Below are 57,671 nucleotides of genomic sequence, written 5' to 3' on the forward strand. Positions count from 1 at the left end.
GGGCGAGCGGGGAGCGAGGGCGCACCGTGCGCCCTCCGCCCGCGACAGCACGTCTTGCCTCAGTGCGTCGCGACCGAATCCATTCCGGTCGATCTGACCGCTGCCTGCGCATCCGGCGAAGCAAGATACTCCAGCAGCGCTTTCGCCTCCCGCGGATGCGGCGCGCCGACAGGAATCCCCGCGGCGTAGCGCGTGACGGATTGCACCGATTCCGGAATCTTGCCGACGAAGGTGGCGCCCGCCACCGGCAGTAACTCGCTGACCTGCTGAAAACCCACTTCATAGTCGCCATTGGCGACGACCGACGCGACCGGGATCTTCGGAATCATTTTCGCCTTGGCCTTCACCTGGTCCTCGATGCCGAGCCGTTTGAAGAGTTCGCGCTCGATATAAACGCCGCTCGCGCTATCCGAATAGGCAATCGACTTTGCGTGCAGAAGCGTCGCTTTCAGCGCCTCGACCGAACCGATATCCGGCTTGGGCGCGCCGTCGCGCACGGCCATGCCGATCCGCGAATCCGCCAGTTCGACACGCGAGCCGGGTATGACTTTGCCTTGCTTGATGAGATCGTCGAGCGCGTAGCCGACCATGATGACCACGTCGGCGGATTCACCGCGAGCGAGGCGGTTGGGAATGGCTTCCGGCGCTTGGCCCATCGACGGTCCGAGGATCGTGTCGAGCGTATTGCCGGTCGATGCGGTGAAGCTGGGACCGAGCAGCTTGTAGGCGGCGGTGAAGCCGCCGGAACTCATGACCTTGAGCTCGGCCGCCTGGACGTCGGCGGCGGCCACGGTGCTGCCCAGCAGCCCGGCGGTCATCACGGCGAGAAAGAAGGGTTTCATCGGCATTGAAGTGGCAGTGTGCGGTGGTGAGGGAGTGACGGGGCGATGCATGTTGTCGCCCCGTCATCCGTACCATACCTGAACGAGCCACTGTCGTGCCGCGCTCGAACACCGTCAATGCGCGTCGAGATACCTGGCGATTACCGGATACACGTCCACTGCGGCATCCTTGCCGAAAATACAGTCGATATGTCCATAGTCAGGAATCAGATGCCGTTCGTAAGGCTGCTCGGGAAACGCACGCGTCAGCATGTCGAACGTGAGTTGCGTACTTTCGGGCAGATAAGTTTCGTTTCGCTCGCCGTGAATGAAACCGAGCGGCAGACGCATCCCCTCCAGTCCCTTCATGCCGTCCGTTCCACGCAGATAAATATCGCGGCCTTCGGCATCGACAACGTGGCCTGCCCGCACCATCGCGGCGAGATGTTTGAATACCTCCATGTCGTGAATGCCGAACAGTTCCTGCAGATTTTCATGCAGCGTCTCGTTCAGTTTCGCGTGTTCGTATAGCAGGCCGTACAGGAACGTCGCGCGATGGCAGATCGGATTGCCGCAGCCTTCGTCGTGATCGAGCGGATAGAAGCGCAGGGCTTCGTCGAGCAGGTTCTTCGGCCACGAACGATGCTGTGTGTACGCGGTGAGGTCGCGTACACCGAGATGCTGCATGATGCTCGGGATATGCAAGCCGGCCTTGATCTTCTGCAACGTGCCCGGCACCGGATGCGTCGACACCTGGGAAATCACCGCCGAGCGCACGCCTTCCAGTCCGTGCAGCAGCGACATGCTCAACGCCAGTCCGCCCATGCAGTGGCCGAGCACCTGTATCTGCCGCGCACCGGTCAGTTCGCGTATCCTGGCCACGGCCGCAGGAATGTCTTCGCGCGCGACCTTGTCGACATTGGTCGGCACCAGCACGCTCGGCAGCTCGATGCTGACGCGCAGATCGACGAGCCACACGTCATAGCCGCAAGCGCACAGATATTCGACGAGGTTGGTCGCGATCAGGTCGGTGGAAAAGATCCGGCTCGAAACACCCGAGCCGTGAATCAGCAGCAACGGGCGCGAGGTTTTATGCGCCGGATCGACATAACGGGTCAGCCGCAAGGTCGTGCCGTCGGGCGTATCGAAGTACATGATTTGCGGCGCGGGCGCGCGCAATGCCCGCTTCAGACGTGGCGCGGCCTGCGTGTCGAAGAAAGCCAGCGGCGCGGCCACGCCGCCGTATTCGGTGAACAGCACGCCCGCAAAAAACTTGCCGAACTTCAGCGTCCATTCGAGGCGCGTTTCGAGGTCGGGCGTGTTGGTGACTTCGAGTGTGCGTTGCTGTTTCAGAAAGTTTTCGGGCGTGATGATCAGCGTCGCCTTGCCGAGCACGGGTCCGGTGGTTTGCGCGTCCGCGCGAATCTCGGCATACAGCGTGTTGGTCTGCGCCCAGAGATTGATCGGCGAGGTGCGTGTGATGATTTTTTGCCCCGTCAGGCCGTACGTCTTGCCTTCGGTGGAGGCGAGGGTCATCCGGTAGTTCATGTTGCGCTCGTCCACGTCGGACTCGTTGACCACGAACAGATTGAACGTACCGTCGACGATCGTCAGCGGCTGCGCGGACAGCGCGGGGCAGGTCAGCGTGCCGGCGGTATGAGCCAGGTGCCGCGGGTTGCTCAGCAGGTCGGCGAGATCGTCGGATTCGACGGTCAGCGTGAATTCGATCGGGCTCGTAGCGGCGTCTTCCGCGACCGCCGGCGTGTACGTGCCGATCATCGTTTCCGTGAAACGCAAGCCGATCTTGGGCGCGGGCGGCGTGGCGGCGGTGCCTTTCGCCGCGTAGTCGATCTGCCGGTCGCGCGACGCGGCGAGCAGCGCGCAGTTGCGCTCGGCCAGCGCGGAGATAGTCAGCAACGGATTGACGCCGAGCGACATCGGCATGACGGCGCCGTCCATCACGTATAAGCCTTCATGCACCGCGGTACCCGCCGCGCCGCTGAAAACGCGGCCCAGGTGATCGACCACGCCGCGCTCCGCGTCCTCGCCCATGCCGCAGCCGCCGAGCGGATGCACGGTGACGGTGCGGTTGCCGACGAGGTCGGTGGAAATCGGATTGCGCAAATATTTGCCGCCGAGCGGCACCGTGGCCTGTTCGAGGGTCTGCTCGACCGTTGCAAAGATCGGCTGCTTGCCGGCGTTTTTCCACACAATGCGCGGCTGGCCCTTGTCGTCGACGTGAATCTGGCCGCTTTCGTCGTCGTGGGCCATCACGAGATAGCTTTGCGTGTGATTCAGCGCGCCACGATACGGGCCGCGCAGAAAGCTTTCGAGCACACGGGCGTCGTACGCGAGCTGTCGTTCGGCGCTCGGCGTGCCGCCCACATCCACGCCTTCGAGCGGCGCGGCGGCGCCGAGCAGGCCGACGAGCGCCGCGCCGACCGGCCCTGCGAGCGACCCTTCCTCGATCACGAAACCGTCTCTCACATTCGCGGTATCGCGGTGATCGATCAAGCCGGTGATGGTCGGCCCGACCGGCGGAATTTGTCCCGGCGCATGCGTGCCCCAGCCGACGCCGTTGATCGTGTCGTCGGTGTTGTACGCGAAGGAAAGCACGTCGCCGTTGCCGGTGAAGTGTTCGCCGAGCATGGCCGACACGCTCAGGCCCGCTTCGCGCGAGCGCAGCAGCAGCGCGGTCGAGCCGATCGTGCCCGCCGACACGATGACGAGATCGGCGCTGACGAACAGATCGGGCGCGCCGTAACTTTCGCGGCCGAGACTGACCAGTTGATAGCGCACCGTCCATTGTTGCGTGGCCGCGTCGCGCAGCACCGAATGCACCGCGGCGCCCGTGAAAATCTGCGCGCCGTGCGCGACGGCATCGGGCAGATAGTTCATATGCGTTGAATTCTTGGCGTCGTAATTGCAGCCCGAATTGCAATCGCCGCAACCCACGCAGGCCTTCTGCTCGACGCCCGCGGCGTTCACGCGATCCTCGAACGTGACGGTGACCGGCGGCCGGCTGAAGCGGTCCGCCATGCCGAGCGCCCGGGCCGATTTTTCGAGCGCCTGCAGTTTCGGCAACGTCGGATAACTGCCGGGCACCGGCGACGGCTGCAGCATCGCGCGCGCGAGCGCATAGCCGCGCGCGCGGCCCGCCGCATCGTCGCGCAGCGCCTTCGGCCAGCGCGGATCGTCCCACAAGCGCGGATCGGCTTCGAGCGCGACGTTCGCGTTGATGAGCGACGTGCCGCCCAGACCGCAACCGACCACCGCGTTGACATCGTCGTTCACGTGTACTTCGAGCAGCGCGAGCGGCGAGCCGACGTGCGCAAGCGCCGTGTTGTATTGCACCTCTTCGGCGCCCTGAAACGGTGTGCGAGGGTACTCGCCCGCCATGAATTCGCGCCCGCGTTCGAGCACGCAAACGCTGAGTCCGGCGCGCGCCATGCGGCTCGCGGCGATCGCGCCGCCGTAGCCCGAACCCACCACCACTACGTCGTAATGCGCTTTCATCGCCGTAACGGCGCTCGATAAGCGATTCATCAAGACCACCTCGTCAGGAACGGAATGCGGGGAAGGGCGGGCAGCGTGCGCGGTCAGGCGGCTGCTTGATTCATTTCGCTGTCGCTCGATTCGGCTGCGAGCAGGTTCAGTGCAAGCAGAATAGCCGAGCGGTTTTCGATCTCGATCTCGATGCCGAGTTGCTCCGTCAACCAGCGGCCGATCTTGGTATTGGAAAATTCGTCGGCGCCGGCCGTCTTTTTCATGGTGACGCCGAGTTTGACGGCGCGATAGTGATACGAGGGCACCCGATGCTGAGCCGCAACCGCCGACAGACCGCCTTTGCCTTCCGAGCACCAGCCGAGACTGCCGGCCAGCACGATCCGCTCGGGCTCGTCGAGCGCTTCGATGAACGCGCGCGCGGCGCTTCGCACGCGTTGCTCGTCAAGGCCGTATTGCAGCAGCACGCTGTCCACCGGGTCTTCCAGCGCCTGCGCGTGCAGATCGATTTCGTGCGCCATGCCTTCGTTTTCCATCGATACGTTGCGCTGATGGCCGGCGCTGCGCAGACAATCGATCAGATAACGGCGGAAATACGCGCACAATGCGTAACCATTGGACGGCGCGCTCTCGGCGCAGGCGTTGGTTTCGGTATGACCCGGCGCGAGCCGCAGCACCTTGGCGTAAATGAACTGGGCGACCAGTTCTTCCTTATCGTCGCCGAGCGCCTGCAACTCCAGCGGATGATAGGTCCGCAAAGCCCGCTTGACCAGTTCGACCATCGACACCATTTCGTCGGCCGACAACCGGGTGCGCCGGCGCCACAGATCGGGCAGGACCGCGTCGTCGAGTGTGCGGACGAACGCGTGGCTCGGAACTACGCCCATAACAACCTCCATAGGGGGTAAGGCAAGGAGCGCGGTGAGCCCTGAAATCAGGCGGAGAAGCGAAAACCGGGAAGGTGAAGCCGCGCTGGAATGTGAAGCCAGTATGGTTTCCGGCGACGGCTTCGCCTATATGGATTAAGTGGTAGCTGATGGGTAAACTGCCGGGTAAACCATCCGGCATAAAAACGCGATTCGGCATGACACGCTTGTCATTCATCTGAAGAAACGGAGACCGCACGATGCGGGCCGACCCTATCCAGCGGGCGATCGACGAAGACCTTGTGCGCGTGCTTTACGCGCAGGATCCGATCGCCTTTTTTACGCACTGGTTTTCGATCGCGGTTCTGGTGGCGGTCTACTGGCCGGCGATTCCGTCGCCGCCGCTGTTCGTCGCGTGTTTCGGGTTTTATGCGGCGGCCAATTGCGGCAGTCTCGCGTTGTGGATCTGTCATCGCCGCTATCCGCAGCTCGTGTCGCCGCGCGGCTGGATCGTGCTGCACGCGGTGCGCGGCATGCTGCTGTACAGCGCGCCGGGTCTCGCGATCTGGTTCGCGTTCCATAGTCCGCAGATGGATTTGCCGCTGCTGCATACGGTGATGCTCGTGACGCTCGCGGCCGGCGTGTTCATGTCGAACGGCTTCGATCTGCTGAACTTCTCCACCGCGATTCCGTTCCTGCTGTTTCCGTCGATCGTGCTGCATTTCGGTACGCATACGTTCGACCGCACCATTCTCGCCATCGTCCTCGCGTTCTTCTTTTGCGCGATCAACGTCTACGCGATGAGTTATCGCAAGCTGTTTCGCCAGGTCGTGCAGGCGCGCGTCGATCAGCAGTATCTGGCGGAGTCGCTCGCCGCGCAGAAGCATGTGGCCGAAGAGGCGAGTCTCGCGAAAACGCGCTTTTTCGCCGCCGCCAGCCACGATTTGCGGCAGCCCCTGCATGCGATCGGTTTGCTTGCGGCGTCGCTCAACGACACGGCGGCGACCCCCGTGCAGCACGCTAAAACCGCCGAACACATCGTCTACAACGTCGAGGCGTTGAATCAGCTGTTCAACCAGGTGCTCGATCTCGCGCGGCTCGAAAGCGGCGTGACGCAGGTGATCCGGCTGCATTTCCGGCTGGGCGAACTGTTCGAGCGGGTCGGCAGCCAGTATCGTCCGCAGGCGGCGGCCAAGGGTCTCGCGCTGCGGATCGCGCCGACCACGATGATCGTGCACGACGATCCGGTGTTGCTGGAGCGCGTGCTGAGCAATCTGCTCTCGAACGCGGTGCGCTATACCGAGGAGGGCGCGATCTGGTTAGGCTTTCGTCGCGCGGGGCGCGAGTCGGGCGGGTTTGTCGAAGTGCGCGATTCGGGCATTGGCATTCCGGCCGAGGAGCACGAGCAGGTCTTCGAGGAGTTCTATCAGGTCGCCAATCCGCAACGCGACGCGCGTCAGGGGCATGGGCTCGGCTTGCCGACGGTGAAGCGGCTGGTCGGGATGCTCGGCGGCGAACTGCGCTTGCGTTCGGCGCCGGGGCGCGGCTCCGTGTTTCGTTTTTCGGTGCATGCGGGTGAGGCGGGCGGAATCGTCGCGAGCCTGAACGAGTCGGTGGCGGGCGGTCCTTCGGCGCAAGGGCGGCGCGTGCTGTGTATCGACGACGATCCGTCGATTCTCGAAGGCCTGGCCAGTCTGCTCGCGCGCTGGGGTTGCGACGTGCGCGGCGCCCGCGACGAGGTCGACGCGCTCGCGGTGCTCGAAACGGGGTTCGTGCCGGATGCAGTGCTGTGCGACTACCAGTTGGCGAACCACCGTACCGGCGCTCAGGCGCTCACGGCCGTGCGCCAGGTGCTGGCGCGCGCGGGGCATGACAACATCGTGACCTTGCTGATTACGGGGGATATGGCGTCGGCGGAACTGGCGGCGTTGGCGCTGCAGGGGATTCCGGTGTTGCATAAGCCGGTGACGCCCGCGCGCTTGCGGCGCACGCTGGAAATGCTGTGGCAGCAGGCGGAACTGGATAAGGGGCGGGCCACCGCGGCGCTGGCGTTGCGCACGGACGGCGTGAATGGGGCGGCGGGAGCCGCCGGTCAAGCAGAGAGCTGGAGCGCAAACGGCGTGATGCGGGAAGCGCTGAAGGTGCCGCCTGGCGAAGCGAGGATGTGAAGGCCACTCACAGCGCTACAAAGTCTTTCCCGCTTCCAGCCAGCCGTTGATCACCGCGATCGCCGTGGACCGGTTATGCACGCCGAGCGCCCGGAAGATCACCGACAGATGCACCTTCACCGTGCCTTCGGCAACGCCCAGATCGCGCGCGATCATCTTGTTGGTCCAGCCGCGATGCACGAGCCGCATGATGTCCTGCTGACGCGGCGACAGGTTTTCCAGCAAATGCTGTTGATGCGGCTGCAGCGACTGGATCTGCGTGAGCGGTTCCGTGACGCCGGCCGCGCCTGACGCCGGCGCGGCAGGCTGGCTGGCCGGCGCGACAGCCGCGCCGTGCAGCGCCGTTTCAGCCGCCGCATCGGCATGCGCGGGGCTCGCCGTGGTCTCGCGCGAGCCGAGCAGGCTGAGCGCTTCCATCGGCACATAGGCACCGCCCGACAGCACCAGCTCGATCGCTTTCAGCATGACGCTGGCGGGCTGCCGCTTCGGCACGAAACCGAGTGCGCCGGCGGCCAGCACCGCGCGCATTTCGTCGGGCGATTCTTCGGCGGATAACACGACCAGGGGCAACGCCGGGTTCGCCTTCAACAGCACTTCGAGCGACGACGCGCCGCTCATGCCCGGCATATGCAGATCGACGATCGCCAGATCGTGATCGGCGTCGGGACGCGCGGCGCTCGCGAGGGTTTCCCAGCTATCGGCTTCGTCGAACTGGGCGTCGGGATCGAGCCCCCGCAGCATGCCTTTGACGCCTTGCCTGATCAGTTCATGGTCGTCGGCCACAAGAAACTTCATGATGTCTCCGCGAGTCGGGCCTGCGCGTGGTGGACTACCGCCGTGGTCGGGTTTCGTTTTACTTCTATTGTCGTGAATCGCATCATTGCCGGCTATCCCGCGATCATAAGCCCGCCGGCGGCGCGCCGCGGGTTCCGCCGCGCCGTGCCGCCAACTTTCTATTTGTACGATCGCCGGGTGCGCCCATGCAGCGCGTTTTGTATGAGGCTGGTCTCCCGCGCATCGGTTCCGGCTTGCTAGGTAGACGAGCAGGTCTCTCCAATTTTTAAGCAAAGCAGCCGGGATGCCGAAGGTTATGCGCTTCGGCTCAAACAGCGCGAACGGGGCGTTTATTTGACCGCGAATAGCGTCGCATTCATCAGAAGCTTGAACGCGAAACCGAGCAACATCGCCGAGCCCACGCCGAAGCACCACAGCGCGACGAACCATAGCCAGCCGGGCAGCTTGCGCGCGGCCGGACGGTGGGTCGTGGCAATGCCGCCGTCGTGGTGGACAGCGCTATCGGCCCGCAACCGCTTAGTGATAGTGATGTTGGTCGCCATGACTCACCTTGCCGCGAAATACCCAGTAACCCAGCGTCGTATAGCCGAGGATGATCGGCAGAATCACCGCCGCGCCGACCAGCGTGAACATCTGGCTCGAACGCGGGGCGGCCGCTTCCCACAACGTCATGCTCGACGGAATCGCATACGGCCACAGGCTCACCAGCAGCCCCACGTAGCCGAGCAGCACCAGCAGCAGCGCCAGCGCGAACGGCGTGGTGTGATGCCGGTCACGCACCGCGCGATACATGAAGAACGCGCACACCGCCACGAGGAACGGCACCGGCAGCAGACGGTAGAACAGGTGGTCGTGGAACCAGCGCTGCGCGATGGTCGGATCCTGCAGCGGCGTCCACAGACTGACCATCGCGATGAAGCCGAGCAGCACCAGCGTGAGCGGCCACACCACGCGATGCAGACGGCGTTGCAGATCGCCTTCGGTCTTCGCCACCAGCCAGCAGCAGCCGAGCAGCGCATAGGTGACCACCAGCCCGAGCCCGGTCAGCAGGCTGAACGGCGTGAGCCAGCCGAAGGCGTCGCCGGCATAGGCGCCGTCGATCACAGGGATGCCCTGCAAAAACGCGCCCAGCGCGATGCCCTGGAAAAAGGTCGCGCCCGCCGAGCCGCCGATGAACGCCAGATCCCACAGGTGCTTGGTGCGATTCGCCTTGGCGCGGATCTCGAACGAGACGCCGCGGAAGATCAGGCATACCAGCATGAAGACGAGCGGCAGATAGAGCGCGGACAGCACGGTCGAATACACCGCCGGAAACACCGCGAACAAACCGGCGCCGCCCAGCACCAGCCAGGTTTCATTGCCGTCCCACACCGGCGCGACGGTGTTCATCATCAGGTCGCGTTCTTTCTCGTCGGGGAAGAACGGGAAGACGATGCCGATCCCCAGATCGAAGCCGTCCAGTACCACGTACATGAACAGGCCCAGCGCGATGATCGCGGCCCACACTACGGTTACGTCCATTGTCTTTCTCGCTTTTGGTGTGGCAAGTGATGCGTGAAGGTCGGGCTCAGGCGGCGTCGATCATCTGATCGGCGGCGGAGAGCGGGCGGCGCGCGGTCTGGTTCGGCGTGGGATGCGGCACGCCGTTCGGCGTCTGGCCCGGCAGCGCCGGACCCGAGCGCATCAGCTTGAGCATGTAGTAGACGCCGGTGCCGAACACCAGGAAGTAGACGACCACGAAGGTCATCAGCGAAATGCCGACCTGCTGGGTGGTCAACGGCGATACGGCCTGCGACGTGCGCATCACGCCGTACACGACCCACGGTTGACGTCCGGCTTCGGTGGTGACCCAGCCGGCGAGCAGCGAAATGAAGCCGGTCGGGCCCATCGCGAGCACGAAGCGCTGGAACCACTTCGACTCGAACAGGCGTTCACGGCGACGCAGCACCCACGCGGCGATCGACATCAGGATCATCAGCGTGCCGAGGCCGGCCATGATCCGGAAGCTCCAGAACACCACCGTCGAGTTCGGCCGGTCTTGCGGCGGGAATTCCTTGAGGCCGCGAATTTCGCCGTCCCAGCTATGCGTGAGAATCAGGCTGCCCAGATGCGGAATCGACACCGCATAGCGGGTGGTTTCGGCCTGCATGTCGGGAATGCCGAACAGGTTCAGCGGCGTGCCGCCTTTTTCGGTTTCCCACAGACCTTCGATCGCCGCGATCTTGGCCGGCTGATACTTGCGCGTATTCAAGCCATGCTGATCGCCGACCACTGCCTGGATCGGTGTGAGGATCAGCAGCAGCCACAGCGCCATCGAGAACATCTTCTTGACGGCCGGATCGCGCCGTCCGCGCAACAGGTGCCACGCACCCACGGCCGCCACCACCAGCCCGGCGACGATGAATGCGGCGAGCGCCATATGCGCGAGCCGGTACGGAAACGACGGATTGAAAATGATCTTGAACCAGTCGAGCGGCACGACGCGGCCGTCGACGACTTCGAAGCCTTGCGGCGTTTGCATCCAGCTATTGGAGGCGAGAATCCAGAACGTCGAGATCAGCGTGCCGACCGCCACCATCAGCGTGGCGCCGAAGTGGGCGCGCGGACTCACGCGCTGCCAGCCGAACAGCATGATGCCGAGGAAGCCCGCTTCGAGGAAGAACGCCGTCATCACTTCGTACATCAGCAGCGGGCCGGTGACGGGGCCGGCGAAACTGGAGAAGCCCGACCAGTTGGTGCCGAACTGATAACTCATCACCACGCCGGAGACGACGCCCATACCGAAGGCGACTGCGAAGATCTTCGACCAGAACAGGCAAAGATCTTTGTAGTACGCCTTGCCGGTTTTGAGCCAGCGCCATTCGAGCACGGCGATGAAGCTGGCGAGGCCGATGCTGAGCGCCGGGAAGACGATGTGAAACGAGACGGTGAACGCAAACTGGATGCGGGCGAGATCGAATGCCGATATTGCGGAGTTCATGAGCGTGAAGGGCGTGAGGCCCGCGGAGGCGGACTACGCGCGTCGACCGTTGTCGGTGCGCACTGCTGGGCAGATGGGCGAAGCGTAGGGGATCGGCAGATTTCGTGCTGCGATGCGACATGCGTCAAAAAACCACCTTGTTTTACGGCGGCGTTCAATTTTGAGACAGCAAGTTGTTGATAAGTATCAAATTTTCATGAGTGCGTTAAGGGGCGCGTTTTGACGCACCGCCACGGAACTGCGGCAATCGACCGCGCCGCAGCACCCGACGGACCCGGCGGCGGGTTGCAGCAGGCGTGTCCAGGTGTTTCCCCGCAACCGGCTTGACTTGGATAATTCCTGAGCATAAAGTTTTATTCACGCACAGGAATTTAACACTAAGCGCTTTAGCGCTCATTCAGGAGACAAGCCTTGCTCAATCTCACGCCGGGTTCGCTCGCGGGACTTCGCGTTATCGATCTGTCACGCGTGCTGGGCGGTCCGTACTGCACGCAGATCCTCGCCGACCACGGCGCCGAGGTCATCAAGGTCGAGCCGCCGGACGGCGACGAAACGCGCACCTGGGGGCCGCCGTTCGACGGCGACACGGCGTCGTATTTCATCGGCGTGAATCGCAACAAGCTGGGCGTGGCGCTCGATCTGCGCCAGCCCGGCGAGCGCGACAAGCTGCTGCAGTTACTCGACGCCGCCGACGTGCTGGTCGAGAACTTCAAGATCGGCACGCTGGAGCGTTGGGGACTCGGTGACGACACGTTGCGCGCGCGCTTTCCGCGGCTCGTGCATTGCCGGGTGTCCGGCTTCGGCGCCGACGGTCCGCTCGGTGCGCTGCCGGGTTACGACGCGGCGGTCCAGGCGCTGACCGGTCTGATGAGCGTGAACGGCGAGGCGGGCGGCGCGCCGTTGCGCGTCGGTGTGCCGATCGTCGATCTCGTCACGGGGCTGAATGCGGCGCTCGGCATTCTGATGGCGCTACGCGAACGCGAGACGAGCGGGCAGGGGCAGTTCGTCGAATCGACCTTGTTCGACAGCGCGCTGTCGATCCTGCATCCGCATACGCCGAACTGGTTCTACTCGGGCAAGGAGCCGCAGCGTACCGGCAACGCGCATCCGAACATCACGCCGTACGACATGTTCCATACGGGCAGCGTCGACATCTTTCTGGCGGTGGGCAATAACGCGCAATTCGCGGGACTGTGTGCGGTGATCGATGCCCAGGTGCTGGTCGACGATTCGCGTTTTGCCAGCAACCGCGAGCGCAGCGCGCATCGGCGTGAATTGCGTGCGGAGTTGGAGCAGCGTTTCGCGGCGTGGGAAGGGGAGTTGCTCGCCGAGACGCTGATCCGGCGCGGCGTGCCGTGTGCGCCGGTGCTCGGACTCGGCGCGGCGCTGGAGCATCCGCACACCGCGCATCGGGCGATGCGGGTGGAGATGGGCTCGTACCGCGGCATCGCGTCGCCGGTCAAGCTGAGCCGCACGCCGGCCACTTATCGCAGTACGCCGCCCGGGTTGAACGAACACGCTGAGCAGGTGTTCGGCAAACAGTCCGCTGACGATTGACGGCGCGCCCTCACACGCGTTTTCCACTCGCGCTTATTCGGCGCCTTATCTGAAGCTATTCCCGTCGCAACCATAAAGAGCGGCCGCGTGCCGCCAAGGAGACAGCATGTGCACGAATCGCGCAGGACGGCGCTCGCCGTCGGTTTTTAACGCCTATCCGATCGCGATTGCCAGCGCGATCCGTGCGCGAGGAGCCGTGTCATGCTCGCGCTGATCGGCACCGTTGCGATCGTCGCGCTGTTCGGTCTCATCATCACGAAGCGTCTGTCGCCGCTCGTCGCGTTGATCGTCGTGCCGGTCGTGGCGGCGCTCGCGGCCGGCTTCGGGCTTTCGACCGGCAAATACATCGTGCACGGCGTGCAGAACATCGGGCCGGTGGCCGGCATGTTCGTGTTCGCGATTCTGTTCTTCGGGATACTGACCGATGCGGGCATGCTCGATCCGATCATCAACGGTGTGTTACGGGTGGTCGGCTGTCATCCCACACGGATCGTGATGGGCTCCGCGTTGCTCGCGCTGCTGATTCACCTCGACGGTTCCGGCGCCGTGACGTTTCTCGTCACGCTGCCCGCGATGCTGCCGCTTTACACGCGGCTTGGCATCGACAAGCGGATTCTGGCGTGCGTGGCCTCGATGGCGGCGGGGGTGAATTTTCTGCCATGGGTGGGTCCGATGCTGCGCGCGTCGGCCGCCCTGCATATTCCCGGCACGGTGATTTTTTATCCGATGCTGCCGGTGCAGATCGTCGGCCTGGCGTTCGTATTCGGCACCGCATACTGGCTCGGCAAACGCGAGGAAAAACGCCTTGGGCTCGACCGCGCGAGCGCCGCCGCCGTGGCGGTGACGCCGCGTGAACTGAGCGCCGAAGAACAGGGGTTGCGCCGTCCGGGCCGCTTCTGGATCAACCTCGCGCTGACGCTGTTCGTGCTGGTCACGCTGGTGTCGGGCATGGTCGATCCGATGGTGATGTTCATGCTCGGCACGGTGGCCGCGCTCATCATTAATTATCCGGATGTCAGGCAGCAGCGCGAGCGCATCGACGCGCATGCCAAGGCCGCGCTGATGATGGCCAGCGTGCTGCTCGCGGCGGGCGCGTTCACCGGCATCATGTCCGGCACCGGCATGCTCACCGCGATGGCGCAGGTGCTCGTGCAGCACGTGCCGGTCGAACACGCGCGCCATATGCCGTTCGTGCTCGGGCTCGTGTCGATGCCGCTCAGTCTGCTGTTCGATCCGGACTCGTTCTATTTCGGCATCCTGCCGGTGCTCGCCGAGAGCGGCAAGTTGCTCGGCGTGCCGCCGGTGCAGATGGCGCAGGCCGCCTTGCTCGGCCAGATGACCACCGGTTTTCCGGTCAGTCCGCTCACGCCGGCGACGTTTCTGATCGTCGGCCTGACCGGTGTCGAACTCGCCGAGCACCAGAAATTCACTATTCCCTTTCTCTTCGCCGCCACGGTCATCATGGTTTTTACCGCGGTGCTGGTCGGCGTGTTTCCGCTTTGAGCCGGTTGCTTTTAAAAGGGCTTTCCACAGGACGTTGATATGAATTTCGATCTCACCGAAGACCAGCTATCGATCCAGGCCGCGATCGAAAAGCTCTGCGAAAAATACGATGACGAGTACTGGCTCGCGCGCGATCGCGACGGCGGCTTCCCGCACGACTTTCATCGCACGCTGGCCGACGCGGGCTGGCTCGGCATCGCGATGTCGCCGGAGTACGGCGGCTCGGGCCTCGGCATGACCGAGGCGGCGCTGATGATGCGCACCATCAGCGGCTCGGGCGCGGGTTTGTCGGGGGCGTCGGCGGTGCACATGAATATCTTCGGGCTGAACCCGGTGCAGGTGTTCGGCAACGACGCGCAGAAACGGCGCTTCCTGCCGCCGCTGATCGACGGCCGCGACAAGGCCTGCTTCGCGGTCACCGAACCGGACGCCGGTCTCGACACCACGCATCTGAAAACCCAGGCCGTGCGCGACGGCGACCACTACGTGCTCACCGGCCGCAAGATCTGGATCTCGACCGCACAGGTGGCGAACAAGATGCTGATCATCGCGCGCACCACGCCGCTTGCGCTATGTGCGAAACCGACCGACGGCCTCACGCTGTTCTATACGGATCTGGATCGTGAACGCGTGGAAGTGCGCGAGATCGAGAAGATGGGCCGCAAGGCGGTCGATTCGAACATGCTGTTCATCGACAATCTGCGGGTGCCGGTGGAAGACCGTATCGGCGACGAAGGCGCGGGCTTTCGCTATCTGCTGCACGGTCTGAACCCGGAGCGGATTCTGATCGCCGCCGAAGCGATCGGCCTGGGCCAGGCCGCGTTGAAGCGCGCCACGCAATATGCGAAGGAGCGTGTGGTATTCGGCCGGCCGATCGGCCAGAACCAGGGGATCCAGCATCCGCTCGCGCAGGCATGGATGCAACTCGAAGCCGCCAATCTGATGGTGTTCAAAGCCGCCGCTTTGTACGACGCGGATCGGCCGTGCGGCGCCGAAGCCAACGCCGCCAAATACCTCGCCGCCGAAGCCGCGTTCCAGTCGTGTCAGACGGCGATCGCCACGCTCGGCGGGATGGGTTATGCGAAGGAATATCACGTCGAACGTTATCTGCGGGAGTGTATGATTCCGAGGCTCGCGCCCGTGAGCCCGCAGATGATTCTATGTTTCATCGCGGAGAAAGTACTGGGCCTGCCGAAGTCGTATTGAAGTCTCTCCCCACCGCCATGGACGTCAAACTCGTTGCCCGCACGCTGGACCTGTTCGAACTGTTTGCCGCCGAGCAAAGGCCGCTGCCGCTCACCGAGCTGGCGCGTTTGCTGAACGTGCCGATGTCGAGCTGCCTCGCGCTGGCTCGCACGCTGGTGAGTCGCGGCTATCTTTACGAAGTCAGAAAACGCGGCGGCTATTATCCGACCCGGCGTCTGCAGATGCTTGCAAGCGCAATCAACGCGGTCGACCCGATCGTCGAAATGCTGCATCCGCGGCTGGTCCAATTGCGCGACGTGAGCGGCGAGACCGCCGTGCTCGGCAAGATTCACGGCGCGGCGGTGGTGTATCTCGACGTGGTGGAATCCACCAGGGCGATCCGCTATACGCGCGCGCCCGGCGAGCTGCGGCCCTTGCATGCGAACTCGATCGGCAAGGCGATTTTCGGCGAACTGGACGCGGCGGCGCAGCAGGCGCTCGGTGCGCGACTGTCGTTCGAGCACTTCACCGCCGCGACGGTCGCCGATCTGCCCGCGCTCGTTGCGCAGGCCGCCGCGGCCAAAGCGCGAGGTTGGTGCGCCAATCTCGGCGAAAGCGCGCCGGAGTTGTCGGCGGTGGCCGTGGCGGTAACGATCGGCGGCGACTTGTACGGGCTCTCGGTGGTGGGGCCGACCGAGCGCATCCAGAAAGATCAGAACGCCCACGCCACGGAATTGATGCGCGTGAAACAGGCGATCGAAGCGCAGGACTCGGAGCAGCCGGAACCCCAGGCCTAGCCCGGTTCGTCTTCAACCGACAATAACGCCACCCGAACCGACTTTCTGCCGGTCCGCGCGGTAGTCAATGCGCCCGTTTGCCTCTACCATGCAAGCAGCCAAACGGCAGCGTTCCTCAGGGGAGCGCACGCTCCCGAATTCATGAGCGTGACGCCGTGGCGATTCCATTATCCATTCCCGTTATTCGCTTCGAATAGTCATGCCGAGGCGCTGGTGAGCTTCATCGGCGCTTCGCGAATCCGTCATAGAACTGTAGGGCGCGGGGCAGACGTTGCCGGTAAGGGCAACGTGTCCGCGTGTCGCGCGAACGGTTTGAACGAGCACGCTTCATCCCCCTGCCGGCAACGGCAGACTTCAACCCAAGGAGTCAGCAGATGAGCACGATCAGGACGAAAGACGGTACCGACATTTTCTACAAAGATTGGGGCAAGGGCCGCCCGGTCGTGTTCTCGCACGGCTGGCCGTTGACGGCGGACGCGTGGGACGCGCAGATGCTGTTTCTCGGTAGCAAAGGCTTCCGCGTGATCGCGCACGACCGTCGCGGTCATGGCCGTTCGGCGCAACCGTGGGACGGCAACGACATGGATACGTACGCCGACGACCTCGCGGCGCTGATCGAGCATCTCGACCTGCAGGACGCCACGCTCGTCGGCCATTCGACCGGCGGTGGGGAAGTGGCGCACTACATCGGCCGGCATGGCACGCAGCGGGTCGCGAAGGCCGTGCTGATCGGCGCGGTGCCGCCGCTGATGCTGAAGACGGAAGCCAATCCCATCGGCCTGCCGATCGATGTGTTCGACGGTATCCGTAAAGGCGTGATGGACGATCGCTCGCAGTTTTTCAAGGATCTGGCGGTGCCGTTCCACGGCTATAACCGGCCGAACGCGAAGGTCTCGCAGGGTGTGATCGATTCGTTCTGGCGCCAGGGCATGGCTGGCTCGATCAAAGGTTTGTACGACTGCATCAAGCAGTTCTCCGAAGTCGATTACACGGAAGACCTGAAGAAGATCGACGTGCCCACTCTGGTGCTGCATGGCGACGACGACCAGATCGTGCCGATCGACGCGGCGGGGCGGCAAACGGCGAAGATCGTGAAGAACGCCACGCTGAAGGTGTATGCAGGCGGGCAACACGGTATGTGTGTCGTCGAGGCCGATAAGGTGAATGCCGATTTGCTGGCGTTTATCGACTCGTAAATGGCGTGAAGCAGGCGCGGGGTTGCAGAACCCGCGCTCGCAATCTGGCTGGTTACGCGGGTTTTGCCGGTTCCAGCGGCCAGCCAGCAAGCGCCGCGCTGCGTAGCGAAGAGCGCACCACTAACTTGTGAAACGGCCCGATCGCGAGAATGTAGAAACGCCCGAGCGCATTGTGGCAATGAACGACGGTCGAGAGGATCAGATAGCGCGATCGCCCGTCGTCAGACTCGCGGGTTTGCTGCAGCACGGACAGCCGGAAATCCAGATGGCTGTCGTTCTCGCCGAGAATGATCTCGCGCGCGCTGCGCGTATAAATCCGGAAAAATTCGATGTGGTCGCGCGAACCCGGCGAGGTTGCCGTGCGCAACTGCCGCGTCGTCTTGAGTCCGAAGCGGCCGACGATCGCATCGCGCAAACTCGTCAACTTGCCCACCCAACCCGCCTGATGCTCGAACAGAAAGCGTGCGAGCAATTCCGGATCGTCGATGGCGTTGTCCGGCAGGCGGACCGCGTAGGCGTCGGCGAGGTCCGGCGCGTGGTACAGACCGCTGACAGCGGATTCCGCCGGCAGGGCAACGGGGAGCACAGAGCTATGGACGTTGGGCATGGTGACGTGCTGCGCTGAAAAGTAGTCGGGCGCGAAAGGGCGCGTTTGCTCCTTGCTTGAGCGCACTCAGTCTACTCGTGGTGTGTGCCGCCGGCTTGAACCGGAACGACATGCGACTGGAGCGGCCGGCTTTTTCCTACGCAAATCGTCGATTTAGTTATATGACGTCACATAAATAGATTAACTGTATGTCTTTGTTTGGCAAGCTAAAATTCTTGTTGTGATCTATGAAATAGGGGTAAATGCCTAATTGAAATCCGGTCTTCATTCGTTAATAGTACGTTATCGTACAACTGTGGCGAATGGTCGCTGGCGAAACCGCCGTGCTTCTACCGCCGCTTGTCATCCAGTCAGATCGCGCGCGGCGCAGTAAAGGAACCTTATGAAGAAGATTGCCCTGAGTGGCGCCGGTGGCCAGCTTGGCGCCGTGGTGCGCGCGGCGTTGGTCGCGCGCGGTACGCCGTTGCGCTCGGCCGCGGGCTCGAAGCCGCTCACGCCGCTGGTGGACGGCGAGGACGTGATGCACGGCGATCTGCGCGATCCGGCGATCGTCGATCGTCTGCTGGATGGCGTGGATGTGCTGATTCATTTCGCGGGCACGAGCGTGGAGCGTCCGCTGCCCGAGATCATCGACAACAATCTGCGCGCCCTGGTCGAAGTCTACGAAGGCGCGCGCCGGCAAGGCGTGCGGCGCATCGTATTCGCCAGTTCGAATCACGCGATCGGCATGTATCCGGTCACCGAGCATCTCGAACTCGACTGCGCGTTGCGCCCGGATGGGTTCTACGGTCTGAGCAAGGTGTGGGGCGAAGCGCTGGCGCGCATGTACTGGGACAAGCACGGTATCGAAAGCATTTGCGTGCGGATAGGCAGTTGCCTTGAACGGCCGACCGAGCCGCGCCATCTGAGCACCTGGTTCGGTCATCGCGATCTGCTGCATTTTCTCGACCGCTGTGTCGACGCGGAAGACGTCGGCTTCCTGACGATCTGGGGCGTGTCCGCGAACACCCGTAGCTGGTGGGACAACAGCGGCGCCGAGCGTCTGGGCTATCAGCCGACGCAGGACGCCGAAGCCTTCGCCGAGGAGATTCTCGCGCGTCCGAATCCGCTCGATGCGTTGGGTCAGCGCTTCCAGGGCGGCAGCTTCGTCGGCATCGACTATTCGCGCAAGGACGAGGGCGCCGGCACAGAGGGTTCCGGTTCGGCCGCTTCCGCAGCCCGGCCCGTTTGAGCGGTCAGAGATTCGAGGAGACGTAGTCATGAAAATCAAGGGCATCCGCTGGTGGATGGTCAGCCTGGTCGCGGCCGGACTCATCATCAATTACCTCGCGCGCAATACGCTTTCGGTTGCGGCGCCGACGTTGATGAAGGACCTCAACATCACCACCGGGCAGTACGCCAACGTGGTCGTCGCATGGCAACTTTGCTATGCGTTCATGCAGCCGGTCGCGGGCTTCGTGCTCGATACCGTCGGCACCAAGCTCGGCTTCGCGGTGTTCGCGCTGGCGTGGTCGCTGGCCTGTGCGGCGGCGGCGTGGTCGACCGGCTGGCGCAGCCTGGCGTTCTTCCGCGGCGTGCTCGGCATTGCCGAGGCGGCTGGTATTCCGGCCGGCGTCAAGGCCACCAGCGAATGGTTTCCGGCCAAGGAGCGCTCGGTCGCGATCGGCTGGTTCAATATCGGCTCGTCGATCGGCGCGCTGCTGGCGCCGCCGCTGGTGGTGTGGGCGTTGTTGCACGGCGAGTGGCAGTTGGCGTTCGTGATCGTCGGCGTGGCGGGGATCGTGTGGAGCGTGCTGTGGATGGCGCTTTACAAGCATCCGCGCCAGCAGAAACTGTTGGGCGATGCGGAACGCGACTACATTCTGAGTGGCCAGGAAGCGAAGCATAGCGACGACGTCGGTGCCGTGAAGCGCAGCCGCTTCGCGATGCTCGGCAGCCGCGACTTCTGGGCGATCGGCATTCCGCGCATTCTGTCCGAGCCGGCGTGGCAGACCTTCAACGCGTGGATTCCGCTGTACATGATGACCGAGCGTCACATGAATCTGAAGGAAGTCGCGCTGTATGCGTGGATGCCGTTCCTCGCCGCGGATATCGGCTGCGTGCTTGGCGGTTACCTCAGCCCGCTGTTCCACAAGTACGCGAAGGTTTCGCTGTTCACGTCGCGTAAGCTGGTGTTCGTGGTCGGCGCGCTGTGCATGATCGGACCGGCGTGCGTGGGGCTGGTGGCAAGTCCTTATGCGGCGGTGGCGTTGCTGTGCGTCGGCGGGTTCGCGCATCAGACCTTGTCGGGTGCGCTGTACGCGATCACGTCGGATATGTTCGGCAAGAACGAAGTCGCTACCGCGACCGGCATGGGCGGCATGGCGGGCTACCTGGGCGCCGCCGCGTTCACGGCGTTGTTCGGCGTGCTGGTCACGCGGATCGGTTATAGCCCGTTGTTCGTGGTGCTGGCGGTGTTCGATATCGTGGCCGCAGGGGTGGTGTGCCTGCTGGCGAAGAGCCCCGAAAAGGCGCCGCCCGAGCCGCATTGGGTGGCCGCGGGGGCCGTGGCGAAGTGATGGACGGGAGTCGCGCGGCGTTCAGCATGCCTGACGCAGCGCGATGAACGGGGAGGTAAAAATGGGACGCCTAGGCGTCCCATTTTTTTGCCGCAGTGCCGGACGGAATCGGTTGAGCGAGAGGCCGCCCGTTGCGCCCACATCGAAACGACACGTGGTCCGCGGCAGCCTGCACGCCGCGGACCGCGCCAGCGTCAGCCGGTCAGCGCGCCGTTATACGTCACGCCAGCGATCACCACGTTGCTCAACGTAATGGATTTCACGTTGTCGACAAAGAGCGGTCCCGGCACGGTCGCCGATGCCGGTCCCGTGCAGATCGGCGTGCCGAGGTTGCAGTTCGAGATCGTCACGCCGGTGATCGGCGGCACCGTGGGGATGGGCAACGGACCGTTGTAGTCCGCGGCCACCGGACCCTGCGCGACGATTGCCTGGAAGCACGAGCCCGACGTCGCCGTAAAGCCCGACGTCAGTGCGTAGCTCACCGCACCCGACGTGTTGGTCGCGTTCACGTTCGAGATGTTGACGTTGTTGATCGTCGCCGGATTCCAGCGGACTGCATCGCCGGAGGGGCTGTAATCGCAGTCGAATGTAATCAGGCCGCCCTGGCCCGTCGACGGATTGGCCGCGAGGCCGACCGTGCCGGTACCGGCGACCGAACCCGGGAACGCAGCACCCAGCGCACCGCCACCGTATTTGCCGGTCAGATTCACGCCGTTGGGCAGCGTGACGCCATTGATCCACACGTTGTTGATGAAGCCGCCGCGGTTCATGTTGGTCTTGAAGCGCAGCGCGATGTTCAGCGGATTGGTCGCCCAGTTCGCGTTCTGCATGGTCAGATTGCGGGCGTAGACGTTCTGCACGCCCGCGCTCATTTCGCTACCGATCGTCAGGCCGCCGTGGCCGCTTTGCATCGTGCAGTTCTGCACCACGATGTTCTGCATCGGCCCGTACTCCGTGTCGAGACACTTGCCGGATTTGATCGCGATGCAGTCGTCGCCGGTATTGAACTGGACATTCTGCACCAGCACGTAGTTGCACGCGTCGGGATCGAACCCGTCGTTGTTCGGGCCGATACTGTCCGCGAACACGCCGTCGATCAGTACGTTCGTGCAATCGGTCGGGTGATGCTGCCAGAACGGCGTGTTCTGCGTGTGATAGTTCTGCAGCAACACGTTCGTGCAGCCGATGAACTCGACCATGCACGGCCGCAGAAAATGGCCGAGACCGAAGACGCGATTCAGCACCGGCACGCCGAGCTCCGACAGAGCCGGCAAATAGTTCTGATCCTGATTCCAGCCCGACGCGGTGAGCAGCGTCATCAGTGTCGTGGTGGTGCCGTCCTGATTCGTGAACGAGACGTTGGCCTGCGGATTCGTGACCTGCGCGGCGGGCAGACTCGTCAACGCGGTGTTGCCCGCGTAGGTGGCGCCGTTGGCCGAGTAGGCGGTGGTGCCCGTGTTCGCATCGGCTTGCGAAACCGGTGCGCCGCCCGAAGCCGGTTTCACGTAACCGTATTCGCCGCTCGTGCCTTTGAAGGTCCACCAGCACGACGTCGGCGCCTTGGTGCTCAACTGCATCGGCGTCATGGACTGACCGTTGAGTACGCAGGTGTTGTCGTCGGCGGTCAGCGCGATGTTGCTCTGCTGGTACGCGTAAATCGGCGCGCCGAAGTTCAGGCAGTCGTTGGCCTGCCAGCGCGACCAGTACAGGTTGCCGTTCGCCGTCGTGTACGGGCCGTTCTTCGCGTAGTCGACCGGGTTCGGACTGAAATAGATCGTGCAACCGGAGCTCAGATGGAAATTCACGTTGCTCAGCAGCACGATCGGGCCGCCGCAATACCAGTTGCCGGCCGGCACCACGACGCGTCCGCCGCCTGCCGCATGCGCCGCCTGAATCGCGGCATTGAACGCGGCGTAGGAGTCGTAGACCGTGTCCGTCATGTCGTACGGCACCATGATCGTCGAGCCCGGGCTTTGCGGCGATGCCGCGGCTTGCGAGCCGCTCACCCAGGGAATCGCACCGCCCGGCCATGCGCTGGCCTGAATCAACGCGGACGCCTGCAGCGTGCGCGCGCCGTAGCTCGTCACCTGAAAGTCGACCGATGGGAACATCGAAGGCGTGAGGCTGGCCAGTTTGTTGATGATGACCGTGGCCTGGCCGGTCGGCCCCCAGATCGGGTCCGCCGCGGCGACCGGCGCGCTCGACGCCGGTGTCGATGAGCCTAACGAACCGCTGCCGCCGCCGCAGCCGGGCAAGGTTGCGAATAGCCCCGCGCCCGCGGAGGTTCCTGCGAATACGAGGAAGGAGCGTCGCTTGGGGGAATTGAGTTTGTCCTGATCGCCGCTGTTTTTATCGTGAATGGCCACGGATGTCTCCTTGCCCTGTGCGGGCATTTGTTAGTCATGTTTGAGGGGGTGAGGATCGTTGCTTCGGCGGAAGCGCTTTTCTGGTTATCAGTGATCCTGAATAATTGTAAGAAAACTCGGGTAGTAAAAAGCTGCGCACGCACCGATCCATCCTGTCCATTTGCATAGAGCAGGGGGAGCGGTGCTACGGTTAAACGTTCGCGGCTTAAGCGGCCGGCTGGCCGATTTCGTGATTGGCCAGAATTTCCAGCGCGCGCACCATCGCGGAGTGGTCCCACGCTTTGCCGCCGTGCGCCACGCAGGCGTTGAACAACGCCTGGCAGGTGGCGGTGTTGGGCAGCGACACGCCGAGCGCCTGCGCGGTCGACAGCGCGAGGTTCAGATCCTTCTGGTGCAGTTCGATCCGGAAGCCCGGGTCGAAAGTGCGCTTAGTCATGCGTTCGCCATGTACCTCGAGAATGCGTGACGACGCGAAGCCGCCCATCAGCGCTTCGCGCACGCGCGCCGGATCGACGCCAGCCTTCGAGGCGAGCAGCAACGCTTCGCCGACCGCTTCGATGGTCGCGGCGACGATCACCTGATTCGCCACCTTGCACACCTGGCCGGCGCCGACCGCGCCGATCAGCGTGACGTTCTTGCCCATCATGTCGAACAGCGGCTTGACGCGGTCGAAGCTCGCGTTTTCGCCGCCCACCATGATGGTCAGCGAACCGGCCTTGGCGCCGACTTCGCCGCCCGACACCGGCGCGTCCAGATAGTCCGCGCCGCGCTCGCGCACGCGGGCCGCGAACTCGCGGGTGGCCATCGGCGAAATCGAGCTCATGTCGACCACCGTTTGGCCCGCGTGCAACGCGTCGGCGAGACCTTGTTCGCCGAACAGCACGCGTTCGACGTCCGGTGTATCCGGCACCATGATGAAGATCACGTCGGCGTGCGCGGCGACCGCGGCCGGGCTGTCACACGCGAGCGCGCCGGCTTGGGCGAGGTCGTCGGGCACGCCGCTGCGCGTGAAGGCGGCGAGCGTCACGCCGTTCTTGAGAAGGTTGGCGGCCATGGGTTTGCCCATGATGCCGAGTCCGATAAAGCCTGCTTTTTGCATGGAGTGCTCCCAAGAGGTCATGGCGGCCGCGCTTATGCCTGGCCCGCCTGTTTCTGCATAAAGTGATGTTGAACCGTCTGCGCGGCGTTTTTCAGCAACCCGATGTCCGCGCAGACCGCGATCACGCGGCAGCCCATCGCGAGATAGCGTTCGGCGTCGGCCTGGGCCGGCGCGAGGATGCCACTCGCCTTGCCCGCGGCCTGCGCGCGTTCGAACACGTAGGCGATCGCCTGTTGCACGTCGGGGTGGTTCGGGTTGCCGAGGTGGCCGTAGGCGGCCGCGAGGTCGGACGGGCCGACGAACACGGCGTCGATGCCGTCGACCGCGAGAATCTCGTCGATCGCGTCGACGGCTTTGCGGCTTTCGATCTGCACGACCACGCAGACGTTGTCGTTGGCGATCTGGAAATAGTCGGGCACGGTGGCGTAGCGATTGCCGCGATGGCTCACCGATACGCCGCGAATGCCTTGCGGCGGATAACGCGTCGCGGCCACGGCGCGGGCCGCGTCGTCGGCGCTTTCGACGAAGGGCACGAGGAAGTTCGAGAAACCGCTGTCGAGCAGCCGCTTGATGAACACGCTGTCGTTAGCCGGCGGCCGCACGACCGGGGCGCTCGCGCTATCCTTGAGCGACATCAGTTGGGGGATCAGCGTCAGGACATCGTTGGGCGCGTGTTCGGCGTCCAGCAGCATCCAGTCGAAACCGATGATGCCGAGCAATTCCGTGACGGCCGGGCTCGCCAGCGACGCCCAGCAGCCGATCAGGGTGTCGCCGGCGCGAACGGCGCGGCGGAAACTGTTGGGTAGAGCCTGGTAGGGCGCGACGGCGGGCATGGATATCTCCTCGAACGGCAATGGATCGGGCAAGCTCCGGCCGACGACCCGTCCTGAGCACGGCACTCGAGCGATATCGCTTGAGTTATAGGTCGTCGTATGTCTATAGGCAGATTAGCATTGAGCCTTCAGGTTGTAACGGCCACGTATACCCGAATCCGCCGTAGCAATGGTAGTTCCGGTTGCATGTAACCCTCTCCGTGTTGTAGGATAACTTATATCTAAAGCGGTCTTTTAAGGAAAGCAAAATGTCTATTACCGGCGAAATGCTGATCGGTGGCCAAGCCGTGCGCGGCGGGGAAAAATCCCTGCATGCGTTCAATCCTGCCACGGGTGCCGACATCGCGGAGCCGGTCTTCGGCGGCGCTTCAGTGGCGGATGTCGGACGAGCCTGCGAGCTCGCGCAGCAGGCGTTCGAACCCTACCGGCATTTGCCGCTCGCGGTGCGCGCCGAGTTTCTCGACCGCATTGCCGATGGCATCACGGCGCTGGGCGACGCGCTGATCGAGCGTGCACAGCAGGAGTCAGGGTTGCCGAAGGCGCGCCTCGAGGGCGAGCGCGGCCGTACGACCGGCCAGCTCAAGCTGTTCGCGCAAGTGGTGCGCGCCGGGCAGTGGCTCGCGGCAACGCTCGATTCGCCGTTGCCGGAGCGCAAGCCGCTGCCGCGCTCCGATCTGCGGATGCAAAAGATTGCGCTCGGCCCGGTCGCGGTATTCGGTGCCAGCAATTTCCCGCTGGCGTTTTCGGTGGCCGGCGGCGATACCGCGGCAGCGCTCGCGGCGGGTTGCACGGTGGTGGTGAAGGCGCATCCGGCGCATCTGGGTACCTCGGAGATGGTCGGCCGGGTGATCCAGCGCGTCGCGCAGGAAATGGACTTGCCCGAGGGTGTGTTCTCGCTGGTCGTCGGCGCAGGTAATGCGATTGGCGAAGCGTTGGTCGCGCATCCGGCGATCAAGGCGGTGGGCTTCACCGGTTCGCGCGCGGGCGGTGTTGCGCTGATGCGTATCGCGGCGGCGCGTGTCGAGCCTATTCCGGTCTACGCCGAAATGAGCAGCATCAATCCGGTGTTTCTGCTGCCGGGCGCGCTGGCTGAGCGCGGCGAGAGCATTGCGCGCGGTTTCGTCGATTCGCTGGTGCTCGGCGCCGGGCAGTTCTGTACCAATCCGGGTCTCGCGATTGCCGTCGACAGCGACGCGCTCAAGGGCTTTATCGCCACGGCGTCCAGCGCGTTGAGCGGCAAGCCGGCGCAGACCATGCTGACGTCGGGCATTCATGCGGCTTATGAAGCCGGCGAAGGCAAGCTGGCGGCAATTCAGGGCGTGGAGGCCGTGGCGCATGGCGTCGACGCGACCGGCCCGACGCAGGCGTGCGCCGCGTTGTTCGTGACCGACGCTCAAACGTTCCTCGCCACGCCGGCGCTGGAAGACGAAGTGTTCGGACCCACCTCGACGATCGTGCGTTGCAAGGACGAGCAGGAAATGCTGGCCGTGGCCGAACATGTGGAAGGACAGCTGACGGCCACATTGCAGATGGATCGTGCGGATCTGGCGGCGGCGCAAAAGCTGGTGCCGATTCTGGAGCGCAAGGCCGGGCGGATTCTGGTCAACGGTTTCCCGACCGGTGTCGAAGTCTCGCATGCCATGGTGCATGGCGGTCCGTTCCCGGCGACTTCGGATAGCCGCGCGACGTCGGTGGGGACGACCTCGATCGAGCGCTTCCTGCGGCCGGTGTGCTACCAGGATTTCCCGGCGGAATTGCTGCCTGAAGCGCTGGCCGACGCGAATCCGCTGGACTTGTGGCGTCGCCGCGATGGGGAGATCACGCGGAGCTGAGTGGCGAATGCGAGTGATAAGCTTCTCAAGCGCTTATCACTCGACTGATTGGGTTGCGGCTAATCCTATCAATGCCCGAATCCGAGTTGAGAAGCTTTCCTCGCAGCGAACTTCGCGTGCATGGGGCGGATGACCTCCGCACCGCCCGCGCAAACAAAAAGCCCGTGATTCCGACAACGAAATCACGGGCTTTTTTCGCCTTTTCGCCACTAGCGTCAATAACGCCTCAGCTATTCGCCTCGGCGGTCTCATTCGCCCGCCGCAACCGCTCGCGGCTGTTCGACAGATGCATGCGCATGGCCGCGCGCGCGCCTTCCGCGTCGTGCCGGGAGATCGCTTCAAGAATGCTCTCGTGTTCGAGATTGACCAGCGACAGATACGCGTCCGGTTCCGCGCGCGCGATCCCCGCCGAATCGAGCCGGTTGCGCGGAATCAGCGCGCTGCCCATCTGCGTCAAGATGTCGACGAAGTAGCGGTTGCCGGTAGCGCGCGCCACCGAGATGTGGAACTGCAAATCGGCGTCAACGCTGTCCAGCCCGTTGTGACGCGTGGCCTCGATCGCGTCGAGCGCGGTGCGCATGCGCGCGAGGTCGTCGGGTTTGGCGCGTTGCGCGGCCAGTCCGGCGCATTCGGTTTCCAGGCTGATGCGCAGCTCCAGAATGGACAGCACGTCGCGTAGCGTGGTGGCGGGCACCATGTCGATGCCCAGCTTTTCGCGCTGCGGCTCCAGCACGAAGCTGCCGATGCCGTGACGCGTTTCGATGACCTTGCCCGCCTGCAAGCGGGAAATCGCCTCGCGAATCACGGTGCGGCTCACGCTCAGCGTGACCATCAACTGCGATTCGGTCGGCAGTTTGTCGCCGGGCTTCAAGGCGTTGGACGCGATCTGCTCGGTGACGTAGCTGACGACGAACTCGGCCAGATTGCGAGCGCGTCGCGGCGGTGCCGCGGATGCCAGTGGTGTAGCCATCGAAAACGCCCCTCAAATCAGATAGTTGCAGACACTTGTACGTATCATTATACCGTCGTCTGACGACTGATTATATAAACGCCAGATCATTTTCAGCCGTGCCGCCATCACCGCTGTTGGTGGCGCGCTCCTGCAAGCCTGGCGGGGCGTCGGCGCGTTTGCCGCCGCCGCCGTGGAAGTACGATAACCGCGCGGCAGACTAGCCGCGGCTCAACTCGACCCGCTGGATATCTTTCACGATCACGAGATAGCTGAACACGGTCAGCAGCGCGTTCACGCCGACGAACACCAGCGCGCCGTTGAACGAGCCGGTCTTTGCCACGAGGTAGCCGATCACGATCGGCGTGACGATGCCGGCCACGTTGCCGAACATGTTGAAGATCGCGCCCGACAAGCCGAGCGCTTCCTTCGGCGACGTATCCGCGACCACCGCCCAGCCGAGCGCGCCGATACCCTTGCCGAAGAACGCGAGCGACATCAGCGCGACGACGATCCAGTCGGTCGACACATAGTTGCAGCCGATGATGCACACCGACAGCAGCATGCCGCCCACAATCGGCACCTTGCGCGCGACGGTGAGCGAATGGCCGCGCCGGATCAGCCCATCGGACAGAATGCCGCCGAGCACGCCACCGGAGAAGCCGCAGATTGCCGGCAACGACGCGACCAGCCCCGCGTGCAGAATCGTCATGCCGCGCGCCTGCACCAGGTAGATCGGAAACCACGTCAGGAAGAAATAGGTCAGCACGTTGATGCAGTACTGCGCGAGATAGACGCCGAGCAGCATGCGATTACTGAGCAGTTGACGCACCAGGAACCAGCCGCCGGCTTGTGCGATGTCGTTGGGCCGGGCTTTCTGGTGGCCGTTCACCACGCCGCCGCCCTGTTCGATGTAGTCGAGCTCGGCGCGCGACACGCGCGGATGGTCGGCGGGATTCTTCATCACCATCAGCCACGTGAGGGCAAGCAGCAGCCCGGTCACGCCCATCACGAGATACACCATGTGCCAGCCGAACGCGTGGGTGAGCCACGCCATCAGCGGTGTGAACACGACCGCCGCGAAATATTGCGCCGAATTGAAAATGGCCGACGCCGTGCCGCGTTCCGTGGTGGGGAACCAGCTCGCCACCACCTTGGCATTGGCCGGAAACGCCGGCGATTCCGCCACGCCCATCGCGAAGCGCAGCACGAACAGGGCGGTAATGGCGGCGGCCGCGCTGCCCAGCAAGCCGATCGTGCCTTGCAGCAGCGTGAAGAGCGACCAGAAGAAAATGCTCGCCGCGTAGACGCGCCGTGCGCCGAAGCGATCCAGCAGCCAGCCGGCAGGCAATTGCGACAGCACATAGGCCCAGCTGAACGCGGAGAAGATGTAACCCATCCGGATCGCGTCGAGGCCGAACTCGCCGCGCATCGCCGAGCCGGTGATCGACAGCGTCGCGCGGTCCGCGTAGTTGAAGGTGGTGATCAGAAAGATCAGCAGCAGGATCGCGTAGCGGACCTTCGTGCGTTTCGCGGCATGGGCGGAACTCGCCATCCGGCTCATTTCCATCGTCATCTCCTGAATCGTTATGCGGGCGGCGCGCTGCCGCGCTACAAAAAACGCCCGGCGACGTTACCGTCCCGGGCGCTTCTGGCCATCGACAGTCAGCCGCGCGATTACTGCGGGCCGAGCGTCTTGATCAGCGCGTCGAGCTTCGCCATTTCTTCTTCGGTCAGGTCGGTCAACGGGGCGCGCACCGGGCCGGCGCTGTGGCCAACGAGCTTCGCGCCGGCCTTCACGATGCTGACCGCGTAGCCCGCGCGACGGTTGCGGATCGCGAGATACGGCAGGAAGAATTCGTCGATCAGCTTGCCGACGGTGGCGTGGTCGTCCGCGGCGATCGCGCGGTAGAAGTCCATCGCGGTCTTCGGAATGAAGTTGAACACCGCCGACGAATACACCGGCACGCCCAGCGCCTTATACGCCGCCGCATAGACTTCGGCGGTCGGCAGGCCGCCGAGGTACGAGAAGCGGTCGCCGAGACGGCGGCGGATCGTCACCATGTTTTCGATCTCGCCCACGCCGTCCTTGAAACCGATCAGGTTCGGGCAGCGCTCCGCCAGCCCTTCGAGCATGTCGGCGTTAAGCTTGGAATTGGCGCGGTTGTAAATGATCACGCCCATGTTCGGTACGGACTTGCAGACCTCTTCGGCGTGCGCGGCGATCCCTTCCTGGCAGGCTTCGGTCAGGTAGTGCGGCATCAGCAGAATGCCGTTCGCGCCATGGCGCTCGGCTTCTTTCGCGTAAGCGATCGCGACGCGCGTCGGGCCGCCCGCGCCGGCGAGGATCGGCACCTTGCCCTTGCAGACTTCGGCGGCGGTGCGCACCACGTTCGAATAGTCGTCGTGCGTGAGCGAGAAGAATTCACCCGTGCCGCCGGCCACGAACAGCGCCGACGCGCCGTACGGCGCGAGCCATTCGAGGCGCTCGGCATAAGTATCGGCGCGGAAATCGCCTTGTTCGTCGAAGTCGGTGACGGGGAAGGAGAGAAGGCCTTCCGAAACGATCTGCTTGAGTTCCTGCGGTGTCGTCATGATGAATATCCAGGCGGCGGTATGGGGTTGTTTGTCGAAATGGAGATTTCTTATACGTCATCGTACAACAACAAATCGTCTAACTCAACGGGGTTTTCGCGGCATAATGCACGCCATAGGGTAAATACGGAACGTCCACGCAATCTTTCATGTTGTAGGATGACGTATGAATAGCTGGCGCAGTGCGCGTGCAGCGCCATGAGGATCGATGCAATGGAACAATCTCCGCTCTACATTCGCGTTCACCCCAATGACAATGTCGCGATCGTCGTCAACGACGGCGGTCTGGGCGAGGGCGCCGTTTTCCCCGACGGCATTGCGCTGCGCGAACGCGTGCCGCAAGGCCATAAGGTCGCGCTGGCCGATCTGGCCGAAGGCGACGAGGTGATCCGCTATAACGTGGTGATCGGCTATGCGCTGAAGGCGTTGCCCAAGGGTAGCTGGATCAACGAGCACGTGATCCGCATGCCGAGCCCACCCGGACTCGAAGACCTGCCGATCGCCACCATCAAGGCACCGGAGATGCCGCCGCTCGAAGGCTTCACGTTCGAGGGCTATCGCAACGCGGACGGCTCGGTCGGCTCGCGCAACATTCTGGCGATCACGACCACCGTGCAATGCGTGGCCGACGTCGTGCAGCATGCGGTCACGCGCATCAAGGCCGAATTGCTGCCGCGCTATCCGAATATCGACGACGTGGTGAGCCTGGGCCACACCTACGGCTGCGGCGTCGCGATCGACGCGCCCGACGCGATGGTGCCGATCCGCACCGTGCGCAACATCAGTCTGAATCCGAACTTCGGCGGCGAGGTGATGATGGTCAGCCTCGGTTGCGAGAAGTTGCAGCCCGAGCGTCTGATGCCGCCCGGCACGATTCCGATCGCGGCGGCCGCGAACGTCGCGGAAATCGCCGACATCGGCGACGTCGAGGCCGACCTGAACGGCGACGTGGTGGTGCTGCAGGACGACGCGCACGTCGGCTTCCAGTCGATGATCGACTCGATCATGAGAATGGCCGAGGGGCATCTGAAGCGCCTGAACAATCGCCGTCGCGAGACGTGCCCCGCGGCCGATCTGGTGATCGGCGTGCAATGCGGCGGCAGCGACGCGTTTTCCGGGCTGACCGCGAATCCCGCGGTCGGCTTCGCGACCGACCTGCTGGTGCGGGCCGGCGCGACCGTGATGTTCTCCGAAGTCACCGAAGTGCGCGACGGCGTCGATCAGCTCACAGCGCGCGCGGCCAATGCGGACGTGGCGGCGGCAATCATCCGCGAAATGCAGTGGTATGACGATTATCTGAAGCGCGGCGGCGCCGACCGCAGCGCCAACACCACGCCCGGCAACAAGAAGGGCGGGCTGTCGAACATCGTCGAAAAGGCGATGGGCTCCATCATCAAGTCGGGTAATTCGGCGATCTCCGGCGTGTTGTCGCCGGGCGAAAAGGTCCGCCAGAAAGGGCTGATTTACGCGGCCACGCCGGCCAGCGATTTCATCTGCGGTACGCTGCAGGTGGCCGCCGGTATCAATCTGCACGTGTTCACCACGGGCCGCGGCACGCCGTACAGCCTCGCCGAAGTGCCCGTCATCAAGGTCGCCACCCGTTCCGATCTGGCGCGCCGCTGGCACGATCTGATGGACATCAACGCCGGCACGATCGCCACCGGCGCGGCCAGTATCGAAGACGTGGGCTGGGAACTGTTCCGGCTGATGCTCGACGTCGCTAGCGGACGCAAGCAAACTTGCGCGGAAAAACTCAAGCTTCACAATGCGTTGACGCTGTTCAATCCGGCGCCGGTGACCTGAGCGGCCGGGGGGGGGGGGGCTGGCTGGCTGCAGCGCAATCACACTTCTATCACGACATGACCGATTCGAATCCTGCTCACTCCGCGGCACAGAAACCCTTCCGCCGTCTGCTGCTTACTGGCGCTGCCGGCAACCTTGGCCAGCAATTGCGCGGCGCGCTCGCTGCGTGGGCCGATATCGTGCGCGTGACCGATATCGCGCCGCTCGGCGAGATAGCGGCGCACGAAGAAGCGTCGATCGTCGATCTCGCCGATGAGGCCGCGGTTCACGCGCTGCTCGACGGCGTCGACGCGGTGATTCATCTCGGCGGCATTTCCGTCGAGGCGCCGTTCGAAGATCTGATCGAGGCGAATATTCGCGGTCTCTACAACCTGTATTCGGCGGCGCAGAAGCAGGGCGTGAAGCGCATCGTTTATGCGAGCTCGAATCATGCGGTGGGTTTTCATCCGGTGACGGAGGTGGTGGATATCGACGCACCGCTGCGTCCCGATACCCTGTACGGCGTGACGAAGTGCTTCGGCGAATCGCTTTCGCGCTATTACTTCGATCGCTTCGGGCTCGAGACCGTGTGCCTGCGGATCGGTTCGTCGTTCGAGCAGCCGAAGAATCCACGCATGCTCGTGACGTTTCTGAGCTATCGCGACTTTATCGAGCTGGTGCGTTGCTCGCTGTTCACCAACCGCGTGGGTCACGCGATCGTCTACGGCGTGTCGGATAACCGCACCAAGTGGGTCGATAACACGAAGGCCGCGTTCCTCGGTTTTCGGCCGCAAGACAGCTCGGTCGAATTCGAGCATCTGTTTCCGGTCAGCGCGCCGACCGCCGATCTCGACGATCCGACCCAGCGTTTCCAGGGCGGCGCGTTCATACTTGCCGGTCCGATGGAGCCGAAGCGATGAGCGCCGCGGCGGCCCATCCGAAAGTGGAGCGTGTCGAGGCCGCGGGCCAGGCGCCCGCGATGGTCGGCGAAAGTCCGGTGTGGCGCGCGGCGGAGCAGGCGCTTTACTGGGTCGATATCCCCGCGCAAAAGATCGTACGCCTGGCGTTGGAGGCGGGTAAGCGCTCCGAATGGCGCTTGCTGGAGAAGGTCGCCTGCATCGCGTTCGATCGTCACGGCACCGTGCTGGCCGGTTGCGAAACAGGGCTGTTCGCCGTCACGCTGGGCGACACCGCAACGGCCGACGGTCAATCGCTTCAGGTCGAAGCGCATCGGCTCGCCGCACCGTCCTTCGCCTGCGACGACATGCGTTTCAACGACGGCCGGTGTGATCGCCAGGGGCGCTTCTGGTCCGGCACGATGGTGCAGGACATGTCACTGGCCAGGCCGGCCGGCGCGCTTTATCGTTTCGACGAGCGCGGCGTGCTGTCCGTGCCGGTGGTCGATGCGTTAATCACGCAAAACGGCCTGGCGTGGTCGCCGGACGGCGCGACGATGTATCTGTCGGACTCGCATCCGCTGCGCCGCCAGATCTGGGCATTCGATTACGACATCGGCACCGGCGAGCCGCGCAACCGGCGCGTGTTCGCCGATCTGCATCACTACGTGGGCCGTCCCGATGGCGCTGCGGTCGACGCCGACGGCTGCTACTGGATTTGCGCCAACGACGCGGGCCGACTGTTGCGCTTCACGCCGCAAGGCAAGCTGGATCGCGAGATCGTCGTGCCGGCCGTCAAGCCGGCCATGTGCGCGTTCGGCGGCCGCGACCTCGATACGCTGTTCGTGACCTCGATCCGGCCCGCAACGGGCGCGACCGAGCACGACGGGCACCTATTCGCCGTGCGCCCCGGCGTTACCGGCTTGCCGGAACCTGAATACGCGGGCGTCCTGTAAGCGACGCTGCAAACGTGACGCGCTGGGCGTGAATTCCTGCCCGGCGCACTTCTCTGCACACACTTCAATTCATCACTCGTCGTATGACTGTGTGGCATGCTCGCCACATTCACGCCATATTCGAGCCGCAGTCTCCTACGAGTAAACGGCGCGTCGCGAGACGCCTTCCCGCCCATGTCAGCTCGGCTGCAGCGGCCATAAGGCCTTGGCGTTGCGGCGCTTGAGTCATCTCTACCGGCGCGCTCAATTCTGCGGGTAAATACCGTCTGTACAACTCAAACTGTGTTTTATAGACTTCGTATGTCGTCGTACAACATACGAGCCCAAACAAATTCCTTTCTCGAATTTAAGGACAACAGCAGGACAAGGTGGCCGCAGCGCGGCGTGCCGAGGCAGTCGAAGTAAAAGTAAAAGATGTCGAGTTGTCTGACAGGAGTGCTGGAATCGGTGCCGGGGACAGTGCACAGACCAGCACGGCGAAGCGTCCGCTGCCCGCACGGGTGAGCGAGCGCGAAGCCGGGAGACGCAGTAAAGCCATACCGCATTCGTACTGGCCTTCCGCTAGCAGCCCTCCGCAATCGGCCAATCGATTGGATGGTCCATTTACAAGGAATGTCACGATGAACAAGAAGTTCGCCTCTTCCCGTGTTTCGATGATCGTTGCCGCGTCGGTGCTGGCCTTCAGTGCCGCGTCGGCTGAAGCGCGCGTGTTCCGTGTTTCGGACGTGCACGGCGACACCTATCCGACCAACATGGCCGTGAAATACATGGGTGACGAGATCAGCAAGGCCACCGGCGGCAAGGACACCGTGAAGGTGTTCGGCAACAGCGCGCTGGGCTCCGAAAACGACACGGTCGATCAGGTGCGCATCGGTGCGCTCGACATGGCGCGCGCCAACGGCGCCGCGTTCAACGAGATCGTTCCCGAGTCGATGATTCCGTCGCTGCCGTTCCTGTTCCGCGACATCGACCATTTCCGCAAAGTGATGTATGGCCCGGAAGGTCAGAAGATTCTCGACGCCTTCAAGGCGAAGGGCATGATCGCGCTCACGTTCTACGAGAGCGGCGCACGTTCGATCTACGCGAAGAAGGCGATTCATTCGCCGGCCGACATGAAGGGCCTGAAGGTGCGCGTGCAACCTTCCGATCTGATGGTCGACGAGATTCGCGCGATGGGCGGCACGCCGACGCCGATGCCGTTCGCCGAAGTCTATACGGGCCTGAAGACGGGTCTCGTGGACGCAGCGGAAAACAACCTGCCGTCGTACGAAGAAACCAAGCACTTCGAAGTGGCGAACGTCTATTCCGAAACCCAGCATTCCATGACGCCGGAAGTCCTGGTGTTCTCGAAGAAGGTGTGGGACACGCTGACGCCGCAAGAGCAGGACATCATCAAGAAGGCTGCGGCCGACTCGGTGCCGTACTACCAGAAGCTCTGGACCGCGCGTGAGAACGACGCGGCGAAGACGGTCACCAAGGGCGGCGCGACCATCATTCCGGCGGCGCAGATCGATCGCGCCGCGTTCGTGAAGGCGATGCAGCCGGTCTGGGCGAAATACGAAAAGACCCCGCAAATGAAGCAGATCGTCGACGAGATTCAGGCCATCAAATAAGGCTTGCGAGTCGCGCGGAGCGTGACAGCCGCCGTGGGATAAGCCTGGCAGACGAACCTGCTGGGCTTTTACTCCGTGTGCCGTGCCACGCCACACCGCGCGCAGGAAGTCGACATGAATGGCTGATTTATTAAAGACAGGTCCGCGGTAAAAGGATGGGGTCAATGAGATTCATAAAGCGCCCAAATGATTTTCTGTTTCACGCGCTGGTTATCGTGGCGTCGGTGAGTCTTGCCGTGCTCAGCCTGCTCGTGATCTATAGCGTCGTGATGCGCTACGTTTTCGACGACGCGCCCGATTTCGTCGAGCCCATCGCGCTGCTGCTGGTGATCGTCATCGCCATGTTCGGCGCCGCGTTGAAAGTGCGCGAGGGCGGCCACATCGGGCTCGATTCGCTGGTCACAAAGCTGCCGCCGAAAGGGCAGGTGATGGCGGCCGCGTTTCAACATCTTTGTCTGATCGCATTGGCCGTGGCGATTTTCTTCGGCTGTCTGCAAATGGCCGAAACCACCATGGAAGACCGGATTCCGATTCTCGGTTTGCCCGAAGGCGTGCGCTATTGCATTCCGGTCGTTGCCAGCGTTTGCATTGCCTTGTTCTCGATCGAGAACCTGCTCGCGCTTTTCGTCAAGAAACACAACTAGAGCAATCATGGAACTTGCCATTCTCGCCGTCAGTTTCCTCGTCTTTCTCGTTCTCGGGGTTCCTGTTTCGTTCGCGTTGGGACTGTCGTGCGTCCTGACTTATCTGTACGAAGGCCTGCCCGCGGCCACCGCCATGCAGGCGATGATTTCGGGTATCAACGGCTTTTCGTTTCTCGCGGTGCCGTTCTTCATTCTGTCCGGTGAGCTAATGCTGCACGGCGGCATCGCCGACCGCATCCTGCGTTTCGCGCAAGCCGCCGTCGGGCATTTCCGCGGCGGCCTCGGCATGGCCAACGTGGTCGCCTGCACGCTGTTCGGCGGGGTGTCCGGTTCACCGTCGGCGGATACGTCGGCCATGGGCGGCGTGGTCATTCCGTTGATGAAGCGTGAAGGCTACAGCGCGGCCTATGCGGTCAATGTGACGACCCATTCGTCGCTGGTGGGCGCGTTGATGCCGACCTCGACGAACATGATCATCTACGCGTTCGCGGCCCAGGGCATTACGGGCACGTTGAACGGTCACCAGATGAGCGGTGTGTCGATCGGCGATCTGCTGTTCTCCGGTCTGCTGCCGGTGCTGTGGGTGATGGGCTTCGTGCTGCTCGCCGCGTACTGGCAAGCGGTCAAGTACGGTTATCCGCGCCGTCCCGACGGTTCGACCGAACTGCAGAAATTCCCCGGCTGGTACGCGGTGGCCCGAACGTTCGTCGGCGCCGTGCCCGGTTTGATGGTGATCGCGATCATTCTGTTCTGTGTCGCCAAGGGCATTGCTACCGCGACCGAAGCCGCAGCGATCGCCGTGTTCTATTCGCTGGTGCTGACCGTCGTCGTGTATCGCTCGATGACGATGAAGAAGCTGTTCCACGCACTCTCGAAAGCGGCGAAGACGACCGGCGTGGTGCTGCTGCTGATCGGCGTGTCGAACATGCTGCGTTACCAGATGGCTTATCTGGAGATTCCGGACGCGATCGAACGCATGCTCGACGGCGCGACCAGCATGCCGTGGCTGATGCTGTTGTACATCAACCTGCTGCAGGTTTTCCTGGGCACGTTCGTCGACATGGCGGCGCATATCCTGATCACGACGCCGCTGTTCCTGCCGATGGCGATGCATGCCGGCGTGGGGCCGGTGCAGTTCGGCATCATGATTCTGCTGAACTGTTCGTTAGGCCTCGTGCATCCGCCGATCGGTTCGGTGCAGTTCATCGGCTGCGCGATCGGCAACGTGTCGATCGGCGAGACCACCAAGGTGGCCTGGCCGTACTACCTGGCCATTTTCAGCGCGATCAATATCGTCACCTATGTACCGATGTTTTCGACCTGGCTGCCGAGCCTGATCAATGGCCACCCGGTGTTCTGAGCGGATTCATATTCACACTCGGCGGCGCCCGCGCGGCGCCGTGAATCAAAAAATAATTTTCAACAGAGGAGCACAAATGAAAAAGGCACTAGCAACTTCTGCGCTTGGGTTGGTCGCCCTTGGCGCGCACGCTCAGAGCAGCGTGACGTTGTACGGGATCGTCGATACCGGGATCGGTTATCAGAGCAGTCAGACGTCGCTCGGGTCGACCTCGGGCGGTCGCTCGGCGGTCAAGATGGTCAACGGGATCTGGGCGGGTAGCCGCTTCGGTTTGAAGGGTGGTGAGGATCTGGGCGGCGGCACCAAGGCGATCTTCCAGTTGGAAGAGGGCTTCAACAGCGCCACTGGCGCGCAAGGCGTTTCCGGTCTGGCGTTCAACCGCCAGGCGTATGTGGGCGTCGCCAACACCACGTACGGTACGTTGACGGCCGGCCGCCAGTACACGTCGTATTACACGCTGCTGTCGCCGTATAGCCCGACCACGTGGCTGACCGGCGCCTACGGCGCGCACCCGGGCGATATCGATTCGCTCGACACGCTGTACCGCGCGAACAATTCGCTGGTGTACACGTCGCCGAATTTCTACGGTTTCACGGCAAGCGGTTCGTACTCGCTGGGCGGTGTGGCAGGCAGCCTGAACGCCGGTTCGACGTGGAGCGCGGCGCTGCAATACATTACCGGTCCGTTCGGTATCGCGGTGGGCTTCCAGCGTATCAACAACTCGACGCCGGGCGGCGGCGCGTGGGGTGCGGATTCCACGACGTCGAACGCGGGCGCGCAGGCGGGTGTGTCGGGCATCAACAACGGCTATCAGAAATCGGCGGCGCAGCAACGCGTGGCCGTGACCGGCGGTTACGCGTTCAGCTCGTCATGGGACGTGTCGTTCTCGTACTCGAACGTGCAGTACGTGGCGGGCATCAATTCGCCGTTCCACACCACCGCGATCTTCAACACGGGTGGCGCGGTGCTGCACTACCGTCCGGTGACGGCGCTGGATCTGGCTGCTGGCTATAGCTATACGCGCGCCACGCAGGCGAACGGCATTACGAGTTCGGCGCGTTATCAGCAGTTCAACCTGTCGCAGTACTACAGCCTCTCCAAGCGTACCGGTCTGTACGCGCTCGAGGCGTATCAGCGCGCGGGCGGCCAGACGCTGGCGACGAACGGCACCAGCATCATCAACGCAACGGCCGATATCGGCGACGGTCAGAACAGCGCACCGTCGTCGTCACGCAGCCAGTTCGCCGCGGGCGTGGGTATTATCCACAAGTTCTAAGCGGTGCTTTTAGTGGCGGCGTAGGACGTGATTGTGCGCTTTACGCCGCCGCCGCGACGCGTTTCAGACAAGCGTCGCGGCGCTGTACTCACTGCGCGTGCAATGCGCGCGGAATTCTGGACGACAGGTTAGGTGCTCACGCAACCTTCAAGCCACGCCTCAAGCCTCGGCGTCCGACCACAAACGCCCCCCCGTTGCCCAGTTTTCGCGTTTCACGTCGGTCAAAATTATGTCCACCGAATTCGGTTCGACGTTGAGCGACTCGCAGGTCGCTTTCGTGATGGCTTCGACGAACTGGCGTTTCTGTTCCACCGTGCGGCCTTCGAAGAGTTCGATATGAAACGTGGGCATGACATGACTCCGTTAAAGAATTGAGGTAACGCGGGCCGTGTGGCGCGAGTTCCGTGAGGACGTCAGTGACGATAAGCGCGATCGATTCGATCGAGCTTGCGCAGCAACGCAGGCCATTCGAGCGCGCCTTCAATAGCGCCGCCATCGTAAAGCTGTTCGGCGGTACGCGCCGCGATCGCATCGCTCGGCACCACCAGTTCCGCGCCGCATGCTTGCGCCTGCAACTGGATTTCACATGCCTTGAGCAGTGTCGCCATCAGCACGTAGGCTTCGGCCACCGTGCGACCGGCGGTCAGCGTGCCGTGATTGCGCAGCAGCATGGCGGGTTTGTCGGCGAGATGCGCGATGAGACGCTCGCCCTCGCTCGGTGAGAACGCGAGGCCTTCGTAGTCGTGATAGGCGAGTTGGCCATAAAAGCGCAGCGCGTGTTGCGATGCGGGCAGCAAACCGGCCGGTTGCGCCGACACCGCCACACCGGCCGTATTGTGCAGATGCATCACGCAGAACGCGTCCGCGCGCGCCGCGTGAACGGCGGCGTGCAGCGCGAAGCCGGTCGCATTCACCGGATGCTCGCTCTTGCCGATAATGTTGCCGTCGATATCGATCTTGACGAGGTTCGACGCGCACACTTCGTCAAAGGCGAGGCCGAACGGATTGATCAGAAAGTGGCCCGGTTCGCCGGGCACGCTGGCGGAGATATGCGTGTAGATCAGATCGTCCCAGCCGTTGAGCGCGGCGAGACGATACGCTGCGGCGAGGTCGACGCGCGTCTGTTGCTCCGCTTCGGACAGCGGTCCCGTTTCGGCGATACGGCCGGCAGGGGCATGAGTGAAAGACATGTTTGTCTCCAGTCCCATTCAATCAGGAAAGTTGCCGAGAGCGATCGATGCGTTTCATCGCGTCTCGCGCCACGGCACCGCGCGTGAAGCGATGCCGAAACCATTGCACGCTCCAGCTCGCGAGCACGAACGGTGCCGTCATGGCCGGCCAGCCGAAGTAGCTCGCCACCGCTTGCAACAGCACCGCGACGCCTACGCCGCTGAGCGTTGCCGCGGCGCCGCAATCGGCCAGCGCGATCGCAGTCAGCGCGCCGTTGAATCCTAACAGGCCCGCGTCGAGCGAACTCGCCGTGGCGCCGAGCCACACATGCGCCATGCTGGCGAGCGCGCTGCCGGTCAGCGCCCACAGCGCGTGCCTGCGTGACGCCGCAGCGATCCCGATCAGCACAAGCAGGCCCGGCAGTGCGCCCGAGGCAAAGCCGGGTTGTGCGAGCGCGCCAAGTAGGCCGTTCAGCCATTGCGTTGCCATGAACGGTTGCGTGACCGCCTGGGTTGCCACCGGTGCGCCGCTCGTCATCATCGGCAGCCAAAGCCATGTGACAATCAGAAACGGGCTGGAAAAGACGCCTAGCCCGTTCGCGCGCAGCCGGCGCGACCATGGTTCGAGAAACCACGCGGTCGCGGTCGCGGCGAGAATCGCCACGGCGGCGGCCGTCGCATTGTCGGCGATGAAATTGAACGCGGCGAGACCCGCCAGCGCGCCGTTGAAGCCGTGCAGTCCATCGCGCGTATCGGCTTCCCGATAGCCGGCCAGCATGGCGCTCACATTGGCCGCGGTCGCGCCCATCAGCGCCGCGCAGGCGAGGCGCGGGTCGGCCAGCAGCCATCCGGCGAGCAGGCACGCGCCGGTGAACGCATTCGGCTGCAGCACGATCTGGCCGAGACTGCGCAACAGGGTGCGCAGGGCGGCGGATTTTGCTTGGGTCGAGGCGGCGTGCATGGTTTCAGGCGTGGTATGAATTCGACGACGCGCGCGACACGACACTCAAGCGTCAGGTGCGGGCCAGGTCGGAATGGAGCGGAACCGCGAGCATAGGCTAGCGGCGCCGCCGCGGGCATCGCGGGGCGTTGATAGTGGCTATTTGCGACACCTTGCTCGCTGCATGGGCGTGCGCAACGCTGTGTCGGCGAACCGAAAGCTTTCGCGCCGGGATAGGAAACCCCTGAACCCGGCGAACACCCGGCGCAACCCGATGCATGCGGGCCGCGCCGTTTCAAAAGGAGGCAGGCCATGCGTGAACTACGATGGACTTCGGAAGAGGGCGAAGGAATCGAACATCTCGCGTTCGACGTCCGCGAGGACGGCTTCGCGGTGGAAAGCGTGGTGGTCGGACAGCGCTACGGCAAGGCGTATGGATTGCACTACACGGTGCGCTGCGACGTGCAATGGCGCACGACGCATGCGTGGCTGAAGATCGTCGGCGGCGCAGAGCTCGAATTGCACGGCGACGGTCAGGGCCATTGGCGCGACGGTCACGGCCTCGTGCTGAGCGCGCTCGATGGTTGCATCGACATCGACATTGCCGCCACGCCTTACACCAACACGTTGCCGATCCGGCGTCTGCAATTGGCGGAAGGCGCGCGTCAGCCGATTTCGGTGGCGTATATCTCGACGCCGGATTTGCAGGTCACGCGCGCCGAGCAGGCGTATGCGTGCATTGCGCTGAACCGTGAATATCGCTACGAAGGCCTGTTCCGCAACTTCACGGCGAATCTGACGGTCGACGAAGACGGTCTCGTGATCGACTATCCCACGCTGTTCACACGCCTGCCGCGCGAGCGCTGATCGTCGCGCCGGGCGTCTCTTCAAGACCGGCGCGGTGCTGCTCGACAAAGCGTTCGACCAGCGCGGCAATCCGCTCGGGTTCGCGCAGCACGACCCAATGGCCTGCATCGATCTCCGTGCGCTGATACGGGCCGAGCCATCTCTCCAGCCCGAGCGATAGCGCCGGCCCGACATAGCGGTCGCGCAGCGGCACGATGAACTGCACCGGCGCATGCGCATGGCGCGAGCGCGGCCGCAGCAATTTGTCGATGAAATTCGCGCGATACAGATTCAGACCGTTGAGCGCGTTGCGCGTTTGCGCGGGGTCGCGCTCAGGGCGCATGCGTTCGGTCACGCGCAGCCATAGCGGCCAGAAGCGGGCGCCGCCGGCGCGCCACACCAGCTCCGGCAGCCACGGCAGATGGAAAAAGACGATGTACCAGGACTTGAGCGTTTGCCGCAGACCGCTGCCGAACGGGCGTTTGACGGGTTGATGCGCCGCTTGATCCGCGGTCTGCTGCGTTATCTGCGCATCATCGTCCCCGCGCAATCCGAGCGACGCGTGATCGAGACACGGCCCGGAAATCGACGTATACGACGCAATGCGGCCTTTGAACGCGGGATCGGCTACCGCCTCCCAACTCTGAATCGATCCCCAGTCGTGGCCGACCAGATGAAACGGCCGCGAGCCGCAGGTTGCGTCGGCCACCGCCAGCAGGTCCGCGGCCAGACGTTCCAGCCGGTAAGCGCCGCGCGTGGCCGGCGCTTCGGAGGCGCCCGCGCCGCGCACGTCGTAACTGATAACGCGGTAGCGCGCATCCAGTTGCGCGCGCACCGGTTCCCACACAGCAGCCGAATCGGGATAACCGTGCACCAGCACGATTGGCGGCGCGTCGCGCGGCCCGCTGACGTAGACCGCGAGCCGCACGTCGCCGGCCACGACCGCCAGCGTGTCGCGTATCACGCGGCCGCCTGGGCGCCGCGCCGCGCGGCTTTGCGGGTGCTCGGGAGGCTCGCATTGGTGGCGTCGACGGCGGCGACGAGACCGTCGATCCGCGCCAGCTGCGCGCGATTGTCGTGATCCCACGGATGGAAGCCGGGCCGGAAAAAGCTCAGCCATTCGCCGGCAATCCGCGGAAACACGCCATGACGCGGACCGTACAGATATTTGACGACTCGCCACATGCCGCGAATATGGCCGCCGCGTTTGCGGTCGGCGATCAGCAGACGCAGGTGGAAGTCGAACACGATCAACCAGAACGTGAAGGTGGTGGCCAGCATGGTGCCGGTGCGCAGCAGGTACCGGCCGAGGCCGGGCTTGAGCACGGTGTTCCACACGTCGTACGAAACGGCCTTGTGCTCGGTTTCCTCCAGCGCATGCCAGGTCCACATCTGGGCATAGCCTTCCACCGAGCCGCCGATGCGCGTCGCGTCTTCCAGCAGTAGGGCCGCCAGCATCGCCGTGTAGTGTTCGAGGCAAACGGTGACCGCGAGCTGATACGAATGCGGCAACACTTTACGGCCGAAGTTGAGGATCGCCCACAGCCGCTTGTCGAGTTTGTGCGCCGGCAGTCCGGCTTCCTGCAGCAGGTCGTTGTATTCGATGTGCTCGCGCGTATGCATCGCTTCCTGGCCGATGAAGCCGAGCACCTGTTTCTTCAGCACGGGGTCGTCGATCTGGTCGCGATAGTTGCGCACGCTATCCATGAAGAAACGCTCGCCCGCCGGAAATAGCAGCGACAACGCGTTGAAGAAGTGTGTCACATGCGAGCCCTGCACGTGCCAGTCGCAGGCACGTTCCGGCGGCAGGTTGAAACGGAGGTCGCGGCGAACCGGCATCATGGCCTTTCTCCTTGTGATCCTGAACGTTCTGTCGAAGCGGTTGATGAAGTGACGCGTGTCATACGCGCCTGCCGTCGATCTGCGCGGCGCGGCGGGCGCGTTTTTCGGCGAGACGCTTCATGCGGCGCGCCTGCATCACGACCAGCGCCTGATACGCCGCCGGCAAGGTGCGCGCGAGCCAGTCGGCGGCGCGCGCATCGCGTCCTATCAGCACGCGGCGTTTGTTCTTGCGCACGCCGTCGAGAATCACGCGCGCGGCTTCGTCGGCGGTGGTGATGAAGAACTTCTCGAAGTCGTCCTTGCCTTGCTGTTCGTTTTCCAGCATGAAGCCGACCATGTTGGGCGCGATCCGGCTCGATTGCGCGATGCCCGTGTGAATGCCGCCGGGATGCACGCAGGTTGCCGACACGCCGCACTTCATCAGATCGAGTTCCTGGCGCAGCGATTCGGTGAAGCCGCGCACCGCGAATTTGGTGGCGTTGTAGCCGCTCATGCCGGGCTGCGCGAACAGGCCGAACACGCTCGACGTATTCACGATATGCCCCGCGCCCGAGGCCTTGATATACGGCAGAAACGCTTTCGTGCCATGCACCACGCCCCAGAAGTTGACGCCGACGATCCACTCGAGATCGGTGTAGTCCATGCCTTCGATCGTGCTGGACAGCGCCACGCCCGCGTTGTTGAACACGAGGTTGACGCGCCGATGCTGCGCGGCCGTTTCCGCGGCCCAGTCGACCATCGCGGCACGGTCCGCGACGTCGAGCACGCGCGTGGTGATGAGCAGCGGCGCGCCGACGATCTGCGGCGCGGCGGCTTGCGCGAGTTGCGCGGTGTCGGCGAGGCTTGCGGCGTTGCGGTCGGCGAGCGCGAGATGGCAGCCTTCGCGCGCCAGTCGAATCGCGAGCGAGCGGCCCATGCCCGAGCCTGCGCCGGTGATCGCGGCCACTCTGTCGGTGAAGTTTTTCATTGGCTTATCTCCTGTTCAACGTTGTCGTTGTTGTTGTCCGGATCAGGTTGCTTCCGCCGACGCGGCGACCGGCGCATCCAGCGGCGCTCCCAGCGGTCCATGCATCGCTTCACCCATCGGTGGCTGCGCTGGCGCATAGGCGACGTAATCGTCCATGCTGAAGGTGCTGGTGGCCTGGCGGAATTTGTACGCAAACCCCGGCCACAGCGTGGTGTTCTTGCCGGTCTTCGGATCGAGGTACCAGCTTTTGCAGCCGCCGGTCGACCAGATCGCGCGATTGAGCTTCTGCTGGATGCGCTCGTTATAGGCGCGCTCCACCTGCGGGCGCACTTCGATCGCGGCGGCGCGTTCGGCGTTCATCGTCTGCAGCGCGCGCAGGATGTACTCGACCTGCGACTCGATCATGAACACCATCGAGTTGTGGCCGAGCCCGGTGTTCGGACCCACGACCATGAAGAAGTTCGGATAGCCCGGCAACGCGGTGCCCAGATACGCATGCGCGCCATCGCGCCATGTATCGACGATATCGACGCCGCCACGCCCACGCACCACACCCGGCGGAAACGGATCGGCGACCTGGAAGCCGGTGCCGAAGATCAGACAGTCGGCCGGATGGCGCGCGCCGTCGGTCGTGATCACCGCGTCTTCCTCGATGCGGGCGATGCCGGTAGTGGTCACCGCCACGTTCTGGCGCGACAGCGCGGGGAAGTAGTCGTTGGAAATCAGCACGCGCTTGCAGCCCATCGTGTAGTTCGGCGTCAGCGTGGCGCGCAGTTGCGGGTCGGGCACCTGGCGGCGCAGATGCCGCTCGGCGACCTTCTGCGCGGTTTTCATCAGCGACGGATGAATCGCGAAACCGAGCGCCCGCGATTCGAGCATGCAGTACAGCGCCGAACGCATGATCTTCTGCGTGAACGGCACATGTTTGAAGAGCCACTGTTCGAGCGGCTTCACCGGGCGGTCGGCCTTCGGCATGATCCACGGCGGGGTGCGCTGGAACAATTCCAGATGCGCGACGCGCGGCGCGATCTGCGGCACGAACTGGATCGCGCTCGCGCCGGTGCCGATCACGGCGACACGTTTGCCGTCGAGCGGATAGCCGTGGTCCCATTGCTGCGAATGGAACGTCTTGCCGCGAAATTTTTCGATCCCCGGAATGTCGGGCAGGGCGGCGCGCGACAGGCCGCCCATCGCCGAAATCAGCACCCGCGCCGACCATTGCCGGCCGTTCGCGAACGTCAGTTGCCAGCGGTGGCGGATCTCGTCGTAAGTGGCGCTTGCCAGTTCATGGCCAAAACGCACATGACGCTGAACGCCGAAGCGCTGCGCGCATTCCTCGAGGTAACCGCGGATTTCCGGCTGGCGCGCGAACATGCGGGTCCAGTGCGGATTCGGGGCGAAGGAGAACGAATAGACGTGCGATTGGACGTCGCAAGCGCAACCGGGATAGTGGTTGTCGCGCCAGGTGCCGCCGACCGACGCGGCCTTTTCCGCGATGATGAAGTCGGTCAGGCCGGCTTGCCGCAGGCGAATCGCCATGCCGAGCCCCGCAAAGCCGGAGCCGATGATGGCGATGTCGGTATCGACCGGCGCGGATGCCTCTGCGGCGGCCTCGTGGGGCGTCATGCGTGCGTTCATCCGATCCGTCTCCTTTTTTACCGTCTTAACTGTTACATTGGTTGATGTAACAATAGAGGCGAGTAACGGATGACGCAAGAAGCCGGTTAGATGTCCGACTCTAGGAGCGGCCGCACGCTGCGATCGGTCGGGCTGTTGGCGGTGGGTCTATTTGGCCGCGAGCGTCGCCGTGGCAACGGGGTTTTGCCAGACGGCGTCCTTCACGGCGATTTTCCGAGGAATCAGGTGAGCGCCGTAAAAGGCGTCCGCGACGCCTTGCTGCGAGCGGGCGATGTCGTCGGTGACGATGGTGGTGCCGTACGGATAGCGGCGCACCCATGTTTCGACCAGTTTCGGGTCGAGGCCCACCTTTGGCGCGATCAGCGCGGCGGTTTCCACCGGATGCGCGTTGACCCACAGGCCGGCCGCGCGCAATTGCCCGAGAATCGCGCCGACGACCTCGGGATGCTGCTGGGCGAAGTCGCGAGTGGCCTCGTAGAAGTTGTAGGCAGCGTTGAGACCCGTGTAGTCCACCAGGGTGCGCGCCTTCAACGTCTGCTGTGCCGACGCATAGTAGGGATCCCAGATCGCCCACGCGTCGACGCTGCCGCTTTCGAATGCCGCGCGCGCGTCGGCGGGCGCCAGGTAAACCGGACGAACGTCGTCGTAACGCAGGCCGGCTTTTTTCAGCGCTTCGAGCAGCAGATAATTCGCGCTCGACCCTTTCTGCAGCGCGATCCGTTTGCCTTTGAGATCGGCGACATTGCGCAGCGTCGAATCGCTTCGCACCAGAATTGCTTCCGCGTGCTCGCCGGACGGCTCCGCGCCGACATAAACGAAGTTCACGCCGCCGGCTTGTGCGAACACCGGCGGCGGCGCGCCGGTATAGCCGAAGTCGACGCTGTTCGCGTTCAGCGCTTCGAGCAGTTGCGGTCCCGCTGGGAATTCGAACCACTTGATGCTGTAGCCGAGCGGTTTGAGCCGTTCGTCGAGCGAGCCTTGGGCCTTCAGGATCGCGAGCAGGCCGGACTTCTGGTAGCCGATGCGCAGGACTTGGGTGGAGTCGCTGACGTCGTGGGAGTGATTGCCGCCTGACTGCGCGGTGGCGTTGAAGGTGGTGAAGGTGGTGAATGCCGTCAGCAAAGCGGCCGCGACGTGAAGCGAAAAACGGGCGTGACGGGTCATGCGGCGAATCTCCATGGCGTGCGATTGTGATTGCGCCGGCCGGGCTTCGTCAGCGCGGTCCGTGTGCACGCGAGTCATGTGAGAGGACGTGACTTGAAGTACAGGGAGGCGCCAGCGCTGGGAAACACGTCGCGGCGACGTTCAGGGATCGTCGCATGGACGTGGCGCCCCACCAACGAAGCAATGGAGATTTGAATATGACGCGCGGGGCGGCGGCGCCGCACGTGGCGTGCGGCGTGCCGCTACTTCTTCGGCTTGTCCGGTTTCGCCGCGGCGCCGTCGGCGGGATGACCCAGCTTCTTTTCCATGATCGCCGCGACGCGGTCGCCCAGGTAATCGCCGGAGGCTTCCTCGAGTGCGCGGTTCATTTCGCTTTCCACCAGCACCATGGCGAGCGGCCGCACGCGCCAGATCGCGTCGACCAACGCGGGCACGTCGGCGGGCGGCGGCAGTGCGTCGGCGTCGTAGCGATCCAGTTGATGGACCACGAGATCCACCAGCGCCTTGGCGACCGCCTGGAAATGCGGTCGGGCGATGCCGACGGCGTCGAGCAGATCGGCGAGCGGAATGCCTTCTTTTGCCATGGTGGCGCCGGCGGCCAGCGCCGTGGGATTACCCGACACGAACGACAGGCCGTGGCGCTCCAGCAGACCGAGCTCGACCGCTTTGCCGAGCGCGCTCGGCGTGGCTTTGTCGCCGAACATTTGCAGCAGTTCGATCAGCGAGTATTTCTTCGGACGCTCACGCGACCAGCGGCCGCCGATCGCGGTTTCCAGACCGAGGATCGAGCGCAGATCGTGGCCCTCGTCGACCGCCATGATCAGGTCTTGAATGTTCGCGAGCGTGTAGCCGCGAGTCAGCAGATGATTGATCAGCTTCAGACGCGACACGTGCGTGTCGTCGTACACGCCGACCCGGCCGCGCTTTTCCGGCGGCGCGAGCAGGCCCCGGTCCTGATAGGCGCGCACGTTGCGCACGGTGGTGTCGGTGACGCGCGCGAGTTCGTCGACGGTGTATTCGTTGCGCGGCGCAGGGCTGGCCGCGACGTTGGCGTCGGCGGGCGAGGGCGGGACGGAGGGCGGCGTGTTGGGCATGGGCGGATTTTAACGCGGCCGTCGACGCGGCCGCCAGCGTGGCAGTGCGTCATGTTGCGCGACGGGACCGGGCGTCGCGTGTTTGCCGCGACGGTTATTCCAGGTAGGCTCGAATCAGTTTTTCATTGGCGTCGCTGTAGTCATAGCAGTTCGATCGTAAATCGAGCGCCGTGGCGAACATGATCGTTTCGCACCACCAGCCGTTGTATCTGATCTCGGCGTTTTCATGGGTTGCCTTTAACATGTGGCCGAATTCGTGCGCGAGGAACTGATGGCCTTTGGCGCTGGCAATGCCATAGTCGCCGCCCTGATGAGCTATTCCTCCCACCCCGGCGCTCACCCACTCGTCCGTGAAAAGGAGGAATTTGTTATTGACGCCGGCCTCGTCCTGCGGGAACTGAGCGTCCACCTGTGCCGACCAGTCAAGGAGTTTTCTGGCGGTGTCGCCCCCGGTATAGGCAAAGTCGGTGATGCCGGGAAGGTCGCGGCGAATGTCGATCTTCATGGTGCGTCCAGCGGGCAGCATGGCTTCGATGAGTCCAATCCACCAGCTCAGGTGATCGTTGAGCGCGACGTTTTTGGCGTCGTCGTGAACGAAAATGGAAAACACCCATTCGGGCGGTTTGCGAATGCCGCTCTTCGCCTTTGGCCGGTCGCCGGTAGTCGATGCCGGTGTTTTTTTGATCGCCGGGAGCACGATGTCGCCCAATGTTTCGCTCGTGGCCGGCTGCGTTAGAACGCGTACTTCAGGGTGGGTTTTTTCGCCGGCGTAGCTGATGTTGTAGGCGTCGGAGTGGGGCGCGGCGTTGACGAAAATATCCAGGCGGTCCGCGTAACGGGTAAAAATCGCCGGATAGCCGTCGACCTTGCCGCGATACAGCGAGGCTTCGCCGCTGTCCGGGTAGACCAGCTTGACCGGCATGCGCGTGTCGACATGCATGATCGCGGCGGCGCGCGTCGCATCGGCACGCGCGGTTTCGTGAACCGGCAAGTCGCCGCGTAATCCAGTCGGCAAGCCGCGCGCGACCGCTCCGTCGAAGTCCGTTATCGTCGAGGCGACGCTGTTTCCAGCCGCAGCCAGCAGACACAGCAGCAGGTAGGTCGGCAGCCAGGTTGCACGAACCGCCGCGAAGCGTGAACGAGTTGCGTCGACGCTGCGCGCCGGATGCACCGGATGCGTCGGGCGCTTCACGCGCTGACATGAAAAGAACGGATGAGGCACGGCGCGCTCCTGAATGTCGAGGTGACGTCGATTCCGCTGAACGGGACATCGACCCTCTCGCGCGCTGTTTCCCGTTGGCGCCGCGAGTCACCTTGACATTAGACGCAGCGAGCCGGCGCGCCCAGTGACAAGGCGACGCGAGCGCTTCAGGTGCGTTCTTACGCGACGTCGTCCGGTGGCGTCGAATCGCCCACGCCGAGCTTGCGCTGCATCAGCGTGGTATCGAGCCAACGGCCATGCTTGAAGCCGACCGCCTTCAACGTGCCGGTCAATTCGAAGCCCAACCGCGTGTGCAGCGACAGCGAGCCGCCGCTGCCGCCGTCGGCGATCACGGCGACCATCTGACGCCACGGGCCGGTTTCGCAGCGTGCGATCAGCGCTTCGAGCAGGATGCGTCCGAGGCCTCGGCCGCGATACGCGTCGTTCACATAGATCGAATCTTCGATCGTGTTGCGATACGCGGCGCGCGGCCGGTAAGGCGTCGCGTAGCAATAGCCGGCGACGTCGCCGTCGATCTCGGCAACCATATACGGCAGCCCATGGCCGCGCACCGACGCGAGCCGCGCGCGCAGATCGTCGACGGAAGGCGGGATTTCCTCGAACGAGGCGACGCCGGTCAGCACGTGGTGCGCGTAGATCGCCTGGATCGCGGGCAGATCGGCTTCGGTGGCGTCGCGAATCAGCGGTGCGTTCGCGGTCGCATTCAATGCGGCGGGCGTGGAGGGCGCGGGGTGGGCGGTGCTCATACGTGTTCCTGTCATGGCCGGTGGTGACGAATACGTTTCACTATGCCCGCCGCGCGCGCGGATTTGAAGCGAGTCAAAAATCGCTTTCGCGTATGGCCGCTATTCGTGGGCGATAACCGTTAGTTATGCGAGGTCGTGTCCGGCTGCTTCACGTGACCACGGTGACGCTTCGGGTGTTGGGTCTTGTGCTTTGGGTTGGCCTTGGCTTGCGCGGCGGCGCCATGGTCGTTGCCAGACGGCAGCGAGCTCTGGCCTTCGCCGAAGCGGAAGGTTTGCGAGGTTTGCGCGTACGCACCGGCGGACAGTGTCAAAGCGGCGACGAGGCAAAGCGACAGTTTCATGAATCCTCCTTCGGAACGAGCCGCAGAGGATACCCGGTTTGCAGCGGACCGTGCAGCACGCGCCAATGCGCCGTAGGCGTCAAAGATCGAACTGGTCGAATTCGCTTTGCAGTTCCCGGTTGCGCGCCACGCGCTCGTCGATCCCCGGCCCGAGCCGTTCGACGATTGCCGAGATCAGCAGATTGAACAGGCAGGTGAGCGGCGCGAGCGAATCCCAGAACTGACCGACATCGGTTTTCACCTGCAGCAGGTCGCCGTCGAATTCGCGCGCCCACGGACAATAGATATCGGTGACGAGCGCGAACGGCAAACCGCGTCGCGTGGCCGCTTCGCAATAGCGGCGCGCGACCTTCGAATAGGCGCGCGTGTCGGTGACGATCAGATACGGCGACTTGAAGTCCGAGTTCAGCGAATCGACATACGAGCCCGACATGCCGTCGGAATAGAACACGCGCGGGCGAAGATATTCGAGTTAGCTATAGAACGCGTTGCCGATACCGCGCGTGGATTGAATGCCGAGAATGTAGACGGCGTCCGCGGTGGCGATGCGATCGGCGACACGCGCGAAGGCGGGTGATTGCGCGAGTTGATAGACATGCTGGATCGCGCCGACCTCGAGTTCGAGCGAATGGGCAAGCGCCGCGTTCGGCGCCGTGGGACTGCCCGCGTGCGGCGCGGCTTCGTCGTGCTGACCGGCGCCGCGGCGGAACGCGTCGAGCCGGTCGGTGATCAGCCACGGACGCTCCTGCGCGCCGCGTAGTTCGCGTTTCAGATCGTCGAGGTTCTGATAGCCGATGCTGCGCAGGAAGCGCCCCACCGAAATGCCGCTGGTGCCGGCCTGCTGGGCGATCTGGTCGGCGGTTTCGAGGCCGAGCCGGTCGAGATTGGCCAGCATATAGCTGGCGACGCGTTTGGAGGTCGGCGTGAGTTCGGCAAAGCGGGCTTCGACGGTTTGGGTAAAAGCGGTCGGCATCGTAATCGCGGCGCAAGGCAGTGGTGGAACGGTCGTCGGGATGATGACATAGTCGACCGGCCGCCGGCGTTGTATCGCGCCGCGTTGCGCCGATCCGGCCGGTTCCCGTCAGACAGCCGGGCGCGCCGGCGCAGCCCGCGCGAAGCGCCGGGCGCCCGCCACGCAGGCCACCACCACGACGGTGACGAGGATCATGGCGAGCGGTACTTCTTCATGCAACAGCAAGCCGGCCAGCAGCAGGCCGAAGAACGGCTGCAGCAGTTGCAACTGCCCGACCCCGGCAATGCCGCCGAGCGCGAGGCCGCGATACCAGAACACGAAACCGATCAGCATGCTGAACAGCGACACGTACGCAAGCCCCCACAGCGCGGCATGACTGACGCCGTCGAACGACGCGGGGCGCGTCCACCACGCGAGCGGCAGCATGAGCGGCAACGACAGCACCAGCGCCCACGAAATCACCTGCCAGCCGCCGAGGTGGCGCGACAGCCGCGCGCCTTCGGCATAGCCCAGCCCGCAGACGATGATCGCGGCCAGCATCAGCGCATCGCCGACAGGCGACGCGTCGATGCCGTGGCGCAACGCGAACGCGACCACCGCGCTACTGCCGAGCGCGGAGAATAGCCAGAATGCCGGCTGCGGGCGTTCGCCGCCGCGCAGCACGCCGAAGATCGCGGTGGCGAGCGGCAGCAGGCCGACGAACACCACGGCATGCGCCGCGTTCACGTGGCGCAGCGCGAGCGCTGTCAGCAGCGGAAAGCCGACCACCACCCCAAGGGCGACGATTACCAGCGGAATCAGATCGCGACGTGCCGGGCGGGCCTCGCGAAACACCAGCAATAACAGGAGACCGAGCGTGCCGGCGATGGTCGCGCGGGCAACCGTCAGGAACACCGGGTCGAGACCTTGCACCGCGATACGCGTGGCCGGCAGCGAGCCGCTGAAAATCAGCACGCCGATCATGCCGCTTAGCCAGCCGTTGGTTGTCTTGTCCATCGAAAGTGTCCGTGCGAAGGCGAATGAAGCACATAGCATGCGCTTTTGCGCCGCAAAGGGTAAGCTACGGAACAGTACAATTCGTACAAACTGTACTTACCGTGGAGCAGTACAGATGGCGGAAAGCGATAGTAACCGTGCGGCCTCGGGCACGCGTGTCGGCACGGTGATGGACAGTCTGCGCGAACGCATTGCGAGCCGCTCGCTGATGCCGGGCGCGCGCGTGCCGTCGATCCGCGCGATGACGGAGACCCTCGGTGTGTCCAAGTCGACAGTGGTGGAGGCCTACGACCGGCTGGTCGCGGAAGGCGCGATCGTCGCGCGGCGCGGCTCGGGTTTTTTCGTGTCGGGTCACGCGCCGCCGCTCGCGCTCGCCGATCTCGGACCGCGTCTCGATCGGGAGGTCGATCCGCTGTGGCTCACGCGGCAGTCGCTGCAAGCGGGCTCGAAGGTGTTGAAGCCGGGTTGCGGCTGGATGCCGCCTGCGTGGTTGCCGGAAGACGGCGTGCGCCGCGCGTTGCGGGCCCTGGCGCGCGATCCGCAGGCGTCGCTGGCCGAATACGCCAGTCCGTATGGGCTGCCGGCGCTGCGTCAGCAACTGGCGTGGCGGCTCGCGCAGCATGGCGTCGACGCACCGCCCGAGCAGATCGTACTGACCGACGGCGGCACTCATGCGCTCGATCTGGTGTGCCGGTTTCTGCTCGAACCGGGCGACACCGTGCTGATCGACGACCCGTGCTACTTCAACTTTCAGGCCTTGCTGCGCGCGCATCGCGCACGGATCGTCGGCGTGCCTTATACGCCGTCCGGTCCCGATCTGGCGGCGTTCGAGCGGGCGCTGATCGAGCATCGTCCGCGACTCTACGTGACCAACTCCGCGATCCACAATCCGACCGGCGCGACGCTGGCGCCGGCCGTCGCGCACCGGTTGCTGAAGCTGGCCGGCGAACATGATCTGCTGATCGTCGAAGACGACATCTTCGCCGACTTCGAAGACGAAGCCGCGCCCCGGCTGGCCGCGTTCGACGGGCTCGCGCGGGTCGTGTCGATCGGCAGTTTTTCGAAAACGCTGTCCGCGGCGGCGCGTTCCGGCTACATCGCCGCGCGCCCCGAATGGGTGGAGTCGTTGATCGATCTGAAGCTGGCCACCTCGTTCGGCAATGGCGAGCTCAACGCAAGCGTCGTGCATCGGTTGCTGGTGGACGGAACGTACCGGCGTCATCTGGAATCGATGCGCGCGAAGTTGGCCGATGCGATGAGTGAGACGATCAGGCGGCTCGGCTATGCGGGCCTCGATATTTGGACGCGGCCGCGCGCCGGCATGTTCGTGTGGGCGCGTCTGCCCGAGGCGCTCGACGCGGCCGATATCGCGCGTCATGCGTTGGAAGCGGGGGTGGTGTTCGCGCCGGGCAATGTGTTCAGCGCGTCGCAGACGTCGGCCGGATTTCTGCGCTTCAACGTCTCGCAGTGCAATCGCCCGAAGGTTTACGAGGCGCTGCAACGTGCAATGGACGCAACGGCAGCTTCCCGGCAGCAGGCGCATGTGTGACTCGCACGCGCGCTGCCGCCGCGTTGCTTTGCGTCGCTCCGTTGAGCTCAGATCAGCCGGCTACTTGCACAGCAGAAGCAGGCGTTCCTGATCCGTGCAGGTGGCGCGCGGTTTCTGCACGGCCTGCGCCGCCGCCGCGTTCATTGCCGCGCTCTTGTTGGTGAGACACGCGCGCAAATGCTTCTCGACCGGCGAGTAGTACTTCCATCCGCGCACGAGGGTGGGCAGTTCGAGCTTCACCTGTTTCCACTTGGGATGCCCGTGCTCCTGCAGATTGTCGAAGTTCGCGCACAGCGAATCGGCAAAGCGGTTCAGATTGACGACGGTGTCGCGCAGCCCGTAGTCGTAGGTGACGAGAAACGCCTTGACGGTCAGCGTGGGCGTGTCTTCCTTGATCCAGGTCGGGTAGCTGGTGGCGCGGATCGTCGCGGGGAAATAGGTCTGTTTGGCGCGCAAGGTTTCCGGCGCGTTGGGATCGGCGCGCAGCAGGCGAAGCTGGTTCAGCAGTTCGGGATTCATGTCGTTGAACAGTTTCGCCGGCTGCCCGACCACGATGATGGCCACGTCCACTTTCTTGACGATCAGCGCGGCCAGCGCGTCTTCATTGCTCAGATGCTGGATATTCTGTTCGGGGATCGACTGGCCGAACATCAGGTGATAGAGCGTCGTGGCCGATTGCGCGGTGCCGCTGCCGAGCAGGCCGACGCTGATGGTTTTGTCCTTGATGTCGGCGAAGGTTTTCATCGGCGAATCGGCACGCACCACGACGTTAATTTCTTCGTCATAGAGCGGCATGATGAGGCGCAGCGGACGGATTGCCGTACCGGCGTCGGCATTGCCCGCGTTGGCCATGTCGATGTACGCCTGATAGACGTCGGATTGCACGAGCGCGAGCTTCACGCCGGACTCGAAGCGCATGCGCTGCACGTTCTCGGCCGAACCCTTCGACGCCATCACTTCCAGGTCGATGCCCGCCGGCTGTGCCACCCATTTCGACAGATCCTGGCCGAACTGGATATACGTGCCGCGCTCCGGACCGGTGACGATCTTGTAGTGCGTAGGTTCCGCACACACCAGAGAAGATGCGACCAGCAGCGCCAGCCCCAGCCATCCCGCCAAAAGTCTCTTCAGCATGGTCTCTCTACCTATCGGTGAGGTTCGTTCCGCTTCCCGCGTCGGCGCGCGTGAAGCACCGTTGAGCCGGTTTGCCCTGGTAGGGTCGCTGGGGCGCGCGTGTCGTGTCCGTCTGTTGCCGCTCAGAACGGCGCGATTCAGCGCTTGCGCCACGCGGCCGAGAAATCCGCCGCGTCGTTCGGTATCCCAACGATCCGCTACTGAGCCGCCGTCGCGGCGTGCGAATTCAGCGGCGCCCAGCCGGTCTCGCGAATCACGCGCTCCAGGATGATTTTCGCCGTGTCGTTGCCGGTATCGATGGTGAGCGCCTCGTTGGCATGCTGACGCGCACAGGGCCAGGACTGTTGGGCGACGCAGGTTTGCGCCGCCTGCAAGGCGGCGTCGCGGCGCGCGGTCAACGGGCGCAATTCGATCGCGAGATCCTGGGCGTCCGCGTTGCCCGGCTGCAGCGTTTGCGCGGCGCCGAGCGCGGCCTGAGCCGTGGACAGGTCGTTGGCACGGAAAGCGAGTCGCGCCGCCTGCACGGCTTGCGCGGCATCGCGGAACTGCGGTGCCGGTTTGACGGGCGCTGCGGCGAGCGGCTGCACGACCGGCGCGGTCGGAAAGATTGGATTGGCTCGGACGTTGGCGCCCGGCGCGGCGGGCGTATTCGCAGCGCTCTGTTGAGCCCGTTGGGCCTCTTGCGGTTTATAAAGAGCGATCGTGCCGGTGGTGGTTCTGGCGTCCTGCGTCGCGTCGGCGCTTTGATCGTTGCCGCCGTTCTGCGAATCGCGACTGTCGCCGAATAGTGCATAGGCGCCAGCCACCAGGCCGATGACGACAAGCACGCCGACAATCAGCAACGTGGTCCTGCGATTGGGTATCGCGGCGCGATGCTTCGACTCGGGCAAATCGGTGAGCGCCGGCGCCGGCGGATGCGTGGCCACGATCGACGGCGTGTGCATCACGGCTTCGCCGGGCAGCGATTCACCCGCATTCGCCGTGCGCGAGGCGAGATCCGGTTCGCCCGGTGCGGCGGGATCGAAACCGATTTTTTGCGCCACCTTATTCATTGCGCTCGCGCGGCTGCCGGGAATCACGGCGCGCTTGTGCGGACCGCCTTCGAGCGGATGCACCGCGCCGCAATACGGGCAATAGTCGACTTGCCGGTACAGTGCGCCGCCGCAGCGTTTGCACGGTGTCGGAAAACTGTGGCCGGTGATGGTCTGGGTGGCCATGCTGAGGACCCACCTGAGGAAAACGATGCCGTTACGGCATGCTCCGGATCGGATTGAAGCGGCCGCCAGGTCCGCGGAAATCACGATCCACATGCGCCGGAGAGTCTAGGGCTGCAAACTCGCGCTTGCGCTGCCGCTGCTCGCAATATGTGGCGTTTTAAATGGCACGTCAATCGACGTTCGTACCTATCCTGTGTGCGCTAGCGAACATTTGTAGGTACGACGAAATACCGTGCATGTTGGCAGGACGAGCGAGCGCGACGTTTTTTCATTTTAGGCGCGCGTTTGCAGCGACAAAAGCACGACGAGGTCGGCGCCTGCGGCGGCCGACCTCGTCAATAAGCGCATGCATCATGCGCTAGTGTGAAGCGCGCTGAAGATCAATGCTTGCGCAACGGATGATCCTTCAGTAACCACGTCAGCACGAAGGCAAGCACCACCACGCATGCAGCCGACAGATACACCGTGTGCAACGCACCGGCGAACGCTTGCAGATAATCTTCGCGTAATGCGGCGGGCAACTGGTGGATGGCCGCGGGCCCGAGCGCGTGCGGCAATTCGGTGTCGGGCGGCATCAATTTTTCGAGGCGCGAGGCGAGACCGTTCGAGAACACCGCGCCGAACGCGGCGACCCCGATCGAGCCGCCGATCGAGCGGAACAAGGTCGCGCCGGAAGTGGCCACGCCCATATGTTTGAACTCGACCGTGTTCTGCACGGCGAGAATCAGCACCTGCATCACCATGCCGAGTCCGCAGCCCAGAATGCCCATGTCGATATACATCACACGAATCGGCGTGTCGATCTGCAGACGGGCGAGCAGCAACATCGCGACGGCCGCGAGCAGGGTGCCCATGATCGGGAAGATGCGGTACTTGCCGATCTTGCTGATGATGCGGCCGGTCACCATCGACATCACGAACAGGCCGCCCATCATCGGCAGCATCTGCATGCCGGCTTGCGTCGGCGTGGAGCTTTTGACCACCTGCAGATAGAGCGGCAGGAACGTCACCGAACCGAACAGCGAGACGCCGATGACGAAGCCGATCAGGCTACTCAGCAAAAACGTGCGCTGTTTGAAAAGTTCGAGCGGCATG

At 63.9% G+C, this 57,671-nt stretch carries 48 protein-coding genes and 1 pseudogene (1 of these 49 running past the window's edge); 18 read left to right on the forward strand and 31 right to left on the reverse strand.

Going from position 1 to position 57,671, the window contains the following annotated elements:
- Positions 1–59: 59 nt before the first annotated feature.
- From B0G83_RS22490 to B0G83_RS22500, 3 genes are all read right to left on the reverse strand, one after another.
- Positions 60–842 (reverse strand): substrate-binding domain-containing protein, encoded by a 783-nt coding sequence (locus tag B0G83_RS22490; protein WP_105509611.1) that lies wholly within the window; start codon positions 840–842, stop codon positions 60–62.
- A 114-nt stretch (positions 843–956) separates the two neighbouring features.
- Positions 957–4,367, reverse strand: a complete 3,411-nt coding sequence (locus B0G83_RS22495) for an alpha/beta fold hydrolase (RefSeq protein WP_105509612.1) — start codon at positions 4,365–4,367, stop codon at positions 957–959.
- A 53-nt stretch (positions 4,368–4,420) separates the two neighbouring features.
- Positions 4,421–5,212: a hypothetical protein gene (locus B0G83_RS22500; protein ID WP_105509613.1), complete on the reverse strand. Its 792-nt coding sequence runs from the start codon at positions 5,210–5,212 to the stop codon at positions 4,421–4,423.
- Positions 5,213–5,451: 239 nt separating this feature from the next.
- Between B0G83_RS22500 and B0G83_RS22505 the strand changes: the two genes are divergently transcribed.
- Positions 5,452–7,359 carry a hybrid sensor histidine kinase/response regulator gene (locus B0G83_RS22505; protein ID WP_105509614.1) on the forward strand — a complete coding sequence of 636 codons (1,908 nt, stop codon included), beginning with the start codon at positions 5,452–5,454 and terminating at the stop codon, positions 7,357–7,359.
- Between the two features lie 15 nt (positions 7,360–7,374).
- Here B0G83_RS22505 and B0G83_RS22510 read toward each other — a convergent pair whose 3' ends face one another.
- From B0G83_RS22510 to B0G83_RS22525, 4 genes are all read right to left on the reverse strand, one after another.
- A complete protein-coding gene (locus B0G83_RS22510) occupies positions 7,375–8,154 on the reverse strand; it encodes a response regulator transcription factor (protein ID WP_105509615.1) in 780 nt (259 codons plus the stop codon).
- A gap of 329 nt (positions 8,155–8,483) precedes the next feature.
- Positions 8,484–8,696: a hypothetical protein gene (locus B0G83_RS22515; RefSeq protein WP_146120280.1), complete on the reverse strand. Its 213-nt coding sequence runs from the start codon at positions 8,694–8,696 to the stop codon at positions 8,484–8,486.
- Complete coding sequence (gene cydB, locus B0G83_RS22520) at positions 8,671–9,675, reverse strand: cytochrome d ubiquinol oxidase subunit II (protein ID WP_105509617.1); 1,005 nt, start codon at positions 9,673–9,675, stop codon at positions 8,671–8,673. Before cydB ends, B0G83_RS22515 begins: the two co-directional genes overlap by 26 nt.
- Before the next feature lie 46 nt (positions 9,676–9,721).
- On the reverse strand, positions 9,722–11,134 hold the full coding sequence (locus tag B0G83_RS22525) for a cytochrome ubiquinol oxidase subunit I (protein WP_105509618.1): 1,413 nt from the start codon (positions 11,132–11,134) through the stop codon (positions 9,722–9,724).
- Positions 11,135–11,545: 411 nt separating this feature from the next.
- On the opposite strand from B0G83_RS22525, the gene B0G83_RS22530 reads away from it, so the two are divergent.
- The 5 genes from B0G83_RS22530 (at position 11,546) to B0G83_RS22550 (ending at position 17,372) form a co-directional block, all read left to right on the forward strand.
- A complete protein-coding gene (locus B0G83_RS22530; protein ID WP_105509619.1) occupies positions 11,546–12,691 on the forward strand; it encodes a CaiB/BaiF CoA-transferase family protein in 1,146 nt (381 codons plus the stop codon).
- A 201-nt stretch (positions 12,692–12,892) separates the two neighbouring features.
- On the forward strand, positions 12,893–14,194 hold the full coding sequence (locus tag B0G83_RS22535) for a CitMHS family transporter (RefSeq protein WP_105509620.1): 1,302 nt from the start codon (positions 12,893–12,895) through the stop codon (positions 14,192–14,194).
- Between the two features lie 39 nt (positions 14,195–14,233).
- Positions 14,234–15,400 (forward strand): acyl-CoA dehydrogenase family protein, encoded by a 1,167-nt coding sequence (locus B0G83_RS22540; protein WP_105509621.1) that lies wholly within the window; start codon positions 14,234–14,236, stop codon positions 15,398–15,400.
- A gap of 17 nt (positions 15,401–15,417) precedes the next feature.
- Entirely contained in the window at positions 15,418–16,176 is a 759-nt protein-coding gene (locus B0G83_RS22545) for an IclR family transcriptional regulator (RefSeq protein ID WP_105509622.1), read from the forward strand.
- 374 nt (positions 16,177–16,550) lie between these two features.
- Entirely contained in the window at positions 16,551–17,372 is an 822-nt protein-coding gene (locus B0G83_RS22550; RefSeq protein WP_105509623.1) for an alpha/beta fold hydrolase, read from the forward strand.
- Between the two features lie 52 nt (positions 17,373–17,424).
- On the opposite strand, the gene B0G83_RS22555 is transcribed toward B0G83_RS22550, so the two are convergent.
- The gene (locus B0G83_RS22555) at positions 17,425–17,979 is read right to left on the reverse strand and encodes a DUF2867 domain-containing protein (protein ID WP_105509624.1); all 555 of its coding nucleotides are present in this window, start codon (positions 17,977–17,979) and stop codon (positions 17,425–17,427) included.
- A gap of 382 nt (positions 17,980–18,361) precedes the next feature.
- On the opposite strand from B0G83_RS22555, the gene B0G83_RS22560 reads away from it, so the two are divergent.
- Positions 18,362–19,210 carry an NAD(P)-dependent oxidoreductase gene (locus B0G83_RS22560; RefSeq protein ID WP_105509625.1) on the forward strand — a complete coding sequence of 283 codons (849 nt, stop codon included), beginning with the start codon at positions 18,362–18,364 and terminating at the stop codon, positions 19,208–19,210.
- Positions 19,211–19,238: 28 nt separating this feature from the next.
- The gene (locus tag B0G83_RS22565) at positions 19,239–20,537 is read left to right on the forward strand and encodes an MFS transporter (RefSeq protein WP_105509626.1); all 1,299 of its coding nucleotides are present in this window, start codon (positions 19,239–19,241) and stop codon (positions 20,535–20,537) included.
- A 194-nt stretch (positions 20,538–20,731) separates the two neighbouring features.
- Here B0G83_RS22565 and B0G83_RS22570 read toward each other — a convergent pair whose 3' ends face one another.
- From B0G83_RS22570 to garL, 3 genes are all read right to left on the reverse strand, one after another.
- A complete protein-coding gene (locus tag B0G83_RS22570; protein WP_105509627.1) occupies positions 20,732–22,930 on the reverse strand; it encodes a glycoside hydrolase family 28 protein in 2,199 nt (732 codons plus the stop codon).
- 178 nt (positions 22,931–23,108) lie between these two features.
- On the reverse strand, positions 23,109–24,023 hold the full coding sequence (locus B0G83_RS22575) for a 2-hydroxy-3-oxopropionate reductase (protein WP_146120281.1): 915 nt from the start codon (positions 24,021–24,023) through the stop codon (positions 23,109–23,111).
- 11 nt (positions 24,024–24,034) lie between these two features.
- A complete protein-coding gene (garL, locus tag B0G83_RS22580; protein WP_105509629.1) occupies positions 24,035–24,835 on the reverse strand; it encodes a 2-dehydro-3-deoxyglucarate aldolase in 801 nt (266 codons plus the stop codon).
- Positions 24,836–25,083: 248 nt separating this feature from the next.
- Between garL and B0G83_RS22585 the strand changes: the two genes are divergently transcribed.
- A complete protein-coding gene (locus B0G83_RS22585) occupies positions 25,084–26,667 on the forward strand; it encodes an aldehyde dehydrogenase (NADP(+)) (RefSeq protein WP_105509630.1) in 1,584 nt (527 codons plus the stop codon).
- A gap of 226 nt (positions 26,668–26,893) precedes the next feature.
- Here B0G83_RS22585 and B0G83_RS22590 read toward each other — a convergent pair whose 3' ends face one another.
- From B0G83_RS22590 to kdgD, 3 genes are all read right to left on the reverse strand, one after another.
- Positions 26,894–27,637 (reverse strand): FadR/GntR family transcriptional regulator, encoded by a 744-nt coding sequence (locus tag B0G83_RS22590; protein ID WP_105509631.1) that lies wholly within the window; start codon positions 27,635–27,637, stop codon positions 26,894–26,896.
- Between the two features lie 199 nt (positions 27,638–27,836).
- The gene (locus B0G83_RS22595) at positions 27,837–29,186 is read right to left on the reverse strand and encodes an MFS transporter (protein WP_105509782.1); all 1,350 of its coding nucleotides are present in this window, start codon (positions 29,184–29,186) and stop codon (positions 27,837–27,839) included.
- 107 nt (positions 29,187–29,293) lie between these two features.
- Positions 29,294–30,211, reverse strand: a complete 918-nt coding sequence (gene kdgD, locus B0G83_RS22600; RefSeq protein WP_105509632.1) for a 5-dehydro-4-deoxyglucarate dehydratase — start codon at positions 30,209–30,211, stop codon at positions 29,294–29,296.
- Positions 30,212–30,424: 213 nt separating this feature from the next.
- Here kdgD and garD point away from each other — a divergent pair, with 213 nt between their 5' ends.
- The 7 genes from garD (at position 30,425) to B0G83_RS22635 (ending at position 38,738) form a co-directional block, all read left to right on the forward strand.
- Positions 30,425–32,014: a galactarate dehydratase gene (garD, locus tag B0G83_RS22605; RefSeq protein WP_105509633.1), complete on the forward strand. Its 1,590-nt coding sequence runs from the start codon at positions 30,425–30,427 to the stop codon at positions 32,012–32,014.
- 56 nt (positions 32,015–32,070) lie between these two features.
- Positions 32,071–32,913, forward strand: a complete 843-nt coding sequence (locus tag B0G83_RS22610) for an NAD(P)-dependent oxidoreductase (protein WP_105509634.1) — start codon at positions 32,071–32,073, stop codon at positions 32,911–32,913.
- Positions 32,910–33,845, forward strand: coding sequence for an SMP-30/gluconolactonase/LRE family protein (locus B0G83_RS22615; protein WP_105509635.1), 936 nt, complete (start codon positions 32,910–32,912; stop codon positions 33,843–33,845). The genes B0G83_RS22610 and B0G83_RS22615 overlap by 4 nt, the downstream gene beginning before the upstream one ends.
- 620 nt (positions 33,846–34,465) lie before the next feature.
- Positions 34,466–35,458 (forward strand): TRAP transporter substrate-binding protein, encoded by a 993-nt coding sequence (locus tag B0G83_RS22620; protein WP_035556540.1) that lies wholly within the window; start codon positions 34,466–34,468, stop codon positions 35,456–35,458.
- Positions 35,459–35,622: 164 nt separating this feature from the next.
- On the forward strand, positions 35,623–36,102 hold the full coding sequence (locus tag B0G83_RS22625; RefSeq protein ID WP_105509636.1) for a TRAP transporter small permease: 480 nt from the start codon (positions 35,623–35,625) through the stop codon (positions 36,100–36,102).
- 7 nt (positions 36,103–36,109) lie between these two features.
- Positions 36,110–37,462, forward strand: a complete 1,353-nt coding sequence (locus B0G83_RS22630; RefSeq protein ID WP_105509637.1) for a TRAP transporter large permease — start codon at positions 36,110–36,112, stop codon at positions 37,460–37,462.
- A gap of 76 nt (positions 37,463–37,538) precedes the next feature.
- Positions 37,539–38,738: a porin gene (locus B0G83_RS22635; protein WP_105509638.1), complete on the forward strand. Its 1,200-nt coding sequence runs from the start codon at positions 37,539–37,541 to the stop codon at positions 38,736–38,738.
- 159 nt (positions 38,739–38,897) lie between these two features.
- Here B0G83_RS22635 and B0G83_RS22640 read toward each other — a convergent pair whose 3' ends face one another.
- From B0G83_RS22640 to B0G83_RS22650, 3 genes are all read right to left on the reverse strand, one after another.
- Positions 38,898–39,089 (reverse strand): 4-oxalocrotonate tautomerase, encoded by a 192-nt coding sequence (locus B0G83_RS22640; protein WP_105509639.1) that lies wholly within the window; start codon positions 39,087–39,089, stop codon positions 38,898–38,900.
- Between the two features lie 62 nt (positions 39,090–39,151).
- Positions 39,152–39,928 (reverse strand): class II aldolase/adducin family protein, encoded by a 777-nt coding sequence (locus B0G83_RS22645; RefSeq protein WP_105509640.1) that lies wholly within the window; start codon positions 39,926–39,928, stop codon positions 39,152–39,154.
- A 22-nt stretch (positions 39,929–39,950) separates the two neighbouring features.
- Positions 39,951–40,868, reverse strand: coding sequence for an urea transporter (locus tag B0G83_RS22650; protein WP_105509641.1), 918 nt, complete (start codon positions 40,866–40,868; stop codon positions 39,951–39,953).
- Positions 40,869–41,159: 291 nt separating this feature from the next.
- On the opposite strand from B0G83_RS22650, the gene B0G83_RS22655 reads away from it, so the two are divergent.
- Positions 41,160–41,714: a putative glycolipid-binding domain-containing protein gene (locus B0G83_RS22655; protein WP_105509642.1), complete on the forward strand. Its 555-nt coding sequence runs from the start codon at positions 41,160–41,162 to the stop codon at positions 41,712–41,714.
- Here the strand turns inward: B0G83_RS22655 and B0G83_RS22660 are convergent.
- The 11 genes and pseudogenes from B0G83_RS22660 to B0G83_RS22710 all read right to left on the reverse strand — a co-directional run bounded on the left by B0G83_RS22660 (position 41,689) and on the right by B0G83_RS22710 (position 52,676).
- Positions 41,689–42,657 carry an alpha/beta fold hydrolase gene (locus B0G83_RS22660; protein WP_105509643.1) on the reverse strand — a complete coding sequence of 323 codons (969 nt, stop codon included), beginning with the start codon at positions 42,655–42,657 and terminating at the stop codon, positions 41,689–41,691. The genes B0G83_RS22655 and B0G83_RS22660 overlap by 26 nt on opposite strands.
- Complete coding sequence (locus tag B0G83_RS22665) at positions 42,654–43,535, reverse strand: metal-dependent hydrolase (protein WP_105509644.1); 882 nt, start codon at positions 43,533–43,535, stop codon at positions 42,654–42,656. Before B0G83_RS22665 ends, B0G83_RS22660 begins: the two co-directional genes overlap by 4 nt.
- Positions 43,536–43,593: 58 nt before the next feature.
- Positions 43,594–44,502, reverse strand: coding sequence for an SDR family oxidoreductase (locus tag B0G83_RS22670; RefSeq protein ID WP_105509645.1), 909 nt, complete (start codon positions 44,500–44,502; stop codon positions 43,594–43,596).
- A gap of 42 nt (positions 44,503–44,544) precedes the next feature.
- Entirely contained in the window at positions 44,545–46,140 is a 1,596-nt protein-coding gene (locus B0G83_RS22675) for an NAD(P)/FAD-dependent oxidoreductase (RefSeq protein WP_105509646.1), read from the reverse strand.
- 147 nt (positions 46,141–46,287) lie between these two features.
- Positions 46,288–47,304 carry a sulfonate ABC transporter substrate-binding protein gene (locus B0G83_RS22680; RefSeq protein ID WP_105509783.1) on the reverse strand — a complete coding sequence of 339 codons (1,017 nt, stop codon included), beginning with the start codon at positions 47,302–47,304 and terminating at the stop codon, positions 46,288–46,290.
- Positions 47,305–47,546: 242 nt separating this feature from the next.
- Complete coding sequence (locus B0G83_RS22685; RefSeq protein ID WP_105509647.1) at positions 47,547–48,398, reverse strand: MerR family transcriptional regulator; 852 nt, start codon at positions 48,396–48,398, stop codon at positions 47,547–47,549.
- A 94-nt stretch (positions 48,399–48,492) separates the two neighbouring features.
- A complete protein-coding gene (locus tag B0G83_RS22690; RefSeq protein WP_146120282.1) occupies positions 48,493–49,569 on the reverse strand; it encodes a hypothetical protein in 1,077 nt (358 codons plus the stop codon).
- 209 nt (positions 49,570–49,778) lie between these two features.
- The gene (locus B0G83_RS22695; RefSeq protein ID WP_105509649.1) at positions 49,779–50,366 is read right to left on the reverse strand and encodes a GNAT family N-acetyltransferase; all 588 of its coding nucleotides are present in this window, start codon (positions 50,364–50,366) and stop codon (positions 49,779–49,781) included.
- A gap of 119 nt (positions 50,367–50,485) precedes the next feature.
- Positions 50,486–50,707, reverse strand: coding sequence for a hypothetical protein (locus B0G83_RS22700; protein WP_105509650.1), 222 nt, complete (start codon positions 50,705–50,707; stop codon positions 50,486–50,488).
- Positions 50,708–50,786: 79 nt separating this feature from the next.
- Positions 50,787–51,680 (reverse strand): annotated as a pseudogene (sapR, locus tag B0G83_RS22705) (sap1 transcriptional regulator SapR).
- Positions 51,681–51,788: 108 nt separating this feature from the next.
- Positions 51,789–52,676 (reverse strand): DMT family transporter, encoded by an 888-nt coding sequence (locus B0G83_RS22710; RefSeq protein WP_105509651.1) that lies wholly within the window; start codon positions 52,674–52,676, stop codon positions 51,789–51,791.
- 115 nt (positions 52,677–52,791) lie between these two features.
- Between B0G83_RS22710 and B0G83_RS22715 the strand changes: the two genes are divergently transcribed.
- Positions 52,792–54,225, forward strand: coding sequence for a PLP-dependent aminotransferase family protein (locus tag B0G83_RS22715; protein WP_105509652.1), 1,434 nt, complete (start codon positions 52,792–52,794; stop codon positions 54,223–54,225).
- Positions 54,226–54,285: 60 nt separating this feature from the next.
- Here B0G83_RS22715 and B0G83_RS22720 read toward each other — a convergent pair whose 3' ends face one another.
- The 3 genes from B0G83_RS22720 to B0G83_RS22730 all read right to left on the reverse strand — a co-directional run.
- Positions 54,286–55,359, reverse strand: coding sequence for a TAXI family TRAP transporter solute-binding subunit (locus tag B0G83_RS22720; protein WP_105509653.1), 1,074 nt, complete (start codon positions 55,357–55,359; stop codon positions 54,286–54,288).
- A 197-nt stretch (positions 55,360–55,556) separates the two neighbouring features.
- Positions 55,557–56,576 carry a hypothetical protein gene (locus B0G83_RS22725; RefSeq protein ID WP_105509654.1) on the reverse strand — a complete coding sequence of 340 codons (1,020 nt, stop codon included), beginning with the start codon at positions 56,574–56,576 and terminating at the stop codon, positions 55,557–55,559.
- Positions 56,577–56,956: 380 nt separating this feature from the next.
- Positions 56,957–57,671, reverse strand: the 3' portion of a protein-coding gene (locus B0G83_RS22730) for an MDR family MFS transporter (protein ID WP_105509655.1). 818 nt of this gene lie beyond the right edge of the window; only the last 715 of its 1,533 coding nucleotides appear in the window; its start codon lies off the right edge, out of view — the gene reads right to left on this strand; it ends in the stop codon at positions 56,957–56,959.

The organism is Paraburkholderia sp. BL21I4N1 (assembly GCF_002973525.1).
GTDB lineage: Bacteria > Pseudomonadota > Gammaproteobacteria > Burkholderiales > Burkholderiaceae > Paraburkholderia.

Excerpts from the sequence above, each read along its gene's own strand:
- B0G83_RS22505 (WP_105509614.1), top strand. The coding sequence starts at position 5,452 with ATGCGGGCCGACCCTATCCAGCGGGCGATCGACGAAGACCTTGTGCGC.
- B0G83_RS22555 (WP_105509624.1), bottom strand. The coding sequence starts at position 17,979 with ATGCCCAACGTCCATAGCTCTGTGCTCCCCGTTGCCCTGCCGGCGGAA.
- B0G83_RS22515 (WP_146120280.1), bottom strand. The coding sequence starts at position 8,696 with ATGGCGACCAACATCACTATCACTAAGCGGTTGCGGGCCGATAGCGCT.
- B0G83_RS22625 (WP_105509636.1), top strand. The coding sequence starts at position 35,623 with ATGAGATTCATAAAGCGCCCAAATGATTTTCTGTTTCACGCGCTGGTT.
- B0G83_RS22725 (WP_105509654.1), bottom strand. The coding sequence starts at position 56,576 with ATGGCCACCCAGACCATCACCGGCCACAGTTTTCCGACACCGTGCAAA.
- B0G83_RS22685 (WP_105509647.1), bottom strand. The coding sequence starts at position 48,398 with ATGCCCAACACGCCGCCCTCCGTCCCGCCCTCGCCCGCCGACGCCAAC.
- B0G83_RS22670 (WP_105509645.1), bottom strand. The coding sequence starts at position 44,502 with ATGAAAAACTTCACCGACAGAGTGGCCGCGATCACCGGCGCAGGCTCG.
- B0G83_RS22695 (WP_105509649.1), bottom strand. The coding sequence starts at position 50,366 with ATGAGCACCGCCCACCCCGCGCCCTCCACGCCCGCCGCATTGAATGCG.
- B0G83_RS22720 (WP_105509653.1), bottom strand. The coding sequence starts at position 55,359 with ATGCTGAAGAGACTTTTGGCGGGATGGCTGGGGCTGGCGCTGCTGGTC.
- B0G83_RS22700 (WP_105509650.1), bottom strand. The coding sequence starts at position 50,707 with ATGAAACTGTCGCTTTGCCTCGTCGCCGCTTTGACACTGTCCGCCGGT.
- B0G83_RS22635 (WP_105509638.1), top strand. The coding sequence starts at position 37,539 with ATGAAAAAGGCACTAGCAACTTCTGCGCTTGGGTTGGTCGCCCTTGGC.
- B0G83_RS22715 (WP_105509652.1), top strand. The coding sequence starts at position 52,792 with ATGGCGGAAAGCGATAGTAACCGTGCGGCCTCGGGCACGCGTGTCGGC.
- B0G83_RS22610 (WP_105509634.1), top strand. The coding sequence starts at position 32,071 with ATGACCGATTCGAATCCTGCTCACTCCGCGGCACAGAAACCCTTCCGC.
- B0G83_RS22495 (WP_105509612.1), bottom strand. The coding sequence starts at position 4,367 with ATGAATCGCTTATCGAGCGCCGTTACGGCGATGAAAGCGCATTACGAC.
- B0G83_RS22490 (WP_105509611.1), bottom strand. The coding sequence starts at position 842 with ATGAAACCCTTCTTTCTCGCCGTGATGACCGCCGGGCTGCTGGGCAGC.
- B0G83_RS22675 (WP_105509646.1), bottom strand. The coding sequence starts at position 46,140 with ATGAACGCACGCATGACGCCCCACGAGGCCGCCGCAGAGGCATCCGCG.
- B0G83_RS22500 (WP_105509613.1), bottom strand. The coding sequence starts at position 5,212 with ATGGGCGTAGTTCCGAGCCACGCGTTCGTCCGCACACTCGACGACGCG.
- B0G83_RS22550 (WP_105509623.1), top strand. The coding sequence starts at position 16,551 with ATGAGCACGATCAGGACGAAAGACGGTACCGACATTTTCTACAAAGAT.
- B0G83_RS22645 (WP_105509640.1), bottom strand. The coding sequence starts at position 39,928 with ATGTCTTTCACTCATGCCCCTGCCGGCCGTATCGCCGAAACGGGACCG.
- B0G83_RS22585 (WP_105509630.1), top strand. The coding sequence starts at position 25,084 with ATGTCTATTACCGGCGAAATGCTGATCGGTGGCCAAGCCGTGCGCGGC.
- B0G83_RS22665 (WP_105509644.1), bottom strand. The coding sequence starts at position 43,535 with ATGATGCCGGTTCGCCGCGACCTCCGTTTCAACCTGCCGCCGGAACGT.
- B0G83_RS22570 (WP_105509627.1), bottom strand. The coding sequence starts at position 22,930 with ATGCCCGCACAGGGCAAGGAGACATCCGTGGCCATTCACGATAAAAAC.
- garD (WP_105509633.1), top strand. The coding sequence starts at position 30,425 with ATGGAACAATCTCCGCTCTACATTCGCGTTCACCCCAATGACAATGTC.
- B0G83_RS22650 (WP_105509641.1), bottom strand. The coding sequence starts at position 40,868 with ATGCACGCCGCCTCGACCCAAGCAAAATCCGCCGCCCTGCGCACCCTG.
- B0G83_RS22535 (WP_105509620.1), top strand. The coding sequence starts at position 12,893 with ATGCTCGCGCTGATCGGCACCGTTGCGATCGTCGCGCTGTTCGGTCTC.
- B0G83_RS22620 (WP_035556540.1), top strand. The coding sequence starts at position 34,466 with ATGAACAAGAAGTTCGCCTCTTCCCGTGTTTCGATGATCGTTGCCGCG.
- cydB (WP_105509617.1), bottom strand. The coding sequence starts at position 9,675 with ATGGACGTAACCGTAGTGTGGGCCGCGATCATCGCGCTGGGCCTGTTC.
- B0G83_RS22575 (WP_146120281.1), bottom strand. The coding sequence starts at position 24,023 with ATGACCTCTTGGGAGCACTCCATGCAAAAAGCAGGCTTTATCGGACTC.
- B0G83_RS22590 (WP_105509631.1), bottom strand. The coding sequence starts at position 27,637 with ATGGCTACACCACTGGCATCCGCGGCACCGCCGCGACGCGCTCGCAAT.
- kdgD (WP_105509632.1), bottom strand. The coding sequence starts at position 30,211 with ATGACGACACCGCAGGAACTCAAGCAGATCGTTTCGGAAGGCCTTCTC.
- B0G83_RS22640 (WP_105509639.1), bottom strand. The coding sequence starts at position 39,089 with ATGCCCACGTTTCATATCGAACTCTTCGAAGGCCGCACGGTGGAACAG.
- B0G83_RS22540 (WP_105509621.1), top strand. The coding sequence starts at position 14,234 with ATGAATTTCGATCTCACCGAAGACCAGCTATCGATCCAGGCCGCGATC.
- B0G83_RS22710 (WP_105509651.1), bottom strand. The coding sequence starts at position 52,676 with ATGGACAAGACAACCAACGGCTGGCTAAGCGGCATGATCGGCGTGCTG.
- B0G83_RS22680 (WP_105509783.1), bottom strand. The coding sequence starts at position 47,304 with ATGACCCGTCACGCCCGTTTTTCGCTTCACGTCGCGGCCGCTTTGCTG.
- B0G83_RS22630 (WP_105509637.1), top strand. The coding sequence starts at position 36,110 with ATGGAACTTGCCATTCTCGCCGTCAGTTTCCTCGTCTTTCTCGTTCTC.
- B0G83_RS22565 (WP_105509626.1), top strand. The coding sequence starts at position 19,239 with ATGAAAATCAAGGGCATCCGCTGGTGGATGGTCAGCCTGGTCGCGGCC.
- B0G83_RS22510 (WP_105509615.1), bottom strand. The coding sequence starts at position 8,154 with ATGAAGTTTCTTGTGGCCGACGACCATGAACTGATCAGGCAAGGCGTC.
- B0G83_RS22560 (WP_105509625.1), top strand. The coding sequence starts at position 18,362 with ATGAAGAAGATTGCCCTGAGTGGCGCCGGTGGCCAGCTTGGCGCCGTG.
- B0G83_RS22545 (WP_105509622.1), top strand. The coding sequence starts at position 15,418 with ATGGACGTCAAACTCGTTGCCCGCACGCTGGACCTGTTCGAACTGTTT.
- B0G83_RS22655 (WP_105509642.1), top strand. The coding sequence starts at position 41,160 with ATGCGTGAACTACGATGGACTTCGGAAGAGGGCGAAGGAATCGAACAT.
- B0G83_RS22595 (WP_105509782.1), bottom strand. The coding sequence starts at position 29,186 with ATGGAAATGAGCCGGATGGCGAGTTCCGCCCATGCCGCGAAACGCACG.
- garL (WP_105509629.1), bottom strand. The coding sequence starts at position 24,835 with ATGCCCGCCGTCGCGCCCTACCAGGCTCTACCCAACAGTTTCCGCCGC.
- B0G83_RS22615 (WP_105509635.1), top strand. The coding sequence starts at position 32,910 with ATGAGCGCCGCGGCGGCCCATCCGAAAGTGGAGCGTGTCGAGGCCGCG.
- B0G83_RS22525 (WP_105509618.1), bottom strand. The coding sequence starts at position 11,134 with ATGAACTCCGCAATATCGGCATTCGATCTCGCCCGCATCCAGTTTGCG.